This window comes from Pseudomonas sp. P1_F7 (assembly GCF_056405655.1).
Genome location: NZ_JBFUBR010000002.1, coordinates 1 through 55,899, shown reverse-complemented (window position 1 = coordinate 55,899; position 55,899 = coordinate 1). Strand labels below are relative to the sequence as shown.

The following is a 55,899-nucleotide window of genomic DNA, read 5'->3' as shown; positions in this document are numbered from 1 at the left end:
CTCGGGCGTCGGCCCCGGGCTGGGTATCAAACTGGCCCTTGAGGCTGCGCGCGAAGGGGCGCGGGCCGTGGCCATCGGCGCCCGCGACACGGGCCGACTGCTTGAGGCGCAACAGCGCATCAAGGCGGTCGCCGGGCATTGCGAAGTGCTGTGCGTGGCCACTGACATCACCGATGTGCAGGCCTGCAAGCGTTTCGCCGAAGCCACTCTCAAGCAATTCGGTCGTATCGATGGGTTGATCAACAGCGCCTTTTCCCATGGTGGTTTCCAGGCGGTGGACGAGGCGGACAACGACCCGCTGCGCGAGGCGCTGGAGGTCAACCTGTTGGGCTCGCTGAACATGAGCCGCGCGGTGTTGGCGCAGATGCGCACTCAGGGGGCCGGTGCGATTGTCATGATCAATACCCTGGGGGTGCGCAAGCCCTATCAGGGCGGTGCAGCCTATGCCGCATCAAAAAGCGCGCTGGCGGCGACAGTGCGCTACCTGGCGGCGGAGCAGGCGGTGCATGGCTTGCGAATCAATGGCCTGGCGTGTGGCTGGATGTGGGGCGAACCGGTTCAAGCGCTGGTGCGCCAAACCGCCGCCGCACGGGGTGTCAGCGAAGAACAGGTACGTGCCGAATTCAGTGCCGGGATCCCGGGGGGGCGCATGCGCACCGACGAGGAGTGCGCCAGGGCTGCGCTGTTCCTCGCGTCGGACTACGCCAGTGCGATCAATGGCGCGCAGCTGGATGCCAACGGCGGCGAAGTGATGCACTGACGGTGGAGATAAAATGATTGATCACTGCGCCTTCAATGGCGATGCAGACGGCCTCTGTGCCCTGCAACAATTGCGTCTGGCAGGGGAGCTGGACGGCGAAGTGCGTTTGGTCAGCGGGGTCAAGCGCGACATCGAGCTGTTACGCCGGGTCCAGGCCGGGCCCGGCGAGCGGGTCACCGTGCTGGACGTGGCCCACGAGCAGAACCGCGAGGCCACCCGGCGCCTGCTCGACGCTGGCGCCCGGGTACGCTATTTCGACCACCACTTTGCCGGCGAACTGCCGCGGCATCCGGCATTCGAGTCCTTCATCGACACTGCCGCCCAGGTGTGCACCAGCCTGCTGGTCAACACCTACCTGGATGGGCGTCATCATCGCTGGGCGGTGGCCGCCGCCTTTGGTGACGGCCTGGCCGGCCCGGCGCGGGCGCTGGCGACGCAGCACGGCCTGGCCAACGATGAGGTGCAGGCCTTGGAGGAACTGGGACTGCTGCTCAACTACAACGCCTATGGCGACAGCCTGTCGGACTTGCATTTCGAGCCGCTGACGCTGGCCGCCGAGCTGCTGCCTTACCACGACCCGCGGGATTTCATCCGCCACAGCACAAGCTTCACCACCCTGCGCATCGGCCACGCCGCCGACATGGCCGCTGCCGCCGGCCTTGAACCCTGGCACGAGGGCCGGGGCGCGCAGCTGTACTGCCTGCCCGCGCAACCTTGGGCGCGGCGAGTCAGCGGCGTGCTGGCCAACCAGCTGGCGGCCGGTGCGCCGCGCAAGGCGATCGGCTTGCTCAGCGCCAGGGCGGATGGTGACTGGGCATTCAGCCTGCGGGTACCGGAAGAGGCCGGGCTGGCGGCGGATGCCTTCTGCCGGCAGTTTCCAACGGGGGGAGGGCGCAAGCGTGCTGCCGGGATCAACCGCCTGGCCGACGCGCAGTTGAAGGAGGTCGCCGCACGCCTGCTCGATTGCTATCGCTGAGCCAAGAGCAACGCCCCGAACGGATCGGTCGGGGTGTTGCTTGCCACCAAGCGTCAGCGGTGCAAGCGCCTGGACCGCTGGATCCAATATAGCTTGAACGAAGTTTTATATTCCATAAATGAAGTACAAAGTATTTTTATAGTGCGTTTTAATCTATTCAGTATTTTGAATCGATTGGAGCACTTGTCTGTGAACACTAAGGCGCTTTTACCTTTTGGCTTGGCACTACTGGCTACCTGCTCGACGGCTTTCGCGGGCGCCACCCTGGATCGCGTAACCAGCAGCGGGGAGCTGACCGGCGTCCTGATGGAAAGCTATCCGCCATTCTCCTTTCTCAATGAACAGAACCAACTGGACGGCTTTGACGTCGATGTCGCCAAGGCTGTTGCGCAACGGCTAGGGGTGAAGCTGAAGCTGCAAACACCGTCCTGGGATGTCATCGCTGCCGGACACTGGAACGGACGATATGACATCTGCGTCTGCTCGATGACCCCGAGCAAGGCACGCGCCGAAGTGTTCGACTTCCCGGTGGAGTATTACCAGTCACCGGCCGTGATCGTGGTGAATGCCAAAGACAAGAACATTGTCACGGGCAAGGATCTGTCAGGTAAAAAAGTCGGTGTGATCAGTGCGTCGACCTATGAAGCCTATTTGAACAAGGATCTGGTGATCGAGGGCGCCGAGGACAAGCCGTTGAGCTATCCATTCGATAGCGTTCAGATCGCGCCATACGACAACGAAACGGTAGCCTTCCAGGATCTGGCCTTGGGCACGGGCGTGCGCCTGGATGCCATGGTCACCAACCTCATCACCGCTCGCGAACGCATCGCCCAGGATCCTCGCTTTAAAATTGCCGGCGATACGCTGTATGCAGAGCCCAACGTGGTAGCGATCGAAAAGGGCGATCCGCAATGGAATGCCAAAGTCACTGAGGTCGTCACCCAGCTCAAGGCCGACGGCACATTAAGCAAGATTTCACAGAAGTGGATCGGTGCCGATATCAGCCAATGACAGCCCTCAATCCACACCCGGCCAAGGCGGCTGTCGTCCCCGAAGCCGAGACGCGTCGTTTCAGCCCGCTACCTGGTTTTCGCACTCGCCTGTATTTGACCTGGGCTGTGCTGTTCGGCCTGTGCGTCATGTTTTTCATGAGCTTCGATCTGAAGTTCTCGATCATTGTGCAGAAGTTGCCCAACCTGGTCGGCCTGCATTTGGGGCCTGACGGTTTCTTGCAGGGCGCCGCGCTGACGCTGTTCTTGTGCTTCTGTTCGATCTGGCTTTCGTTGCTCCTTGGTTTCGTGACGGCGCTGGCGCGCCTGTCTCGCAGTGCAGTGGCGTTCGGCGTTGCCAGTTTCTATGCGTCTTTTTTTCGCGGTACTCCGCTGCTGATCCAGATCCTGCTGATCTACCTGGGGCTGCCGCAGTTGGGTGTGGTTCCGGGCGCCATCAGCGCGGGGATCATTGCGCTCTCGCTCAATTATGGTGCCTACCTCAGCGAGATCTTTCGTGCCGGCATCATGGCTGTAGCACCCGGACAGCGCGAAGCGGCGATGGCGCTGGGGCTGAGGCCGGCGGCAACGTTCCTGCACATCGTCCTGCCGCAAGCCATGCGCACGATCATTCCCCCGACAACCAGTCAGTTCATTTCAATGCTCAAGGACTCCTCGTTGATATCGGTGATGGGGGTCTGGGAAGTGATGTTCCTGGCGCAGTCGTACGGTCGTTCGTCCTACCGCTACATCGAAATGCTCACCACCGCGGCGGTTATCTACTGGCTCCTGTCCATAGGATTGGAGTTGATACAGAACCGTCTTGAACGCCACTACGGCAAAGGTTTCAAGAATCAGCGCTGACCCGCGCGTTTAATGACTTTTTACAGGTACTACGATGTCCGATCCAAAACCTCTGTTGTTTGCGTTATACGAGCAAGCCAGTGTTGGCTGTGGCGGCGCACCAAGCCTCTGGACGCACCCGGCTGACGAGCGACTGACCATCAACTCACTGGGCTACTGGTCGAACCTGGCACGCATCGCCGACCAGGCTCATCTCGACATGCTGTTTTTTGGTGATGTGCTGGGCTTCTACGATGTGTTTGGCGGTAATGCCGACGCGGCCATGAAGTGGGCGGTGGAAGCACCGGCCAACGATCCGTTGATGATCATCCCGGCATTGGCCACCGTGACGGAAAACCTGGCCTTCGGCGTCACTGTCACCACCAGTTATGAACATCCTTTCACCCACGCCCGGCGCTTCAGCACGCTGGATCACCTGACCAATGGCCGGGTCGGGTGGAACATCGTTACCTCCTACCTGACCAGTGCCGCTCGCAACTTCGGCCTGGAGCAGATGATCAAGCACGATGATCGCTATGAACGCGCAGATGAATTTCTCGATGTGGTTTACAAGCTCTGGGAAGGCAGCTGGGCAAACGATGCCGTGGTTGCCGACAAGTCCCGCCAGGTCTATGCCAAGGGCGATCGCGTGCGACCGATCAATCATGTTGGCGAGCATTACCGGGTGGCCGGGCCGCATTTGACGTCCCCGTCACCGCAACGCACACCCTTGCTGATCCAGGCCGGTTGGTCAGGCCGTGGTCGCGAGTTTGCGGCCAAGCACGCCGAACTGATTTTCATCGCCAAGTCCAACCCGCTGGAGATTCGCCAGGGACTGGAAGATATATGGACGCAGGCCAGGGCACGGGGGCGTCACGCCGGGGATGTCAAATCACTGACGGTACTTCGCATCGTCACGGCCAGGACCGAGATCGAAGCCCAACGCAAATATGACGAACTGCAAAGCAACTATCACTTGCAGGCGCAACTGGTGAGTTATGCCGGTGATACCGGTATCGACATCAGCCGCTACGCGGACAGCGATGCGTTGTCCACTCACACCGAAGGCATGACTTCCTATGTGATGCGTCCTGATGGCAGTGGCAAGCCGTTGACCGCCGGCGATGTCAAACAGCGCTTTGCCAACGTCACCCGGGGCAGTGATCTGATTCTGGTGGGAACGCCGCAACAAGTGGCCGACCGGATCGAAGAACACGCCCGTATTTCCGGCACCAGTGGCTACATGCTCAACCCGCTGATCAGCCCGGGCAGCCTTGAGGACTTCGTTGAGCTGATCATTCCTGAACTGCAAAAACGTGGTTTGTATCGCACCCGGCCACAGAGCGGTACTTTCCGTTCGCGGTTACGGGACGATGGCGCCAGCCATTTACCGGATTCGGCTTACGGCGCCTCATTCCGCTTTGATAAAGGTTTTCAGGACGGGACAGTCTTGAAAAAAAAGGGGCTCTCCAGAGGCTAATGCCAGTCAGTTAAACGTTTGAACACCGCAAACCTTGTGGGAGCGAGCTTGCTCGCGATGACGGCTGAACAGTCACATACGGGGTGCCTGACAGTCCGCCATCGCGAGCAAGCTCGCTCCCACAATGTCCGGGGCTTAACTGACAGGCACTACTCTCCAGGCGCCCCTTTATTGAGCAAATGCCCTGATCAGAAGTATTTGAGCCATCTGATATCGCGACGGCGTGCCTTCAATGCCGCGAACCAGCGCACGGGTAAATACAGGGATAAAGCCAAGAGCACCGCCGTCAGCCACACAGCCCAAATGCTGTCGAAACCGAAAAAAACTCCCTGGTTCAATCCGAACAACGCCACGCTGACCAGATACAGCGCCTTGAGTACGTAAAGGTGGAGCAAGTAGAAGAACATCGGCGCGGCGCCAAAGACTGCCAATGCATTGACCCACTTGCGTTGTCGAGCCCGTTCCAGGGCACAAAGCAGTAACAGGCCCATGCCCAAGGTCAGCGAAAGGAACAGCAGGGAGGGAGGGTATTTTGTAATGTTGAAGAAACTCATGAGGGTTTGCGTGAGGCCTTCATGGGCGACCCAATGCGCCTCGCCATAACCATTGACTGCTCGCAGTGCGAAAAACCCGATCAATGTCCCGGCCCCTGCAAGCAGCAGAGTACGTTGCCGCTCCGTGGCCAAAACCTGGCCGGAAAACCAGGGGCCGATGCTGTACCCAAGGGCGATCACACCGATCCACGGCAGCACAGGATAAGAGGTACGCAGACGCAAGCCGTCGGAGAATTCGAGCCAGCCGCGATCATGCAGAATCGCCCAAGGTATATGCATTGGCGAGCCTGTCGCGAAGTGCACATTATCCAGCAGGTTGTGCCCGGCCACGATCACCAGACCCAGGCAGCACAGAATGGGCCTGGGTAACCAGACCAGTCCGGCCAGGGCAATCATGCAGATGCCAATGGCCCAGATCACTTGCATGTAAATCGCCGTAGGCGGGAACTGAAATGTCCAGGCGAAATTCACCAGGGTGAACTCCAGCAGTACCAGGAACAGACCGCGCTTGAACAAAAAGGCAGACACATCGCCCTTGCCCTGGTGCTTTTGGCCATACAGGTAAGCGGACAGTCCGGTGAGCAGTATGAAAACCGGCGCACACAAATGGGCAAGTGTGCGGCTGAAAAATAGCGCCGGCTCAGTGGATTCGATGTCCATCGGGTCTGCTACCTGACGGTGCAAAAAGAACGTTTCGCGCACGTGATCCAACAGCATAAGGAGGATTACCAATCCCCTCTGGGCATCAATGGACAGCAGGCGTTGGTTCAAGCGTGTGATAGGTGGGATGTGAGTAGAAGTTGTCATCGAATGTCGCAAGCAGGGAGTGGATGGCTCTGCCAGTGGCGACTGACAGTGCATGTTTGAATAAGATATAACATAACACATTCGCCAAGAGCGACCGCCTGATTGCGTTGATAGCTGTCTACCGAGACTCCTTCAACTCAAGGAATGCGTCCCGCAATCGAGCGTCGCCTGAGTTCGACCTGATTTCCTTGAACTGTTTAATGGAGCATCAGCCTGGGAACTGATCCCCAAACATAGGGTACCCGCCGGCGGAACCTTCGCGCGTCGCCTCGTCCTGAATCACATCCCAGTGTTCGACCATCACACCGTCCTCGAGGCGCAGGATATCGACCACGACCCAGTTCGCCGGTTGGCCGAGACCAGTGAAGCGACCGTGCAACATGACGAAGTCGCCTTCAGCGACTGCCAGCTGGCATTCGTAACGCAAATCGGGCGATCCTGCGGCGACCAGTTCGAACAGACCCTCGCGACCAGGGGGCACATGGGCACTGTGCTGGATATAGGAGGGCGACCAGAAGCGTTCGGCCGCAGCCAGATCCTTGCGATTGAACAGGGTTGCGAAGCCTTCGAGGACGATGGCCTTGTTCTCGGCGGGGGTACGTGAAGTCATGGTCGGTTTCCTGCTAACAATGTAAAGGGGAGGGCGGCTGTAGGCCGCCCAATATCGGTTGGTGGTCTCAGCCGAAAGCCGGTCCGTTTGCAATCATGTCGTTGAACCCGTTGACCCAGGCATGCTCGTTCGGGCCAGGATTGGCGCGCATGGCTTCAGCGGGCGCGACCAGGATTTCGTCCTCGCCGCTCTCGAATTGCGCCATGGCGCCGGAAATGAACTGGTCGAGGGGAATGGCGCGTTCCTCCTCGCTGCTGTCGAGCAACTCGGTGCGTACCCAGGGTGGTGCGATCTCGACCAGTTGGACACCGTGTTCGCGCAGCAGATAGCGCTGCGACAAGGTGTAGGAGTGCAGCGCGGCCTTGGTCGCCGAATAGACCGCCGTCACGGCCATTGGCACGAAGCCGAGCACCGAGGAGACGTTGACGATGACTGCATCCGGCTTGGCCTTCAGATGCTCGACCAGCGCCGAGGTCATGCGGATCGGACCCAGCAGGTTGGTGGTGATGGTCGATAGGGCAAGCCCATCGTCCACCGGACCTTCTGCATGATCGAGCAGCATGATGCCGGCATTGTTGATCAGCACGTTGAGCGCAGGGTAATGGGCAATGACGTGCTGCGCTGCTGCCTGGATGCTGGCCGTGTCGTTGATGTCGAGTTCGACGGCTGCCATGCCGGGGTTGGCGTCGAGCGTCTGCTGCAGTCGCTCCTTGCGCCGTCCGGAGATGATCACTTGATTGCCCAGCTTGTGGAAGGCTTCCGCCAGGCCCTGGCCAATGCCGGAGCCGCCGCCAGTGATGAAGATCGTGTTGCCAGTCATGCGCATGAGGGATTTCCTTGAACGAAAAAGTCAGGGCGTCCGCCACGCTGCCAGGTCGATCAGCTCGACCGCTGCGTCGCGGGGGTTGGCGCTAAACTGGCAGCTTCGGCGGGATCGGAGTAGACGCTGTGGCCGACTATCTTCTATGCGTCGGATGCATAAGCACCGCCGGCATCGTCAAGCAGGCTGGCGACAAGATGTTCGATCAGGGCGCGGCCGGCTCTGCGGGTTCGCGAGCCGTGGGGGAAGTAGGCATGCACAGGTACGGATTCGGTTTCCCAATCGGTGAGCAGCGCGACGAGCTCACCGCTTTCAAGCTCGCGCCGGCACGCCCAGGCCGTTGTCGAAGTGATCCCCAGCCCGGCAGTTGCCGCCGCGACAGCGCCTTCGTTTTCGTCGGTCGAGAAGTGCGCTTCGAGCTGAATGGTCCTGGTCTCGCCATCGCGTTTGAACATCCACCCGCTCGGGACCGTCGAGGCTGGACCGGCGATGATTCGATGTGATTGCAGGTCCTCCGGCGTAGTCGGCTCCCCAGCGGCGCGCAAGTAGGACGGTGAGGCGAGAATGAATCTGGAGATTGTCATGATCTGACGGCTCGTAGCACTGGAGTCCACCAGCCGTCCCAGCCTTATCGCTACATCGATATTTTCGCGCACCAGATCCTGCCAATGATCGGCGAGCAGCACCTGGATATGCAGGTTGGGGTGCATCGCTGCGAACGGTGCCAGGCGCGGAATGATTTCCCGTACGCCGATGCTCGTCGGCATGCTGATCCGCACGACCCCGCGCAGCTCATGGCCGCCGCGAACGCTTTGCTCGGCTTCTTCCACCGCGGCGAGGATGGGTTCCATGCGCGAGAGAAAATCCGCCCCTGCCTCGGTCGGTACGACGGCACGTGTCGATCTCGCCAGCAACAGGGTGCCGAGATCGGTTTCGAGCTCGGCCACAATCCTCGAGACCTGGGATTGAGAAAGACCCACTTCGCGTGCCGCAGCCGAAAAGCTGCCCAGTCGCGCCACCCTGGTGAAAAGCCTGTAGGAGAAAAGGTCTTTCATGCGTTGGCACCTTCCTTCAGCCGGTACGCACCTTGACCCCGTTGGCAGAGGCGACCGTGAAACGCGGCAGCCTGGGTGAGTGATGTTTTGGCGGGGAGGTAGCTGGGGCACTATGACCCCAGTTACCAGTGGTGCAAATGATCACGCAACTTCGGTATGGAAAGGATAGTCCGTGTAACCCACGTCCGTGCCGCCGAAGAACGACTCGCGGTCGTACGGGTTCAGTGGCCAGCCGTTGCGCAGGCGCTCTGGCAAGTCCGGGTTGGCGATGAAGTGGCGGCCGAACGCGACCAGGTCTGCATCGCCGGCCTCAAGGATCGCGTTGGCCGATTCACCGGAGAAGCCGCCCGCCGCGATAAGGGTGCCCTTGTAGTGCTGGCGGATGAGTTGCGACGCCACCGGATTCTGGTCCCGGCGCTCGTCTTCGGCGACACCCAGGATGCGCGGCTCGATCAGGTGCAGATAGGCGAGGTCGAGCTTGTTCAGTTCGCGCGCGACATAGGTGAACAGGCCAATGGGGTCGCTGTCGGACATGTCGCCGAAATTGCCGCTCGGCCCCAGACGCACCGCCACCCGATTGCTGCCCCAGACGGAGATCACCGCCTCTACCGCTTCGAGCAGGAACCGGCTGCGGTTCTCGAACGAGCCACCGTAGATATCCGTACGTTTGTTGCTGCCGTCCTGGAGGAATTGATCGAACAGGTAGCCGTTGGCAGAGTGCAACTCCACGCCGTCGAATCCGGCTGCGATACCGCGTTCGGCCGCGGCGCGGAAGCTTTCTACCAGCCCGCCGATTTCCGCGATGGTCAGTTCGCGCGCTGGGGAGCCGGGGGTCCAGCCGGTCTCGGTGAAGGCGAGGCCGCCGTGGTCCACGACGGAAGGGGCCACCGGCTGGGCGCCGTCCGGCTGCAGGAGGCTATTGGACTGGCGCCCCGCATGATAGAGCTGCAGAAAGATTTTGCCGCCCTTGGCATGAACGGCGTCGGTCACGAGCTTCCAGCCGGCGATCTGGCTGTCGTCATACAGACCGGGAGCACCGAGGTAGCCATTACCATTGGCGGCGGCGATAGTGGCTTCGCCGATCAGCAGGCCACCGGCGGTGGTACGCTGGGCGTAGTACTCGGCCATCAACTGGCCAGGGATGGCGCCCGGCTCGGCACGCATACGGGTAAGTGGCGCCAGAACGACGCGATGGGAAATCTGGTGTGGACCTATCTGGATGCTCGTATGCAGTTTGGACATGACATCGATACCTATCAGTGGTGGGATGGGCGCAATGTAGGCGTAAAATTCGCGGAGAAAAATATCCCGCGATGCCGAACATTTCGGATGTTTTTTCCGTAATCCCGCCTTGTTGGTGGGGTTCTACCGGAGCAGGCAGGAAAAGTGATGGAAAGTCTGAATGGCATCTCGATGTTCGTGCAGGTTGCCGAAACGCGCAGCTTTACCGAGTCCGCCCGCCAGTTGGGGGTGTCATCTTCGACCGTGGGCAAAACCATTGCCCGGATGGAGGAACGCTTGCATGTGCGGCTGTTTCATCGCAGCACACGCAGCATCACGCTGACGGCCGAGGGGACCCTGTTCCTGGAGCGCTGCCGGCGCATCCTCAGCGAGGTCACCGCTGCCGAGTCCGAGCTGTCAGGCCTGGCTGGCAGTCCACGTGGGCGACTTCGGGTGGGCACTCCGCTACTGGGCGACCTGATGATGCCGGCCTTTGACGGGTTCATGGAGCAGTATCCGGAAGTCGAACTGGATATCGATTTTTGCGACCGCATGGTCGATGTGATCGAGGAGGGGTTCGACGCGGTGATTCGCACCGGCGAGCAAACCGATTCGCGCTTGACCGCGCGCCGCCTCGGTTCCTGCGCCCATGTGCTGGTGGCGTCGCCGACGTATCTCAAGCGGCAGGGTGTACCCACGTATCCGCGTGAACTGGAACGTCATTTGTGCCTGCAACACAAATTCCCCGCAACGGGAAAGCTGGAGCGTTGGCCGCTGCGGCTCGAAGCCTCCGAGGCAGAATTGGTGCTGCCCGCCACGATGACGTCGAACACGATAGAGCCTCTTGCCTATGCCGCAATCCAGGGCAGGGGCATTGCCTTTCTGCCGACTTTCCTGGTGCGCGAAGCGCTGGAAGGTGGCCAGCTGGTCACAGTGCTGGACGACTACATCGACCGCGAGGTCGTCTTCTGGATGCTGTGGCCAGCCAGCCGTTATGCCTCGCCCAAGTTGCGCGTTTTCATTGACTACATGAGTGCGCACTTGCGCATCTGATCGCTTACGCCTGCAGCTTCAGGCGCACGCCGTCGCGATTGGAGATCTCGATGGCATCGATCAGCTCGTGCATGCGCATGGCATCCGCCATGGTCGGTGCAACGTGGGTACCGTCGCGCACATCCCTGGCGTAGGCGGCATACAAATTGGCCAGTTCCTGCTGGCTGCCGCCCAGGTCATTCTCCGGCAGCCAGTTGTAGCTCGACGGCACCGTGAGCGTGCGCATGGGTTGCGAGTCGCCCTGGGCCGCTTCGATGGTATTGAACTGGTCGCCAAAACTGGTGGTGTTCCAGATCTTGAGATCGCCCTGGGTGCCGGTCAGGTCCAACTGTATGCCATGGTTGTTGCGTTTCCCTGCTTCGATATGGACCGTCAGCACAGCCCCGTTGGCGAAGGTACCGTTGACCAGAATCTGGTCGGCCGTTGTGTGTTTCAGCACTTCACCTGTCTCGATCAGCGTCACCTCCGGGAACTGGTTGACAGTCAGCGCGCTGATACTCTGCGGATGGCCCAGCATGCTGAACACAGCATCGAAATAGTGACCGCCATAAATGGAAAGCAGGCTGGAGAAGTTCTCCGGCGGGATGGTGAAGTACAGGGCGGCCAGGCGTTCGCGCTGGAAGTATTCGACGCTGATATGCAACCGCACCGAACGCAGTTCCCCGATGTAGCCGTCCTTTAACAGGTCGCGGACGTAGCGATAGTCCGGATTCAGTCGACGCTGCAGTCCGACGATATGCCGAACGCCAGCCTTCTCGGCAAGCTCCATCAGTTCCTGCGACACGGCCTTGCTGGGCGTCAGCGGCCATTCGCAGTACACATCTTTGCCGGCGGCGATGGCTGCTCGTACGGTGGCCTCGTGCTGGGGTGCCGTGTTGAGCACGAGCACCAGATCCACCTCCGGATGGTTGACCAGAGCCTCCACGGAATCGAGTGCAAAGCGGATGCCGTGGCGCTGTGCCAACCCGGCGGCTTTTTCCGGGCTGCGACTGTGGACTGCCGTCAGTTCATAGTCGGGAAGTAACTGGAGGGCGGGCAAGTGGCCGTACTCGGCCCAATGACCGACGCCAATGAGACCCACTCGAATTTTTGATGACAGGGTCATGGAAGCTCCTGAGCCTGGTTTGAAGGGAAAGGTTGCGGTGCCGGGCGGGATAAAAAGCCCGGTCACCCAGTGTAGGAAGAGATGCAGGCGGGAAAAATGCGCCAGAGATCCGAACACTTCGGACGCTGGTGTCCGCAATACTCGGCATCAGGGCTACGCGCGCAGAGAGGCCGGTTGTTTCGCTTTCAGGATCTTTCCTGTTTTAAGAAACAAACCGGCCGTACAGGTTCTGATGCAGTCGTTAGACAGTCACCACGATCTTTCCAATCTGTTGGTTGGTTTCAAGAAAGCGGTGCGCTTCTTGAATGTTATCGAGTGTAAAGGTCTTGGCAATGATCGGCCGCAGCGCGCCCGATTCAAGGCCATTCAGGATGAATGCCTTGGCCCGCGACAAGGTCGCCTGGTCGGAAACGATTTCAGAATAGAGGTAGCCCTTGAGGGTCAGGCTTTTACCCAATACGGTGAACAATGGGAATGGCGTGGGCTCCGGGCTCAACGCACCATACTCAAGCAAGATACCGCCCTTGGCCATGCTTTGGGTGAGAGGTACGAAGGAGGGGCCGCCTACGGGATCGAAAACGACACGGGCACCCAATCCGCCGGTCAGCGCCATTGTCGCTTCAACAATATCCTCTTCCTCGCTGACAATGACATGTGCGGCACCCGCATCCAGCAACGCCTGTTTCTTTGCCCGGGTGCGGGTAACGGCCACTGCGGTGGCGCCTACCATTCTGGCAATCTGAAAGGCAGCCAGTCCGACGCTGCTGGAAGCTGCGGTAACCAGAATAAAATCACCTTTCTGCAGTTTTGCCTGCTCGACCAATGCGCCCCACGCTGTAACGTACTGCATCCAGGAGGCCGCGGCCTGTTCAAAAGACAGGTTTTCGGGATGCTTGACTGTGAGATTGGCGGGCACGTTCGCCAATTCGCCATAAGTGCCCCAGCGGGCAATGTCCAGTGGCGGAATGACGCTGACGACATCGCCTGCCTTGAAGTCAGTGACGCCGGTACCGACCGCAACGACAACGCCAGCGGCTTCATACCCCAGACGGCTTGGAAATTCCGCCTCTTGCAGGTAGGCATTGTTGCGGAACATCACTTCCGCGCGGTTCAGCCCTATGGCTTTTACTTCAATTTGCACTTCGTCCGATCCCGGGGCAGGCACATCGACTGCTTCCAGCTTCAAGACGCTTGCGTCACCGTACTCATGGATTCTGACAATGCGGGCCATCGTTACCTCTGTTGTAGTCAAGGGGCCGGGGTGTATGCCGACCTGATTTGAGTGAAAACTGGAACCCAGGCAGTGGTCGGGTTTGTGAGCGTGCCTGAGTCATGGCAATCGAATATAGGCGTTGGCCCACCCTCGGATAAAGGACTAGGATGGCGCAACACTAGAAACAAAAGGTTTCCAATGGATCGTCTCACCCAGATGGCTACATTCGTCAAAGCGGTACAACTCGGTTCCTTCAGTGCGGCGGCGGACGATCTCAATCTATCCCCGCAACTGGTAGGTAAACAGGTGAAAATGCTCGAGCAGCACTTGGGGGTGTCGCTGCTTAACCGAACGACTCGCAAACAAAGCCTCACCGAATTTGGCCGCGCGTTCTATCCGCGAGCAAAGATGATCCTTGCCGATATGGACGCTGCGGAAAGCATGGCTGCCGTGACGCGGGGGATTCCTAGCGGTCGATTGAGAATCAACGCGCCAGTCACATTCGGTATGCGTACGCTGTCGCCGCGCCTGCTGGAGTACATGGTCAAGTATCCGCAGGTCTCGGTGGACCTGACGTTATCAAACGAGATTGTAGACCTCGTGGAAGACGGCTATGACGTAGTGTTTCGGGTAGGTGAGCTTTCGGACAGCGGTTTGAAAGCGTTGCCATTGAGACCCTACCAGATGGTGCTCTGCGCTGCGCCTTCCTATCTGGCACGGCGGCCCCTCATCACTACACCCTGGGATCTGCAACAGCACGAGTGCCTGGGCTTTGCGTATTCCGACGGGCGCTCACACTGGAGTTTCGACGGGAAAGAAGGGCGGATGGATGTGCCCATTACAAGCAGATTGACGATTAATCAGGGCGATCCGCTACTCGCCGCCGCCGTCGCTGGATTGGGCGTAATGCTTCAGCCATTGGAGCTGGTCAAGGACGCACTGAGAGATGGAACATTGGTCAGTCTTTTGCCTCACTACGAGGTGCCTGTCTCACCCATGAACCTTTTATATGCGCGTGACCGTCGGTTGACTCCCAAACTGCGAAGCTTTCTGGACTTTGCCAGTGCTGCGTTTGGCCGAAACCCATTAGCCTGATAACGCTTACTCCCTTTCGAGCAAGTGCTCCAGGAACAATCCCGCCGCGACCGACAACGCCGCTCTCGACCTCACGCACACGCTGAGTTCCCGGGAGGCCCACGGCTCATCCAGGCTGATCGCCTTCGCACCGTCCATTTTGTAAATCGCTGCGCTCCCCTCGGGCATGATGCCAATGCCCAGGCCGGCCTGAACCATCAGGCATAGCGCGTCGTAGCTGGAGACTTCCATGCGGATCTTCAGCGAACGCCCCAGGTCGTTGGCCGCCTTGATCAACTGAAAGTTGAGATGAGTGCCACTGCGCAAGGCAATGTATTCGTGATCCAGGGTTTCGCTGAATTTGACGGAGCGGCGTGTCGCCAGCGGATGCCCAAGGGGAACCAGTAACACCAGGCGATCGCTACGAAACGGGAAAACCTCGATATCGGCACCGTGCGGAAGACGGGTGAAGATGCCAATGTCGGTGCGATTTTCGGACACCGCCTTGGTGATGGCCAGGCTTTGCCTTTCTTCAAGGCTGATGTTGATCAGTGGGTACAGTTCCATGAACGACTTGATCAGGCCCGGGAGGAATTGGGTGATGGCGGAAATATTGGCCAGGACATGCACCGAGCCACGGCGGCCGTGGGAGTAGTCACGCATCTGCACGACGATTTCATTGAGGTTGTTCAACGCGCTGCGAGCCATGAACAGTAGCGACAGACCGGCGTCGGTCGGGGTGATGCCTTTGTTGGTGCGGTTGAGCAGTTTCGAGTCGAGCAGTTCTTCCAGCTCGCTGAGCCGTTTGCTGACCGCCGCCGCGGCGATGTGTTCGCGTTTGGCGGCGGCAGCAATGGTGCCTTCTTCAACGACGCTGACAAAGAGTCGCAACGAGACCGGATCGAGTTTCATGGGAGGTACCGGTTTGGCCTGAATGGCCAGCATAGTACCTCCTTCGATATTGGCTCAGAACGCCCCGGACAACAGATGGCCGGCGTTGGGTACTTGCGCCTTGAGGCCCAGGGTTTTCAACATTTGGTAAACGGTGGCGACCGACGCCGACAGCACCGGTTTGTCGAGGCGATCCTGGACAAGCTGGATCGCGGGTAGCGACGGCATTTGCACGCAGCAGGACAACACCACGCCATCGGCCTGGCCGATGCTCAGTCTGTCGGCGTGAGCCAGCAGATTCATCGGGTCCAGACGCCCGACTTCGAGGTTGTCGGAAACCTCCAGGCTGATGGAGTCGACCACTTCGATTCCGGCCGCTTCGATGTAGTCGATGACCTGCCGGGTCAACGGCTTCATGTACGGCGTGATGATCGAGACTTTCTTGTAGTCGAGCATGTGCAGGCTATCGATCAGCGCACCGGCGGAACTGAGTACCGGAGCGGTCGATTGATTGGACGCCACTGTCTTGCTCAAACGCTCTTGCGAGACTTTGTGATAGCCAGGCCCTTGGCACATGATCGCCACCAGGCAGGCATAGGCCATGACATCCACTCGCGCATCGCTCAGTTCCAGCGCGCAACGGTCGCTGTCGATGTCCATCTTCTTCAGCTCTTCGGGGCTCACATGCATCATGCGCATGCGCGAGGAGTGAAAGGTAAAATGCTCTTCGGGAAACAGTTCGTAGCGCGAAGTCAGCATGGCCGGGATTTCGGTTTCCATCGTCGTGTTGGAGCTGGGAACGATTTGGCCGATGCGAAAGTTTTTCATGGGTTTTTCCTTTGAACGGTCGGCTCAGTTGCCGCTGGTGAGTTGAACGCCTTTGGTTTCCTGCAGCGTGAACACCATGACAGCGGCGATGACATAGGAAACGGAGGCAAGGGAAATGGTGGCGGTGAAGCCGATGAGCGGGATCAGCACCGGGACCAGCTTGATGCCGGCGATGGCGCCGACCCGGCCGAAGTTGAAGCAGAATCCCGACGCGGTCGAACGGATGCTGGTCGGGAACAACTCCGAGTACCAGGCGCCGAACCCGCTGAAATAACCGGTGAAGAAGCCCAGCAGTGCCGCCAGCGAACCGAGGGCGATGACGTTCTGGGTTGTGAACAGCAGCTTGCCGTCCGTCAATGGCATCAAGGTCGCCGAGTAGGCAAACACCGGCACCATGATCGCCATGCCGCCAAAAAACACCGCGAACGACAGGCGACGACCGATGCTTTCGGCCAGGTAGCCGTAGGCCAGGTAACCGAGGGTGGCGCCGATGCCGATCCAGATGACAAACACCGGAGCCTGATCGATACGTACGTTCAGAATGCTCTGCAGGTAAGCCGGCATGAAGGTGGTGATGATCCAGTAGCCGTACATGCCCAGTACCGAAATGCTCAGGCCCAGCAAGGTCACTTTCAGATACTGCGGACGGAAGATTTCCATCAGCCGGCCCTTGTCGGCGTTACGGCGCATGAACTCGCGGTTGGCCAGCCACACCGGCGATTCCTTGACGAACAGCCAGATGAACACCAGGGTGAAAAACGCCGGGACCGAGGCGTAGATGAACAGGTTTCTCCAGGATTCAGGATTGCCGCCATCGAGGAACGTCCAGGCGAAAATCGCCGCCAGCAGACCACCACCCGACCAACCGGTCTGCATCACTGCAAAGGCCTTTGCGCGACCGGCCGCAGGCCAGATCTCCGACACCAGTGCTGCCGCGGCGGACCACAAGCCACCGACGGCGATGCCCACGCAGAAGCGGAATACATTGAGCTGCCACAGGCTGTCGGCAAAAGCACAGAGCAAGGTGCCGGTGCCATAGACGAACACCGACAGCATCATGGTTTTCTTGCGACCGATCTTGTCGGAAATGTTGCCCAGGAAGAAACCACCGATCCCGGTGGCGAGCAGAAACCAGGCAACCGTGGAGACTACGTCACCCAGGCCGACGGCGAAGGTCTTGGCGACCGCCAGGAGGACAAAGCCAAAGACGGTGGCATCCAGCGCATCAAACAGCCAGGCGGCCCAGGAGCCCCCCAGCGTCACGTAACGCTGGTTGGCGGTCAGTTGACCGACTCCGTCGACGACAGAAGCTTGTGCCGCGGAACTGACGGCTAGGGTTTTCATGGTTCAACCTCGCGGGTTTGCGTTTTTATTCTTGGAGCCCGTGTGCCGAAAGGTGATCGGCACCCGAGTGGTCATGTGCGACCGATGTTAGGAGAGGTAAAAGCCGTTCGTACATCAGCCATTCACGAGCCTGCCATCGCGGGTGGCGATGGCAGTGGGGGAGGTGCAGGAGCACCTGCTCTGCCTTCTGCACCAGCAGTGCTTTTGTGAACATCTCACTGCTTCTCCTTTCGGCGCGGCGAAAGCGGTGTTAAAAAATGTTATTGTTAAAAAATACTTCACATAATCTGATCACTGGTAGATGATCTCCATCAGCCGGTATGACAACCTGATAACACGACAAAAACAGGATTGCCTTGATGTTCGATGAGATCCCGACTCACGTCCTGAATCACAGCGCCCCTCAGCTGGCTTATCCGCGTGGTGCTGATTCTGTCTACCGCTGCCTTATTCACAACGCGGCCAACGTCTGCGCCTTGCAGGCGTTGAAGCAGTCGCTGCTTTTCACTGGAGTACCCCATGAATAACAAGAATGTCGGTGTGGTCGGTCTGGGCGCTATGGGGCTGGGCATTGCCCGCTCGTTGTTGCGCAGTGGTTTCAATGTGCATGCCTGTGATGTGCGCACTGCCGTAACAGAGCAGTTCGCCGGGGAGGGCGGTGTGGCTTGCCTGTCACCGTCGCACATGGCCGCTGAGTGTGACGTGATCATTACCGTGGTGGTCAACGCCGAGCAGACCGAGACCGTATTGTTTGGTGAGGGTGGAGCCGTGGCCTCTCTGCGGCCGGGCAGCCTGGTGATCGGTTGCGCCACCGTGGCCCCGACCTATGCCGTGGATCTGGGCCAGCGCCTGGCCGCGCTAGGCTTGCTGTATCTGGATGCACCGATTTCCGGTGGCGCCGCCAAGGCTGCCGCTGGCGAGATGACCATGATGACCTCGGGCCCGGCCGACGCCTATGTCAAGGCTGAGTCGATCCTGGCTGGCATGGCCGGCAAGGTGTATCGCCTGGGTGACGTCCATGGCCTGGGGTCGAAGGTCAAAATCATCAACCAGCTTCTGGCTGGTGTACATATTGCCGCTTCTGCCGAAGCCATGGCGCTGGGCCTGCGTGAAGGGGTCGATGCCGATGCGCTGTATGAGGTGATCACCCACAGCGCCGGTAATTCCTGGATGTTCGAAAACCGCGTGCCGCACATTCTCAAGGCTGACTACACGCCATTGTCCGCCGTGGATATTTTCGTCAAGGACCTGGGCCTGGTGCTGGATACCGCCCGGGCCAGCAAATTCCCGCTGCCGCTGTCGGCCACCGCTCATCAGATGTTCATGCAGGCCTCCAGTGCCGGATTCGGCCGTGAGGACGACTCGGCGGTGATCAAAATTTTCCCGGGCATCGAATTGCCGACTGCCAAGCCTGAGCCTGTTTGAGGAACACCCCATGACTACCTCCACCGCACGCCCGTTGCTGGGCTGCATCGCCGACGATTTCACCGGCGCCACGGACCTGGCCAACATGCTGGTGCGCGGCGGTATGCGCACCGTGCAAAGCATAGGTATCCCGAGCGCGGAAGTGGCTGCCGGGCTTGATGCCGATGCGATCGTCATTGCCCTGAAGTCGCGTACCACGTCGGTCGCCGAAGCGGTCGAGCAGTCCCTCGCCGCGCTGGCCTGGCTGCGCGAACAAGGCTGCGAGCAGATCTTTTTCAAATATTGCTCGACGTTCGACTCCACCGCTACCGGCAACATCGGCCAGGTCAGCGAAGCACTGCTGGCCGCACTGGATAGCGACTTTACCCTTGCGTGCCCGGCGTTCCCGGAAAATGGCCGGACGATCTTTCGCGGTCACTTGTTTGTGCAGGATCAACTGCTCAGCGAGTCGGGCATGCAAAATCACCCATTGACGCCGATGACCGATGCCAACCTGGTTCGCGTGCTGCAATCGCAGACCCGCCTGAATGTCGGTCTGTTGCGCTACGACACGATTGCCCGTGGCGCTGAGCAGGTGCGGGCGCGAATCGCCGAGCTGAGGGCTCAAGGTGTCGGCATGGCCATTGCTGATGCCTTGTCGGACAGCGATCTGTACACCCTCGGTGCGGCCTGCGCCGATCTGCCGCTGTTGACGGGTGGTTCGGGACTGGCTTTGGGGTTGCCGGAAAACTTCCGTCGCGCCGGCAAACTGCGCGATCTCGACGCCTCGAAACTTCCGGCGGTGTCCGGCGGGGAAGTGGTGTTGGCCGGTAGTGCTTCGATTGCCACCAATGGACAAGTGGCCGCCTGGCTCGAAGCCGGCCGGCCAGCTTTGCGGATTGATCCGTTGGCCTTGGCGGCGGGGGAACCGGTGGTGGCGCAAGCCTTGGCCTTCGCCCGTGATAACGAGCAAACCGTATTGATCTACGCCACCAGCTCACCGCAAGAGGTCAAGTTGGTGCAACAGCAACTGGGCGTCGAGCAGGCCGGTAGCCTGGTGGAAAACGCCTTTGGCGAAATTGCACAGGGCCTGCGCCAGAGCGGCGTGCGCCGTTTCGTGATCGCCGGCGGAGAAACCTCGGGCGCTGTGGTCCAGGCGTTGGGCGTGCAGCTGCTGCAAATCGGCGCGCAGATCGATCCGGGTGTACCGGCGACTGTCAGCAGTACTGACGAACCATTGGCGCTGGCACTCAAGTCGGGCAACTTCGGTGGCCGGGATTTCTTCAGTAAAGCCTTGAACCAACTCGCCCAGGCCGGGGGTGCACAATGAGCTGCGCAATGAGTCACGAGAACGCCCTGCGCGAAGAAATCTGTGAGGTTGGCCGCAGCCTTTACCAGCGCGGTTACACCGTCGGCAGCGCCGGTAATATCAGCGCACGCCTGGATGACGGCTGGTTGATCACGCCGACGGATGTGTGCCTCGGGCGCCTCGATCCGGCGACCATCGCCAAGGTCAATCTGGCGGGTGAATGGGTGTCCGGTGACAAGCCTTCAAAGACCCTGGCGTTGCATCGCCAGGTCTACGACCGTAATCCAAGTGTCGGTGGTGTCGTGCATACCCACTCCACCCATCTGGTGGCATTGACGCTCGCCGGTGTCTGGCAGGCGAACGACATTCTGCCGCCGCTGACGCCGTATCAGGTCATGAAAGTCGGGCATATCCCGTTGATTGGCTACCAGCGACCCGGTTCGCCGAAGGTTGCCGAACAGGTCGCATTGCTGGCCAATAGCGTTCGCGGTGTGATGCTCGAACGGCTGGGCCCGGTGGTCTGGGAGAGTTCGGTCTCCAGGGCCAGCTACGCCCTGGAAGAACTCGAGGAAACCGCACGACTCTGGCTGATGAGCAATCCCAAGCCTGAACCGCTGGATCAGGTGGCGCTGGACGAGCTGCGAGAGACATTCGGTGCGCACTGGTAGAGCGCTGATTTTTTAACACGATAGAACATGACAGATAGATAACGCAGGCCCTGTCCGGGAGACGCTCAGCGACTCTCGATGGCCCCGGCTTGCCTAAAAATACAATAACAAGAGGAACTCCAGGCATGACTCGCCTTCACTGTGGCATTTTCAGAAGAATCCTTTCGTTCACCCGGCGTGGAGGGTTTGTGAAATGAGCCCGTTAATCTTGATGATTACCGCAGGGGTGGGCATCGCGCTGTTGTTGTTCCTGGTGCTCAAGTACAAATTCCAGCCCTTCGTGGCCTTGATGCTGGTGAGCATTCTGGTGGCGCTGGTGGCCGGGGTGAAACCGGCCGATCTGGTCGCTACCATCGAAGGCGGCATGGGTAAGACCCTGGGTCATATCGCAATCATCATTGCCCTGGGCGCGATGATCGGGCGGATCATCGAGCTCTCCGGCGGTGCCGAGGCGCTGGCCAAGACCCTGATCACCCGTTTCGGCAACCGGCGTACACCCCTGGCGTTGACCATTGCCGGCTTCATGGTCGGGGTACCGGTGTTCTTCGAAGTGGGCGTGATCATCCTGATGCCGCTGGCCTATGGTATTGCCCGGCGTGCGCGCAAGCCGCTGTTGGTGTACGCGTTGCCGATGTGCGCGGCCTTGTTGACCGTACACGCCTTTCTGCCGCCACACCCGGGTGCAGTGGCCGCTGCCAGTCAATTGGGCGCGGACCTGGGCCGCGTGCTGATGTTCGGGTTGCCGATCACCGCGTTCCTTTGCTATGTCGGCTACCGCGTAGCCGGGCGCATGACCCGTCGGGCGTACCCGATGACCGACGATATTCGTGCCGAGGTCTATGGCCCGCATGTCACCAACGAGGATCTGGCTGCCTGGTCCAATGGCAACGACATCAGCGCTGATCGAGCGGCTGAAGCCGTATCACACATGGGCCTGGAAGAGTCGACCAGCAGCATCGTTGCCAAATTGCCGCCGGCCCCCGCACCGGGTTTTGGCCTGATCGTCAGCTTGATCGTGCTACCGATCATTCTGATTCTGCTGGGGACTCTGTCTACCTCGTTGCTGCCGGCCGAATCGACTCTGCGCGGCATCATGACCGTGGTCGGTGCGCCGCTGGTGGCGCTGCTGATCGACACCTTGCTGTGTGCCTGGTTGCTGGGTTCGCGTCGGGGCTGGAGCCGCACTCAGGTGTCAGACGTGATCGGTTCGGCCTTGCCCGGCGTGGCCATGGTGATTCTGATTGCCGGTGCCGGCGGTGTATTCGGCAAGGTGCTGGTGGACACCGGAATCGGTGCCGTGGTCTCTGACATGCTGCGCACCACCGGTCTGCCGGTTCTGGCCCTGGGCTTTCTGCTGACCATGCTGTTGCGCGCGGTGCAGGGCTCGACCACGGTGGCGCTGGTGACCACTGCCGGCATCATCAGCCCGCTGATTGCGACCCTCGATCTCACCCCGAACCACATGGCCCTGCTGTGTCTGGCCATGGGCGGTGGCGGGTTGGCCATGTCCCATATCAATGATGCCGGTTACTGGATCTTTACCAAGCTGTCAGGCCTGAACGTGGCCGACGGTCTGCGCACCTGGACGGTGATGACCACCTTGCTCGGCACCTTGGGTTTCTGTATTACCCTGCTGATCTGGCCCTTTGTCTAACCCTTTATCTCAGGAGCTACCATGCCTCGTTTTGCAGCCAACCTCAGCATGCTCTACCCGGAACATGAGTTTCTGGATCGCTTCGCCGCCGCTGCCTCTGACGGTTTCGAAGCGGTGGAGTATCTTTTTCCCTACGACTACAGCGCTGAAGAACTCAAACAACGCTTGAGCGACAACGGCCTGGTGCAGGCACTGTTCAACGCGCCGCCCGGTGATTGGGCAGCGGGGGAGCGGGGCATCGTGTCGTTGCCGGGCCGGGAGAGTGAATTTCGAATCGGTTTTGATCGTGCCCTGGAGTACGCCGGTGTGCTGGGCAATTCGCGCATCCATGTGATGGCCGGGCTGTTGCCGTCGGAAAGCGATCGCCCACGGCATCACGGCGTTTACCTGGAGAACCTCGCCTACGCCACCGGCCAGGCGGCCAAGGCAGGCGTCACCGTATTGCTCGAACCGATCAATACGCGCGACATGCCAGGCTTTTTCCTCAACCGTCAGGATCAGGCCCAGGCCATCTGCAAGGAAGTGGGCGCCAGTAACCTGAAGGTTCAGTTCGACTGCTACCACTGCCAAATCGTCGAGGGCGACCTGGCGACTAAACTGCGTCGCGACTTCGATGGTATCGGCCATATCCAGATCGCCGGCGTGCCTGACCGGCATGAACCGGACCTGGGGGAAGTCAATTATCCCTATCTGTTCGAGCTGATCGACCAATTGGGTTATGACGGCTGGGTAGGGTGTGAATACCGGCCGCGAGGCAACACGTCTGCCGGCTTGCAGTGGTTGCGCGATTGGAAGGCGCGTTAAGCATTATAGAGGAGGGCGGCGACGGGCTCCGCAGGATGCAGGAGCCCGTTGTTTCACGCCGGTGTACTGTCAGCCGGTAGCAACAGTTCGACACCCTGCTTGCGGATGCCATCGGCCGCTGCAGCGGTCAACGCGTCATCGCTGAGAATAATGTCGAACTGCTCGAGCCCGGCGATCTTGTACATGCTGAAGGTGCCGTATTTCGAACTGCTGGCCACCAGCACCACTTGCGAAGCCGATTGCATCGCGGCTTGCTTGACCTCCACCTTCAGCGCCGAAGGGGTGGTGAGGCCGCGCCGCAAATCCCAGGAGCTGGTCGATATGAACGCGATATCGGTGACCACCTGACGCAAGGTGGCAACCGCCAGACCGCCCACGCACGATTGATTGGAGTGATCCAGCTGCCCGCCGGTATGAATCACCGTGACATGGGGGGCTTCGATCAGTGCCTGGACAATGCCGAAATCGTTCGTCACCACGGTCATGCCAGACAGCGCCTTGATGTAGGGGACAATTTCCAGCGTGCTGGTTCCCGCATCCAGGTAAACCGTCATGTCGGCATGCAATAGCCGGGCGGCGAGCCTGGCCATGGCTTGCTTCTGCGGCAACTCCACCACAGCCTTGATCTGATGGCTGGGCTCACTGTGCAGCTGGCTGGCAATTCGTACCCCACCCGTTACCGAATAAGCACGACCTTCCTGCTCCAGCAACGCGATGTCGCGGCGTATGGTCATGTGCGAACAGTCGAACATTTCCATCAATTGATGAACGCTCAGCACCTGATGCTTGCGCAACTGTCGCAGCATCAATTCGCGGCGCTGCTCCGGGATCATCGGTGCGCCGCTTTCGGCGGCGATGTCCTTTTGACTAGGCATTCGGGCTCCAGAATGAAGAAATCCGCAGACAGGCAAGGCGGGCAAACATAGTAGCTAATCTGCGGCTGGATCAGTAGCGTGATGAGGCATCGAGCTCATTACCCCTACGTAAAACGCTTGTTTCTACCTGTTCATAACCCTGCTTGAAAGGCGGGAAAGAGCCATTGCTCGCACTATCACAAAGGTAGCGGCCGATCTTGGACAACCCGCTTCATGACGAGTGTCGAGGTCAGCCGTTGCACATTGGGTAATGTCGAAAGGCTTTCATCGTATAGCCTTTGAAAGGCCGGCAGATCCTGGGCGATGACGTGCAGCAGATAATCCGGCTCCCCAAACAATCTTTGGGCATCGACCACCTGGGGTATTTCAACGAGCGCCGCCTCGAACGCCTCGACGGCTTGCCTGTTGCCCTCTCTAAGCGTGGCAAACACCATGGCGGAAAAATTCAGTCCCAATGCGCCGGGATCAAGCTGCGCGCGATAACCCAGCAACACACCGGATTCCTCCAGCGCCCGCACTCGTCGATGGCAAGGTGAGAGGCTCAGGCCCACGCGCTCGGCAAGATCAGTGATCGAAAGGCGGCCATCCTTTTGTAGCTCGGCAAGAATCTTCCGATCAGTCTTGTCCACGTAGAATATTTTCCCAATCTGTAATGTCATGACGACCATCTTTGAAAGTTAATTCTAACTCCATTTCATTATTCTTCCTCCCATCAAAAACAACCGTTGTCCCCTCAAGAGATCCTGGGGACGACCCTTGACTCGAGAGCGGAATGATGAACATCGCGGTGAGTGATCAACTGCAGCAGGTGACGCCATGACCTTCAGTGTTTTTGTTGCCTTCTGGGCGGTGTCGATTTTGTTCGTCATCACGCCTGGAGCCGATTGGGCCTACGCGATATCCGCAGGCTTGAAGCATCGAGTCGTCATACCCGCTGTGGGCGGACTGTTGTCCGGCCACTTGATTGCCACAATGGTGGTAGCCGGTGGTGTTGGCCCCCTGGTCGCCAACCACCCTGTGGCCATGTCGGTGCTGACGGTGGCCGGGGCGGGTTATCTGCTTTGGTTGGGCATCAACATGCTCGTGCGCCCCTCCACACCGCACGCGGATGAGGTTCAGGCGTCAGGCTCCTGGAAGCGCTGGGCGCTCAAGGGGCTTTGCGTCAGCGGGCTGAATCCGAAAGTGTTCCTGCTGTTCCTGGCGCTCCTGCCTCAATTTGCCGACGCCACCGCACCCTGGCCTGTACCGATGCAGATGATTGCGCTCGGGCTCGTCCACACGTTCAGTTGTGGCGTGATCTACTTTTTGGTCGGATTTGGCTCGCAAGTTGTTCTTCGGGCGCGCCCAGCCGCCGCTCAACGGGTCAGTCGTTTTTCCGGTGCGGCCATGATCCTCATCGCAGTGGTTCTGTTTGCCGAAGGGACTTTGCACTTGAGGTGAGTACAGGAGTATTTCCCGGACCCGAGCATGCTTTTTGATCTGCCCACCCACACCTGCCAAGGAGTCGAAATGAAAAGCCCAAGAGAACGCGCTGCCGAAGGTCTCAAGGCCGGAGACCGGTTCACGGTAGTCCGCTGCTTTTCAGCTGACGATATTCGTCAATTCGCGCAGATTTCGCGAGACTACAATCCGGTTCACTGTGATGCCCGTTACGCGCAGCTGCGCAGGTTCAAGGCACCCATTGCCCATGGTCTTCTGACTGCCAGCCTGGTCACCGAAATTGGCGGGCAAATTGGTTGGCTGGCGACAGGGATGAGTTTCGAGTTCAAACATCCTGTTTACGCAGGACAACAGATCACCTGCCACTGGCTCATCGTTGATATTGATGAGCGGGGGCACGCAAAAGCCGAAGTCAGGATAGTCAACTCAGAAGGCATTACTGTGCTGGAGGCAACGACTTGCGGTGTACTGCCAAGAACGGAAGAACGTCAACGCCTCAAACAGATGCTCTTTGACGGAGATCCCACCAACGGTGCTGCCCGGCCCATGAGTTGATTACCTGAAATGGGTGGCAACTGCTCTTACGCTGTGTGTCCGCTTCACGCCCTGAGGAAAGGCGCCCGCTCTATGATGACGCGCGGCGCCGGAATCGTTGGCTACATTACAAAACGATCAATCATTCAACACGCAGTACGGATGCTATTGACTCTCCGGCTTCAAGACGTACCAGCAGACCGGGTTCTGCACGGTCACTGGCCAGTGCCTGGTCGATGACTGCGGCGAGTGCTTGACTGTCGAGAATCAGCAAGCCGTTATCGTCACCCAGCACCAGATCACCCGGGTGCACCTGAACCCCGCCGCACTGCACCGGGACATTCAAGCGGCTCTCGGCGTTGCCGTGCAGTTTGGTGGTCAGCAGGCTGGTGCCACGGGCGAAAACGGGCAGTCCGGCTTCGCGCAGTTCAAGGATATCGGTCACCACGCCGTCGACCACTATGGCTCTGGCGCCTCGTGCTTGAGCCGCACAGGCGGTGACCGTGCCGACACAGGCGTGATGTCGATCACCGTTCATATCAATTACCAGCACGTCGCCATCTTGCAGGCTTGCCAAGGCGCGGTTGACGGCAATGGCATCGGCGTCGATCACGCTCAGCGTCACGGCGCGACCTACCACTTTGACGGCGCTCAGCATGGAGCGAATTTCGGCACTGACAAAGCCGTCTTCGAGCAAATGCCCGAGGGTGGCGAAGCTGACCTGATGGAGCTTTTCAAGCAATTGAGTATCGGCGTTCATGGCTTACCTCTGCGGCGCGCAATCGATGAGTTCGGCCACGCAATCAATTTCCAGTGCCACCCCCCAGAGTGCCACGCAGACTGTGGTGCGTGCCGGCGGCGCATGGCCGAGCACTTCGGTATAGACCCGGTTGAAGGGTTCCAGTTGAGCTGGATCGGTGAGATAGCCGTTAACCTTGATCACGTGATCGAAGTCCGAGCCTGCCGCGATCAGGATGGCTTCCAGGTTGCGCAAGGTCTGGCGCACTTGCTCTTCGAAGCCTTCGGGTTGCTGGTCCAGTCCGCCTACAGCGGGTATTTGGCCGGCAGTGAACACCAGATGGCCGCTGACCACTGCCTGGGAGTAAGGACCGACCGGGCCAATTGTGCCGGGTGCTGCCTGGATACGTTTCATGAGAGAGCCTCGCTGAGAATAGAGGCCCGCCGACCCGACATGGGCGGCGGGCCGGTGAATCAGAACAATGCCAGGGTGTAGCTGACGAACAGGCGGTTCTGGTCCTGATTGGCGTCGGCTTCGGAGTGCAGAACGCCATAGCGCCAACCGAAACCCAGGCCTGTGAACGTGCCGTCCTGGATAACGTAATCCAGGGCCAGGTCACGCTCCCATTCCTGCTGATCGCTGCCTGAAGTGGTCTTGATCTGGCTGCCTTTGAGATAAACCATCGACGCCCGAAGACCCGGTACGCCCGAGGCAGCGAAGTCATAGGCGTATTGGCCGAACCAGGTGCGTTCGCCGGCCCGGTTGAAGCTGGTGAGCATGCGGTCGGTGAACAGATACAGGCTTGCGCCACCGGCCCCTTTGTCCACCAGGGAACCCTGGTTGAGCTGGACGAAGTTGCTGCCATCGGAAACGCTCTGGTAACCGCCGGTCAACCCATGGCCACCAAGGCTGTAGGTGAAGAGGGCGCTCCAGGTGCGGTTGTCGATTTCACCGGCACCGTTTCGGCTATAGCCACCGACCCGGAAACCGTCGGTCCGCCCGCTGGCCGAGCTGTTGGCGCCGTCGGAAGATGTATCGAAGTAGCGCAGGTCGGTCTTCAACGACTGGCCTTCGCCCAGCGCGAGCACATGCTGCAGCCCGAAAAAGTGCTGGGTGTAGTAGTCCTCGAGATTGGCCAGGTAATACTGGGCGGTCAGATCCTTAGTGACTTTGTAGTCGGCACCGGCGAAGAGAAACTGGTTGCTCTCCTGACTCCCACCGCTGACCGCCAACCCGGTGCTATCACTGGAGCCACGCCCGGTAGCGTGCTCCAGACGGCCGGCGGTCAAGGTCAGCTTGTCGAGATCGCTGCTGGTAATCTGGCCGCCTTCAAAGGTCTGTGGCAACAGGCGACCGTCGTTCGCGACCAGGATCGGCAGCTTGGGCGTCAGCGTGCCGTAACGCATTTCGGTCTTGTTCAAACGGGCTTTTGCGGTCACGCCCAGGCGGCTCCATTCATCGGCAGCGCCATCACCTTCAGTCGGGATCATCGAGCTGCCGCGATGGCGGCCCTGGCCGCTGTCCAGGGTCAGGCCCACCAGCCCCAGCGCATCGACGCCAAACCCAAGAGTGCCGTCGGTAAAACCGGAGGTGTAATTGAGCATGAGCCCCTGCGCCCATTCCTCGGTTTTGCTCTGGCCGGCACTGCCGGGCCGGTCGCGGTAGTCGTTGTTGAAGTAAAAGTTACGCAGGCCCAGTGTGGCTTTGCTGTCGCTAATGAAGTCGGCTGAAGCGACCTGGCTCAGGCTCAAAAGGCAAGCGCCGGCGCTCATGCCAAAAAGGTGCAGGGTTTTTTCCATGGTGTACGAATCCAGAGGGTGCGTGAATGGCAGCAGGATCAAGTGCAGGTGGATTTATTCTTGTTGTGGGTCACTTGGTGCTATTCAGCCCGCCCGGCGCTCAAGTCGCGTTTGAAGGTTTCGGTCAGAAGTAACAGGGCAATCAGGGAGATGACCGCAGAGCCAATCAGGTACCAGGCCACTGACGAGCCTTTGCCGGTCATCGCCAGCAGGGCCGTGGTCACGATAGGCGTGGCCGCGCTGCCCAGCAGCCCGGAGAGCATGTAAGCCACCGATAGGCCGGAGTAACGCACACGGGTGCCGAACAGCTCGGCGAGGAAGGTTGCGATGGGCCCGTAGTTGGCGGCGAACGCAGTCATCAACAAGCCATAGCCGAGAAATACCAGCGGCAGCTCGCGAGTATCCATCAGCCAGAACATAGGGAAGGCGACCAGCGCTTCACCGACGATACCGGCAATGATCACCGGCTTGCGGCCGAAGCGGTCAGACAGTGCGCCGAAGGCTGGCAAGAGCACGATGCACAGCGCACAGGAGGCCAGTACCACGCTGAGCATGATGGTGCGGCTGAAGCCCAGGGTCTGGGTTCCATAGGTCAGGCCGAAGGCAACGATGATGTTGAAAGATGCGCCGGTCGACATGGTTGCCACGCCGCCGAGCAGGACTTGCTTCCAGTATTTGCTGAAGACTTCGGCCAGCGGCAACTTGATTTGCGGCTCGCTGGTTTGAGCCTTGTGGAACGCAGGTGTCTCGGTGATGTTGAGGCGGATGTACAGGCCTACGGCAATCAGCAGTGCGCTGGCCAGGAACGGGACGCGCCAGCCCCAGGCAAGCATGTCTTCAGCGGGCAACAGCCAGGCGATCGCCAGGAAGGCCAGGTTGGCAATCATGGTACCGGCAGGCACGCCGATCTGTACCCATGAGCCATACAAGCCACGTTGGTTGGCGGGGGCATGCTCGACGGCCATCAACACCGCACCACCCCATTCACCGCCCAGGGCCAGGCCTTGAATGATCCGCAGGGTCAACAGCAGGATCGGTGCCCAGATGCCAATGCTGGCGTAATCCGGTAACAGACCGATGGCAAAGGTTGCCGCGCCCATGGTCAATAGCGAAATCAGCAGCATCGATTTGCGCCCAAGCTTGTCGCCGTAGTGGCCGAACAAGGCAGCCCCGACGATGCGCGCACCATAAGCCGAAGCAAAGGTGCCGAACGCCAGGAGGGTGCCGATCAAGGCATCGAACGCCGGGAAGAAAATCTTGTTGAACACCAGGGCGGAAGCCGTGGCGAAAACAAACAGGTCGTACCATTCCACCGTGGTGCCAATAACGCTGGCGACGGCGACTTTTTTCATGTTGACGCTGGGTTCGACCGTCGGGGTAGCGGTCTGGATGCACGCGGAGCTGTTCATGCCTTTTTTCTCCAAATTGAGCGTCGGGCTCAGTGGATTGATTTATTGGATGGCAGTGTGGGTAACGGTGATGCTGTGGCCGGAGATCGGGTTTATTGTTTTTTCAGGCGCAAGCGGGCCCTGCCTCCGAGGTCGTGTGGATGACGCGACCTCAGAGGTTCGGTGTTGCTTGCATAATCAGTCGCTCAGGTGCTGAGCTCGCCGCAGCAACGCATTGAGCAGCACGTCGCAGCCCATACGAACATCGTCTGGCAGGGCATCTTCGGCTTCGTTGTGGCTCAGGCCACCGACACAGGGAATGAAGACCATCGTGGTCGGGCAATGCCCGGCGAGGTGAATGGCGTCATGCCCGGCACCGCTGACGATGTCCTGATGGGGGTAACCCAGCGCCTGGACCGCCGAACGTACAGCGGTCACGCAATCGGCATCGAAGGGTGTCGCCGGGCTGAGCCAGTGACGACTGATCGCCAGGCTCAAACCGCGCTTGTCGGCCACGATTTGCAAGCGCTCGTATACGGCTTGTTCCATTGCGGCGATCTGTTGGTCTTCGTGGTGGCGCAGATCGACAGTAAAGTTGATCCGGCCGGGGATGGTGTTGCGCGATGACTTGGCGATCTCCAGCTGGCCCACCGTGACCAGCCCCTTGGGTGCGAAGTCTCTGGCGATGGATTCCAGCACGCTGGCCATTTCCGCGACACCGAACAGGGCATCCTTGCGCAACGGCATCGGTGTGGTACCGGCATGGGCACTGACACCGCCAACCTGCACATCCAGCCAGCAGATCGCTTGGCCACCGGTGACGACACCCACCGGCAGGCCGTTGTCTTCCAGGATTGGGCCCTGTTCGATATGGGCTTCGAAGTAAGAATCGAAGGCTCGCTGCAAGGGCAGTTCACCACTCTGGCCTATATCGGCCAGGGCCTCAGCGACACTGATGCCATTGGCATCACGGGCATCCAATGCCGTTTGCAACGGCAGAATGCCAGTGAACACCGCCGAGCCGAACATGGCCGGAGTAAAGCGCGCACCTTCCTCGTTGGTCCACACGGCGATTTCGATAGGCTGGCGGGTTTCGATGCCTTGTTCATTCAGGCAACGCATCACCTCCAGTCCGCTCAGCACGCCGTAGATACCATCGAAGCGGCCACCTTTTGGCTGGGTGTCCAGGTGGCTGCCCATGACGATCGGCGGCAGGGCGTTGTCCTGGCCTTCGCGGCGGGCGAAAAGGTTGCCAATGGCGTCGAACGCGATACTCAAGCCAGCCTCACGGCACCAGCCCATGAACAACTCGCGACCGACCAGGTCTTCCCTGGAAAGGGCCAGGCGACAGTTGCCGCCACGCTCGGTGGCGCCAACCTTGGCCATGTCCATCAGGCTGCCCCACAGGCGCTCACCGTTGACTTTGGATACTTTCATCATTCACCTCTTGTCGCGTGTCTTAATAGCCCAGGGACGTATCGACCGGGTTGTTCAGGGGTTCGCCTCGGGCCAGCCGCCGCACGTTTTCGGCAATCTGGCTGGCGATGCAGTCGTGGGACGCCGCCGATGCCATGTGCGGGGTAACGATCACCCCGGGCATGCGCCACAGGCGATCATCGACCGGCAGGGGTTCATGCTCGAAGACGTCGAGCACCGCACCGCGCAGCTGACCACTGCACAATGCCTGTTGTAGATCGTCGATGCGTACGTGCTGGCCGCGACCGCAGTTGACGACCACCGCACCAGCCGCCAGAGCCTGGAAGGTTTCAGTGCAGAGAATGCCTCGGGTAGCCGGGGTCAACGGCAGCAGGTTGATCAAAAGATCGAGGCCTTCGAGAAAACCGCTGAACGCCCGATCACCGCTGTGGCAGACCACGTTGGGTAGGTTTTTGACACTGCGCGCCCAGCCGCGAACGCTGTAGCCGGCGCTGGCCAGGTCTTCGGCAATGGCGGCGCCCAGCGAACCCAGGCCCATCACCCCGACCTTGAAATCCTTTGCCTGAATCTGTACCGGGCGCTGCCAGAGCTGGTCAGGCTGCTGCTGCAAGACCTGATCGAAACGCCTGTGATAGTGAATCACCGCCCAGCGTACGTACTCGGTCATGCCTTGGCGGTGCGCGGGATCGACCACTCGGCACACGTGCAAGTTCGGGCAGCTGGGATCGGTGTGCAAGTGATCAACACCCGCGGCAACCGAATGCACCAGTTGCAGATTGGGCAGCGCGCCCAAACTGTTGGCCGGCGGGAACCAGCATGCGGCGACTTGTGCTTCACTGGCGACCGGGTCGTCGGCCAGCACCACCCGTATGTCCGGCGCCTGTCGGGCAAAGGCCGCCTGGAGCTGGCCGAGCAGGGTGCTGTCGCGCGACAGCAGTACGACGGTGTTCATGAGCAATAGGACTCGCGCTGGTCTTCAATCAAGGTCAAGGCGGCATTCCAGCTCAGCCCCATGATTTCCTCGGCTTCGTCGCGGCCGAACTGTTCTGCTGTGTGTTGGCAGACTTCTTTGCTGGGGTAGACCAGCTGGCTGCCACCGGCCAGTGCCGCGACCTGCGCCTGGCAGGCGCGCTCCAGGAAGTGAATTTCGTGGAAGGCTTCAGCCACGTTTCCACCGGCCGCCAGCAGGCCATGGTTACGCAGGATCATGGCCTTGTGTGGCCCCAGGTCGGCGACCAGTCGTTCACGCTCGGCCAGCGACAGCGCAATGCCTTCATAGGTGTGATAAGCCAATTTGCCGTAGAACTTCAGCGCATGCTGGCTGATCGGTAACAGGCCTTGCTCCTGGGCGGCCACGGCCATCCCGGCTGCGGTATGGGTATGCACCACGCAGTTGAGATCCGGGCGGGCCATGTGGATCGCCGAATGAATCACGAAGCCTGCGGCGTTGACACGGGTGCGCTCGTTCGCACCTCCTACTACCTGACCGTACTGGTCGATGCGCACCAGGTCGCTGGCTTTCATGCGATCGAAGATCACGCCGTAGCGGTTGATCAGGAAGTGGTGCTCAGGGCCTGGAATGCGCAGGGTGATGTGGGTGTCGATCAGGTCGGTCATGCGAAAGTACGCGACCAGTCGATACAGTGCGGCCAGTTCGCAACGGGCCTTCCACTCGGCGGGGGCAATGTTGTCGGGTGTGTACATGTAAGTTCCTTTCTCTAATTATTTTTCCGACAGGGATCAATCGGATCACGGTAACGCTCTGTCCCTCTGGCGCCTTCGTGCTTTATCTCGTAGCCTCTATAATTAAGCAATTTGCTAATTCTTAAGCGCTGATTAAGCTACGCTAATAATGGACATCAAGATGAGCAGCAAAAACTCGAATGAAGAGCTAATGCAGGCTAGATGGGGAGGGCGGCGTTTCCTCAACGATCGTCTGGATTGGAATTTGTTGCGCACGTACCTGGCGATTGGTCAGGAAGGGAGCATCAGCCGTGCTGCGGCGCGGCTGTTCATTACCCAATCGGCCGTCAGTCAATCACTCAAGCGGCTGGAGGAGCAGTTGGAGTGCGCCTTGATTTCGCGCAAGGGGCCACGCTTCGATCTCACTGAGGCGGGAGAGGAAATACTGCGAATTGCCGAAGAGATGTACGGCAACGTGTCGCGCATCGGCTCGGCCATCGAAGGCCCTCAGGATGATGTGGTGGGGAAGGTGCGTCTGCTCTCGATCAGCCGGGTGCAATCGACGGTCTATGATGATTTTCTCGCGAATTTTCATCTCAATCATCCGCGTGTGGAGTTGGAAATAGAGGTAATGCGCAGCTCCGACATTCTCAGTTCGCTGATGCAGAAGACCGCCACCGTTGGTGTCGGTTTATGCCGCATCGCTCAACCCAAGCTTGAGCAGCGTTGTCTGATACGTCAGCGATATGCCTTTTTTTGCGGAAAACGCCATCGCTTTTTTGGCGTGCGTGGCCTGGATCTGGCTGAGCTGCAAGGGGAAAATTTTGTCAGCTTCACGAGCGACCAGATTGGCGGCAATCTTTCGCCGCTTACCGTGTTTCGCGACCAACAGGGCTTCACCGGCAAGATCGTCGCTTCGTCATCAAACTTTGAAGAAATTCGCAGGTTGGTGATCGCAGGATTTGGTATCGGCTGTTTGCCAGAGCACTTACTCGATATTGATCTCTACAACGGCATGCTCTGGCGCCTACCGCCCAGGGATGGTGTCTCCGACGTGGACATTCACCTGTTGTGGAATCGCGAGCAAAAAATGACCCATGCAGAAACTGTATTTCTTGAAAGTTTCCAGCATGCCATCGCCGTTGCAGAACAATCCGTTGATCAGAAGGTCGGCCAGGAAGACTGACTTTTGATTGGCATCATCGGTGATTGGGGTCTGCGCATTGCGACCCACGCCGGTGATCAGTCACCTCGCATCGCACCCGATCTAAACTCAAAATAAATTACCAACGTCACCATTTTTGTGGCTTGACAGCCGCTCGCAAAGTCATATAGCTTGAAATCGTATACTTTCTACCGAGTGGAGAGGCTGATGACACGTCTAAGAGTTCTTTTCGCATCTACCGCAGCAGCCCTGGGGCTTTCATTGGCAATTTCTGCACCGGTACAGGCCGATACCTTGTCGAAAATTCGAGAGCGTGGAGTGCTTGTCTGTGGTGTGCACCCTGGCCTGGTCGGCTTTGGTGCGCCCAACAGTGCGGGTGATTGGCAGGGGTTTGATGCGGATTTCTGCAAAGCCTTCGCGGCGGCGATTTTCGAGAAGCCGAAAGTCAAGTTTGTCCCGCTGTCCGATCAGGCACGTTTCACGGCGCTGCAGAATGGCGAAGTGGATGTCCTCTCTCGGAACAGCACCTGGACCCTGACGCGCGATACCACGATGGGGCTGCAATTTCCGGTGGTTGATTTCTTCGACGGCCAAGGCTTTCTGATCAACAAAAAACTGGGCGTCACCAAGGCGGCAGAACTCGATGGCGCTACGGTCTGCATTCAGCAGGGCACAACCAGCGAGTATGTGGTTCGCAATTTCTTCGACAAACTGAAGATCACATTCAAACCTGTGGTGATCGAAAGCGGGACTGAATTCTTCTCGGCCTTTTTCGCAAGCCGCTGCGATGTAATCACCAGCGACGTGTCGCAGTTGGCGGTTATCCGGCTCAACTCGGGCAACCCCGAAAACTACGTCATCCTTCCTGATGTGATCTCGAAATCGCCAATGGGTCCAGTCGTCCGAGGCGATGACAAGCACTTTGCAGACCTCGTCAAGTGGACCGTCTTCGCAACCTTTACTGCAGAAGAACTGGGGATCACCAAAGAAAACGTTAAACAAATGCTCACCAGTAACAACGAAGACGTCCGGCGCCTTCTGGGGGTAACGCCAGGTGTGGGGGCAGGGCTGGGTCTCAAGGATGACTGGGTGATCAATGTCATCTCCGCGGTAGGCAACTACAAAGAAATCTTCGAGCGCAACGTGGGGGCAAATACGCCCTTGCAGATGAAGCGTGGCCAGAATTCGCTGTGGTCGGACGGTGGTCTGCTGTACGCCCCGCTTTTCTGATCCGTGATGTGAATGGCTCAAACGCCGCATAGATGGCGAATCAGAAACGAGAGGTGAAGGTCATGTCGGCAAGAGATGGCGCAGTTAAACACCAACACCGGGCAGTCACTGTGTTGGTCCAGCTTGTAGTACTCACGGCTGTCGTGATTGCGGTTTGGTATTTCGGGCACGTGATCAACGAGCGCCTTACACAGAAAGGGATCAATACCGGGTTCGGCTTTCTGTGGACTCGCGCCGGCTTCGACCTCAGCGAAAGCATGATTGCTTTCAGCGGTGACAAGTCATATGCGTACGCCTTGCTCGCGGGGTTTTCGAACACGTTGAAAGTGGCGCTCTGCGCCATTGTGTTCTCCGTGCTGCTCGGGGTATTGGCGGCGCTGGCTCAGTTGTCCAAATTCGGCCTGGCCAGACGAATTGCCAAAGTGTATGTCTCGACGATCCGCAATACGCCGCTGCTGCTGCAGTTGTTCTTCTGGTTCGCTGTTTTTACTTACGGTTTACCGGTAGTTCGGGAGGCTCTGGAACCGCTACCGGGTCTGTTCATCAGCAATCGCGGGGTTAATTTTCCGTGGCCAACCCCCTTCGCATTGACGGCGATCGTCGCAATCTTTTGCACCGTCGTGGCGTTTATCTTGAGAAGCGTGAGGACCGGTGGCAGCGCACTGAAAAACCCGGGAGCCTTGCTGATACTCCTGAGCGTGATTGCCTCCGTGTCCACGGCTTATGCCCTGTGGTCCGGGCAAATGACATTTGAATGGCCCACGGCGAGCAAGTTTTCAATTGGCGGCGGCGGGCACTTTTCACCCGAGTTCATGAGTATGTTCATCGGGCTCTCGGTGTACACGGGCACTTATATAGCCGAAGCGATCCGCGGGGCTGTGCAGTCCATTGCCCAGGGACAGATTGCCGCAGGTTATGCGCTGGGCCTGACGCACTTTGGTGTGCTGCGCTACATCGTGATGCCACAAGCCTTCCGGATCGCGATGCCGGCGGTGGTCAGTGAACTACTGAACCTGATGAAAAACAGTTCGCTCGGTGTTGCCGTGGGATACCCGGAACTGGTCTCGGCGGGAAACACCGCCATGAATCAAACGGGGCAGGCCATCGAATTGATCAGCATTTTCATGCTGGTTTACGTCACGGTAAACATTATTACGACGCAGGTAATCGGTCTTTGGGAGAAACATTATGTCTGGTGATCTGAATAATGGAGCCCAAGTGTCGATTGTCGCACCCTTGACGCTAATCCAGCGCCTCAAAGGCCTGGGCTCGGGTATGCCAAGCCGGATTGTGCTCGGCGCACTGTTTCTCTGGGGCGTCGTCTTGGTTGGCCCGGGTATCTTCAAATGGTTGTTGCTTGATGCAACCTTTAGCGGTAATGCCGCGCTATGCCACCAGAACGGAGGTGCTTGCTGGGCGTTCATCGGCACCAAGCTCAATCTCATCCTGTTCGGGGCCTATCCTCCGGAATCGCTTTGGCGTCCGATCACCTTCGTTGCATTGATCGCGGCGGTTGCGCTCTGGTGTTTGTTCCGGGTCCGCCATCACACAACGGCCATTGTGCTGTGGGTACTGGCCGCGTTGATTGGTTATCTATTGATGAGTGGCGGACTGTTCGGTCTTGAGTCAGTGGATCGTGCGCGTTGGGGTGGACTGCCAATCACCCTGCTGATCAGCATTGCCGGCCTTGTGTGTGCGTTCCCTCTGGGTGTGCTGCTGGCGATGGGGTGTCGGTCGCAGATGCCGCTTGTCTCTGTTCCGTGTCGGCTTTATGTCGATCTCATTCGCAGTGTTCCGGCGATCACCATTGTCTTCATGACCTTTGCGATCATTCCGTTGATCCTTCCGGACGAGCTTATTTTCGACAAGCTTTTTCGGGCAGGTATCGGTCTCTCGCTGTTTACCGCCGCTTACTTTTCCGAAGCCTTGCGCGGTGCCCTGCAAGCACTTTCAGTCGGTCAGCGCCAAGCGTCGGCAAGCCTGGGGTTCGGCTATTGGGGCAGTCATGCCTACGTCATCTTGCCGCAAGTCATCGCCCATTCGCTGCAACCGATTGCCAACATCGCCATCGCGTTCGTCAAGAACAGTTCGCTGTTGATGATCATCGGACTTTTCGATTTGCTTGGATCGGCAAGATCAAGCCTTTATGACGAAAACTGGCAAGGGTTCTATAAAGAGCTCTATCTGTTTGTCGGCGTCATCTACTTCGTTATTTGCATGTATATCCAACACTACGTCGCGTCGATTGAACGTGAACGTAGGGCCCGCCTGTATCAATAATGGATGCCTCCATGAAAGAAATAATAGAAGTACCGTTTTTATCTGAAGCACTCAGACGTTTGAATACACCGACCTCTTTGCTGATTCGCTCGGGTTCGATGCTCTATACCTGTGGCCTGCCGCCGCTCGATCCGCTGACCGGGAATATTGTTCGAGGCACGATTATTGAACAGACGCACGCTGTATTGCAGGTGATGAAAGTTGTTCTTGAATCGGCAGGATCGTGCCTCGATAACGTCGTGAAAACCACGATCTTCGTGACGGATCCATCGATGATTGATGAGGTGAACGCCGTGTATCGCAAGTATTTTCCTGAGAATCCACCCGTCCGCTCATTCGTTGCAGTCAAGCCTTGGCCGTTTCCGTTTGATATCGAAATCGATGTAGTCGCCCATCTTTAGAGATCGGATGTGCCGGGTTGTATTGTGTAAGAAGTATCAATTCTCTTGGTAGCTATAAGCTATTCAATTAGTTGTTTTAATATTCTTTCCCATGAACTCGAGCCGAGTGGTTTCGATGTTTAAGGTTTTCTGTCAGATGCTCGATGAAGGAATGTATTCGATGAAAAATGACATTGCCGTACTTGATTCAGTTCAAGTGGCCAAACTGATCGGCCAGATTGACGTGCTGTCCGCAATGCGTCGTATGTTCCTGGCGTTGGGACAGGAAAAGGCTGTGCAACCTCCACAACTGCGCAATCCGTTTCCCAACGGGCAAGGCAACTTCATCAGCTACCTCGGAACACTTGCCGAGGAGCGGGTCTTTGGTGCAAAGCTCTCACCCTATATCCCGCGTCCGGAAGGGGCCCTGGTGACGGCCTGGACGTTGATGATGTCGATGGATGACGGTCAACCTCGCTTGCTCTGTGATGCGGGACAACTGACGGTTGAGCGAACGGCGGGAACCACAGCGCTCGCCGTCGATTTGCTCGCGCCCACTCAGGTCAGCAAGCTGGCCGTGGTGGGAGTAGGGCGGCTGGGGCAGGCTCATGCCCGGCATGTCCTGGCACTGCGCGAGTGGGGGGATATCAGGTTGTACGCCCCCAACATTGACGCTCTGCCAGCGTCCGAGCAGCAGACACTCCGGGACATCGATCCGCGCGTCAGTATTCATACCGAACTTGCCAGTGCCGTTGATGATGCGGATGTCATCATGCTGTGCACCTCGGCCGGGCAAACGGTGCTTGACCCTGCCATGCTGAAAAAGCCGGCGCTGATCACCTCCATTTGTACCAATGCCCCACTGGCGCACGAAGTACCTCCTGAATCCCTGCTGAACATGAGCGTTTATTGCGATTACCGGGTTACCACGCCCGACAGCGCAGGGGAAATGCGCTTGGCAAAAGACCAGCATGGCTGGTTACCCGAGAGTATTTGCGGAGATTTGCCCGAGCTGATGACGGGAGTCGCCCGACTTCCCGATCCCGAGCGCCATACCTTCTTCCGCTCAATCGGACTGGGGCTGGAGGATATCGCCATTGCCAATGAGATTTATCAGTTGCATATGAAGAACAACTGAGTAGAGGTTCAGAAGTCGTTCTGCCTATTTCAGCGTAATAATAAGCCGGGGGATGGAAACATCCCCCGGCTTATATTCGGGAGGGTGCCATGGCAGCTGTTACCGATACGCTGAAGCTGTTTCTCGCCGGCGACGTCATGATGGCCCGCGGCATCGACGCAGTACTGCCGCATCCTGGCGATCCGCGGCTTTACGAAGCTTACGTCAAGAATGCCAGCGATTACGTCCGGCTGGCAGAACGACTCAATGGCTCGATTCCCCGCCCAGTCGATTTCACCTATGTCTGGGGCGCTGCGCTGGATGAGTTCGAACTTCGCCAGCCACACGCACGCATCATCAATCTGGAAACTGCGGTGTCCCGCCGCGGACGACCGGAGCCAAAGGGCATCAATTACCGCATGAGCCCGGAGAACTTCCCGGCCATCAGCGCAGCCGGCATCGACTGCTGCGTGCTGGCCAACAACCATGTGCTGGACTGGGGGGCAGTTGGCCTGGCCGATACGCTGGATACCCTGGCGAGCAATGGTATGTGCAGCGCCGGCGCCGGGCACAACCGGCAATCTGCCGAAGCGCCCGCCGTGTTGCTGCAGCCTGGCGGGCGGCGCTTGCTGGTGTTTGGCCTCGGCGCACCCGACAGCGGCATTGCGTCGGACTGGGCCGCCACGGATAAGGGCGCGGGCGTCGCGCGGCTGGAGGATCTGTCGATGCAAAGCCTGCGCCCTGTGGCCAAACGGATTCTCGAGGGCAAAAAACCACGGGATCTGGTGGTCGCCTCCATTCACTGGGGCGGCAACTGGGGGTTCGATATCCCGCGCGAGCAAGTCCGGTTCGCCCATGCCTTGATCGACGAGGCCGGGGTTGACGTGGTGCACGGGCATTCTTCGCACCACGTCAAAGGCATCGAGGTCTACCGCGAACGCCTGATTCTCTATGGCTGTGGTGATCTCCTGAACGATTACGAAGGCATAGAGGGCTACTCAGCCTTTCGCGGCGACTTGGGGCTTCTATACTTTGCCTCGCTGGACCCGGGTGGGCACCTGCAGTCGCTGGACTTGATACCCACCCGCCTGTGTCGCTTTCGCCTCTGTCGCGCCGAAGGGGATGACCGTCAATGGCTGCACGACACCCTTTCTCGCGAGTGCGCACGCTTGGGCAGCAGCATCCAGCCGGGCGCGAAAAATGCCTTCGAGTTGCGTTGGTGAGAACACTCCCTTAGCGACCCCGAATGATCAATGTTGCAGGATCTTGGAGAGGAAGTCCTTGGCGCGGGGGGAGCGTGCTTCGGGGGTGCCGAAGAACTCTTCTTTCTTGCAATCTTCAATGATTTTTCCCGCGTCCATGAAAATCACCCGGTCACTGACCTTCCTGGCGAAGCCCATTTCATGGGTCACGCACATCATGGTCATGCCCTCGTTTGCCAGCTTGATCATGACGTCTAGAACCTCGCCGACCATTTCCGGATCCAGGGCGGAGGTAGGTTCGTCAAACAGCATTACGATCGGGTCCATGGATAATGCACGAGCAATTGCCACACGCTGCTGCTGACCACCTGAGAGCTGCCCTGGGAACTTGTCCTTGTGGGCGCTCAGGCCAACACGATCGAGCATTTTCAGACCCCGTTTGAGCGCCTCGTCCTGGCCACGGCCCAGCACCTTCATCTGGGCGAGCGTCAGGTTTTGCGTCACGGACAGGTGCGGAAACAACTCGAAGTGTTGAAACACCATGCCGACCCGGCTGCGTAGCTTGGGCAGGTTGGTTTTCGGGTCAGAGAGGCTGATACCGTCGACGACAATTTCGCCTTTCTGGAAGGGCTCCAGTGCATTTACCGTTTTGATCAGCGTTGATTTGCCAGAGCCGGAAGGGCCGCACACCACGACGACTTCACTCTTTTGTATGGCGGTCGAGCAGTCGCTCAGTACCTGAAAGTTACCGTACCACTTGGAAACATTTTTTATGTTGATCACGGTGGTTGTCCTGATGTGGTTGCAGATGGCGCAAGAGGGACGAGGACCTGATCGCAAACGGCTAACCAGGGTGTATCAGTCCTTTCCTACTGTAGAAAGTATACGATTACTAATTCGCCAACGACAACCACAAAGCGATGAATCAGGCTCGTATTTCAGATGAATGGGGACAGAGGCTGGACTGAAGTTCGAGGGGGGCAGGCCAAGGATGCCGTCCTTGTCCGTTTTCGTTTAATCGTATACGGTTGTACATGATGATGTAGTTGTTCCTCGTATCTGCCAAACCCAGACACGCCTTTAAATCTCCCCTGGCCACTTAGTGTCATATGTCTAACCAATCACCACTGAAATACATTGCAGGTCTGATCCCGCTGGCACGTGTGTCCGCACCGCAATTTGTTGCGGCCGTTATCAGGGAAGCCATCGTCACCGGCGCGCTCTCCGGTAGCGAACCTCTGCGTCAGGACCTGATCGCTACCGAACTCAACACCAGCAAGGTGCCGGTTCGCGAAGCGCTGCGCGAGCTTGAAGGTCAGGGCCTGGTCCAGTTCATGCCGAATCGGGGCTTCATGGTGACACCGCCGTCCCTGAATGAAATGAATGAGTGCTTTGAGTTAAGAGCGGTTTTAGAGCCACTGGCCGTCCGCCATTCGGTACCGCTCTCGACACCGGAGCAACTCGATGCTGTCGAACGCATCATCGATGAGTTCGAGAAAGTTCAGGATCCTCTCCTGAGCAGTCAATGGAACCTTTCGCTGCATACGGCGCTTTATGCACCTGCGCAAATGAAACACCTGGAAAATATGATCACCCGTGCGCACACCATTGCGCAGCGCTATACGCACATCTATATGCAGTTGCGATCCGCAGGGATTGATAGCCAGGACGAGCACCGTGCGATCCTCGCGGCGTACCGGGCAAAAGACGTGGAGGCGGCCGTTGCGTTGATGACAACGCATCTCAAGCAAGCCTCGGATGAGGCGGCTGAGTACCTGAAGGACCACTTTGAGGTGTAGGAGCTGCTGGTCGACACTCGATTGGTTCGGACGGCGTTCCGACGATGGACTCGAGGACGGCGCGTTTATTCAAAAAACACGCGTTATCGTTAACGTCCATCGCGAGCAGGGGCGCAGCGTTTAGCCTGCGCATCTGCTTTTTTTCTCCTTATTTAGACTTCAAGACTTTCGGATTGGAGTTGCCCCAGACCGTGTAGAGATCCGCCAACAATGCGCCGTTGATGGTTTCAAGCTCCGTCTGGGTTATCTCGTCATCACCTTGCTTGCCGTACAGAACGACCTCATCTCCCGCCTGCACGCCCTTGATGCCACTGACGTCCACCATCAACGTGTTCATGGTGACCTTGCCRATCACCGGCGCGCGTTGGCCGTGAATCAGCACTGAGGCTTTGTTGGAGAACGCTCTTCGATAACCGTCGGAGTAGCCGGCCGGGATGTTGGCAATCAACGAGTCTTTGCTCAGGGTAAAGGTGCGGTCGTAGCTGATCGTACTGCCCGCCGGGTAGGCGTTGACCGCCGCGACCCGCGATTTGAACTGCATCACTCGTTGAAATTCATTATGCCCACCCACTGGGTAGCCATAGAGCGCAGCCCCCGGGCGAACCATGTCCAGCCAACCTTCCGGCACCTCAAGGGTGGTGAAGGTATTGGCGCAGTGCAGGGTGATCCGGCTGCGGTCCAGTTTGGCGTGCTCGATCAGCCAGCCGGACTGCTCCTTGAACTTGGCCAGACCCTGAAGGACATCCTCTCGTTCCTCGACCGGGAAGTGGGTCATGATGCCGACGATGCTCAGGTGATCCAGCCGGGTCAGATCCACCGCCTGTTGTTGTCCCTGCGCCGTGCTCATTTCCAGACCGTTGCGGCTCATGCCCGCCGAATTCAGCGCCAGGTGAACCGGCAGCTTCACGCCTTTGCGGGTGGCCAGCTCATTGAGCTGACGTGCAACCTCCAGGTTGCCGACCAGTTCTTCGATGTTGTAGCGCAGTGCATTCTCGACTTCTTCAACGGTAGCGCTGCGCAAACGCATCAGGCGTCCCTTGAAGCCTTTTTCCCGTGCGACACGCGCCTCCTCGTTGCTCGCCACGCCGATACAGGTGATGCCCATCCGAATGGCGGAAGGGATCAACAATCCAATGCCATTCCCATAGGCGTCGGCTTTCATCACGGCACACATCTGGCTTTTACCCGCCAGCCGTTGCTGAAGCTTGGTGATGTTTGCTTCGAAGGCGGCCTGATCAATCTCCAGCCAGGTATTGGCCTGGCCTGATTGATTGTCGGCGCGGGGATGTTCAGGTGTGGGATCGAGTAAAGGGGCGGCATTGACTACCGGCATCATTGCCGTCAAAGCCAGGGCGAGCGTCAGCGTGCTGAGCATGAAACGTGGCATATCGAGTCTTCCATACTGGATGAGGAAAGGCCCCATGCTGGCGTGGATTTGGCATCAGCCAGGTCCATCAGGCATTGAGCGAACAGCCATGGAATTCTTATGCAAAGGCGCCGTTTGTTTATGTGGAACCGGATGGCTCGCGCAGCGGATGGCGCTGTAAAAAAGGCTCAAACGACCGAGGGATTGTTCAGGGTTGCGCCTGGCAGCCGAAGGGGCCGCCAGGTGAATGCTTTGAAGTGTCGAGTGGTATTACGCCCGAAGCCTTGCATCGGCTGTTGCAGAGGGCTGCAGCAGCGAGAACAGGTTCTTGGGATCCTGCAGCTCTGGTACCAGCAGAATGTCGCTGCCAATGTTGAGCGTTCGTGCAACATCCAGCACATAGCGCAAGGCAGAGTAGTCCTCGATGGCGAAGCCGACCGAGTCAAACAAGGTGACTTCCTCGGCATGCTGGCGACCTTGAGTCTGACCATTGATGACTTTCCAGAATTCGATAACCGGTGAGTCGGCGGGCATCTGCTGAATTTCGCCTTCAATGCGGCTTTGCGGCTCGTACTCAACCATGACCCGCGCACGCTCGACGATGTCCCGGTGCAGTTCGGTCTTGCCGGGGCAGTCGCCGCCCACGGCGTTGAGGTGCATCCCGGGCTCGATCATCTCAGGCGTTAAAATCGTTGCGTAGGCCTTGTCGGCCGTGACCGTGGTCACGATATCGGCACCACGTACCGCTTCTGCGACGGTTTTGGCAACGCTCACCTGTATGGCGGGGTAGGCCCGCAGGTTGGCTACCAGCTTCGCCGTCGCGGCAGGATCGATGTCGTAGAGACTGATTTCAGTAATGCCGAGCAGTGTATGAAATGCCAGGGCCTGGAATTCGCTCTGTGAGCCGTTGCCGATAAGTGCCATTCGGCGACTGTCCGGTCGGGCGAGGTAGCGGGCCGCGAGTGCAGAAGTGGCAGCGGTGCGAATGGCGGTAGTCAGCGTCATTTCACTCAGCAAAACAGGCTTGCCGGTATCGACGTCTCCCAACGCACCAAAGGCCATGACCGTCAGCATGCCATTGTGGGTGTTCTTTGGATGTCCGTTGACATACTTGAAGGCGTAGAGCGCTGCATCAGACACGGGCATCAGCTCGATGACGCCCTCGGGTGAGTGGTTCGCCAGGCGCGCGCATTTTTCGAAATCCGGCCAGCGTACGTAGTCTTGACGGATGTACTCGGCCATTTCGATCAGGCAACGGGGCAAGCCTTTTTCCTGGACGAGACGGCTCAGATCATTGACGTCAATGTAACGGGTCATATTGGTTTCCTTCGGGCGTTTTTTTTGTGTGCCAGTCCGGACTATTGTCGAGGCAATTCAGAGAAGACTTCGGCCAATACTGACCCTGGATACAGCAAGAAAAGTCGAAAAACAGCGAGCGCACAGCGCAATCGGCGAAGTGACAGTCACCGCAATATCGTCATGCAGATGAAGAAGGCCGCAAAGACAAGCACATTCCTGTGCCGCTCCCTTCAAGCGGAGACACAGTGACTTGCTGCGACGACAGAATCGGCTGTGAAGGCCCTTCGTTCAGCACAGGCACGCTGTTTGAACGTGGGGTTACGACACCAGCACCCTCCCGGCAATTGGCATTCTGACGGTCCGTTTCAAGCGCTTGTTGATCGATGCCTGAGATGGAGTGCAACTCCGGCGACTGGCTGCTTCCAGTCGAAAACAACAACAAAAACGGCTGCGGTGAAGACCGCATCGACTCTCTGCCCCTGTCAAAAAAATGTGGTCCGACGCAAGCGCTGGATCGCTATAAATCAAAATAATCCGGGACTCTAGAAGATGAACATCAAATGGCTGACTTTGCCGGCACTCGCGTTGCTGTGCTGCACCACGGGCGCCAGTGCCAAGGAATGGAAGGAGCTGCGATTTGGCGTCAACCCAAGCTACCCACCCTTTGAATCCACCACGGCCGATGGCGGGGTTCAGGGCTTCGGCGTGGATCTGGGCAATGCAATATGTGCCGAGCTGAAGCTGACCTGCGTGTGGGTCAGCAATGATTTCGACGGGCTTATTCCGGGGCTCAAGGCCGGTAAGTTCGATGCCATCGAATCTTCGATGACCGTTACCGACGCGCGCAAAAAACAGATCGACTTTACCGATCGCCTGTACGCCGGACCGACCGCCATCGTTACCCGCAAAGACTCCGGACTGCTGCCTACCGCCGAGTCGCTGCGCGGCAAAACCATCGGCTACATGCAGGGCACGATTCAGGAAACCTACGCCAAGGCGAAACTGGCGCCGGGCGGGGTGAAACTGCGGGCCTATCAGAATCAGGATCAGGTCTATGCCGACCTGGTATTTGGCCGTCTCGATGCGTCGATCCAGGACAAGCTGCAAGCGCAGATGAGTTTCCTGACCTCGCCACAAGGGGCGGACTTCCACAACAGTGAAGGCATCAGCGACCCGTTGGTGCCGGCAGAGATCGCCATTGGTGTGCGCAAGGACAACGAAGAGCTCAAAGGCATGCTCAACACCGCCATCAAGGCCCTGCACGACAAGGGCATCTATGCGCAGATCCAGCAGAAACACTTCGGTGATCTAGACCTCTACAACAACTGATCCTCGCGCCCCGGTCGCTGTGTTGCAACGACCGGGGCGCATCAAGACAGGTGACTGGCGTGAATTCCTTCCTGAATATTCTGGGGCTCGATCTTTCGGCCCTGCAAGGCTATGGCCCTTTGTTGCTGCACGGCACCTGGGTCACCCTCAAACTGTCGGCGCTCGCGCTTCTGGTGAGCATGGCGCTGGGGCTGCTTGGCGCGGCGGCCAAGCTGTCGCCGTTGAAGCTGTTGAATCTACCGGCGACCTTTTACACGACGCTGATCCGTGGCGTGCCCGACCTGGTGTTGATGCTGCTGATTTTCTACAGCCTGCAAGGCTGGCTCAGCGCCCTGACCGAGTCCATGGGCTGGCCCTACATGGAAATCGACCCATTCGTGGCCGGCATCATCACCCTTGGTTTTATCTACGGGGCGTATTTCACCGAGACCTTTCGCGGGGCGATTCTGAGTGTGCCACGCGGGCAGCAGGAAGCCGCGGCGTGCTTTGGCCTGAACCGTTGGCAGCGCTTCCGTTTCGTGGTGTTCCCGCAAATGATGCGTTTCGCCTTGCCAAGCCTGGGCAATAACTGGCTGGTGCTGCTCAAGGCCACGGCGCTGGTATCGATCATCGGTTTGTCGGACCTGGTCAAAGTCGCGCAGGAGGCCGGCAAAAGCACCTTCAATATGCTTGATTTTCTGCTGTTGGCCGCAGCGCTTTACCTGCTGATCACCAGTGCTTCGAACTACGTCTTGCGCGTGCTGGAACGGCGCTACAACCAGGGTGTACGGGGGATGGCGCGATGATCGAGTTGATTGCCGAATACTGGAAACCCTTTTTGTTCAGCGATGGCGAAAGCCTCACCGGGTTGGCGATGACCCTGTGGTTGCTGGTGGCGAGTATTGCCATGGGTTTTTTCCTGTCGCTGCCGCTGGCGATTATGCGGACCTCGCGCTGGGGTCTCTTGCGTTGGCCGGTTCAGCTGTTTACCTACATCTTTCGCGGCACGCCGTTGTATATCCAATTGCTGATTTGCTACAGCGGGATCTACGGCATTGCCGTGGTCCGTTCGCAGCCATTGCTCGAAGCGTTTTTCCGCGACGCCATGAATTGCACCTTGCTGGCGTTCACCCTCAACACCTGCGCCTACACCGTGGAAATTTTCGCCGGTGCGATCCGCAGCATTCCCTACGGTGAAATCGAAGCGGCCCATGCCTATGGCCTGAGTGGCTGGCGCCTGTATCTGCAACTGATCCTGCCTTCGGCGTTGCGCCGTGCGCTGCCGTACTACAGCAACGAAGTGATCCTGATGTTGCACGCGACTTCGGTGGCGTTCACCGCAACGATTCCGGACATCCTGAAAATCGCCCGGGACGCCAACGCCGCGACCTTCATGACGTTTCAGGCCTTCGGCATTGCCGGTCTGCTGTACCTCGTGCTGTCGTTCGGGCTGGTCGGCGCGTTCCGCCTGGCGGAGAAGCGCTGGCTGAGCTTTCTCGGCCCGGCCCACTGACTTCCATCATTTATCCAGAGCGGCGCCGATAAGCGTGCCGTTCCAGGAGTACTCGCATGTACAAACTCACGGTTGAAAATCTGTATAAACGTTTTGGTGACAATGAAGTGCTCAAAGGCGTCTCGTTGAACGCACGGGCAGGGGACGTGGTGAGCATGATCGGCGCCAGCGGTTCGGGCAAAAGCACCATGCTGCGCTGCATCAACTTTCTTGAACGGGCGGACGAAGGCGCCATTGCCCTGGATGGCGAGCGAGTGCTCACCCGTCAAGGCGTCGGTGGCATGCGAGTCGCCAACCCGAAGCAGTTGCAGCGCTTGCGCACGCGACTGGCGATGGTGTTCCAGCATTTCAATTTGTGGAGTCACCTGACCGTGCTGGAGAACATCGTGCTGGCGCCGTGTCGAGTCCTGGGCATGAGTCGCAAGGCCGCCGAGGAGAGCGCGCGGGCGTATCTGGACAAGGTCGGCCTGCCGCAACGGGTGGCCGATCAGTACCCGGCGTTTCTGTCGGGCGGGCAGCAACAACGGGTGGCGATTGCCCGGGCCCTGGCGGTGGAACCGGAAATCCTGTTGTTCGATGAGCCAACCTCGGCGCTCGACCCGGAACTGGTGGGTGAAGTGCTGAAGGTGATTCAGGCACTGGCCGAAGAAGGCCGGACCATGTTGATGGTGACTCACGAAATGGGGTTTGCCCGGCAGGTCTCAAGCCAAGTGTTGTTCTTGCATCAGGGCCGTGTCGAGGAGCAGGGTGATGCTACGATACTCGACCGGCCAAACAGTGAACGTTTGCAGCAATTTCTATCGGGTCGTTTGAAGTGAGGCAAGGCGTACATGGCGGATATCCGCGATCTGTCGATCGTGCTTGATCGTATCGATCAGGCAATCATTGAAGTGTTGCGCCACGAAGGGCGCATCACCTATCAAAAGCTGTCCGAACGTGTGCACCTGACCCCCAGGCCTTGTCTGGAACGGGTACGCAAGCTGGAACAGCTTGGGGTCATTCGCGGCTATGGTGCGATTCTCGATGAGAAGAAACTGACGCCGGGCTTGTCGTTGCTGGTGCTGGTGGCGTTGTCGAACCAGAGCGGACGCGCGGCGCAAAAGGCCTTCGAAGCCAAGGTCCGCGCCTGCCCGCAGGTGCTGGAATGTCGCCTGATCAGCGGCGCGTTCGACTACAGCCTGCGCATGCGCTGCCGTGACATGGAGCATTACCGGGTGTTGACCGAAGTCTGGTTTGACGACCCGGATTTGCACATCGACAAATTGGTCAGCCACCCGGAACTGGCGATGGTCAAGACCACGATGGAGTAAGACAAGAATCGCTGCCCAAAGCAGCGATTTTTTTTGCTTTTCAGCCCCGCCGAATCGGCTGGGCAACCAGCAATCTTCAGCCGTTTTCATCAGCGCAAAAGCCGTTATCAACCGGGTTTTTCCCTCTTCGAAACAGACAATGAGCCTCTCTCGACCCTCATTGAGTCTGTGCCCATGCAAACCACCAATACGGTATTAATGATTCGCCCGACACGTTTCTCCTTCAATCAGGACACGGCGGCGAACAACCGTTTCCAGCGTCCGGCTGCCGTTGCCGAAGACGTACAACTCAAGGCCTTGACCGAGTTCGATGGCTATGTCGCCGCGTTGCGTCGGCACGGCGTTGAAGTCCTGGTGCATAACGATCGCGAAGCGCCGCATACCCCGGACTCGATCTTCCCCAACAACTGGTGGAGCAGCCACCCGGACGGCACCTTGGTCCTGTACCCGATGCAGGGCCACAACCGGCGTCTGGAGCGGGACAAAGGTGTACTCGACGGGTTGCTGGGCGAATACCGGGTCGAGCAGTTGCTGGACCTGTCCAGCCTCGAAGAGCAGGAGGTTTTCCTGGAGGGTACCGGCAGCATGGTCCTGGATCGGCAACAGCGGATCTGCTACGCCGGGTACTCGACCCGCACCCACGCTCGGGCACTGGATCAACTGGTCACCCATCTGGGCTATGAACTGTGTGCGTTCAACGCGGTGGACCGCCAGGGCGTGGCGATTTATCACACCAACGTCATGATGAGTGTCGGCACCCGCCTGGCGGTGGTCTGCCTGGCATCCGTGCCCCAGCCGGGCGAACGTGCGGCGCTGCGCAATCGACTCGAAACCAGCGGTAAACAGGTCATCGACTTGAACTGGGCGCAGCTGGAGTCCTTTGCCGGTAACATGCTCGAAGTGCACAACGCAGCGGGCGAGCCGCTGCTGGTGATGTCGCGCACAGCCTGGCAATCCCTGGACGCCGATCAGCGTCGCTTGATCGAAGCTCACACTACGCCGTTGCCGGTGAACATCGACACCATCGAGCGCATCGGTGGCGGCAGCGCGCGCTGCATGCTGGCCGAGGTGTTCCTGCCCAAGCATTCGTCCACCCAGGAACAAGTGCGATGATCGTCCGCCCTGCAACGCCTGACGATCTGCCGGCTCTACTGGCCTTGGCCCATAGTGCCGGCACCGGATTGACCACCTTGCCGGCTGATGCATCGCGACTGCGTCAGCGCCTGGAATGGGCGGCCAAAACCTTCGCCGGCGAAGCCGAGCGCGCCGATGCCGATTACCTGTTTGTGCTGGAGAACGAACACAAAAAAGCGGTGGGTATCTGTGCCCTGGCGGGTGCTGTCGGCCTGCGGGAGCCCTGGTACAACTACCGCTTGGGCCTGTTCGTCGCGGCGTCGAAAAACCTGGGTATCAATCAACAGTTGCCAACGTTGTTTCTAGGCAACGACATGACCGGCCATTCCGAGCTGTGTTCGCTGTTTTTACACGCCGATCACCGCAGTGGTCTCAATGGTCGTTTGTTGTCGAAGGCGCGCTTCCTGTTTCTGGCGGAATTTCGCGATCGCTTCGGTGACAAGGTCATTGCGGAAATGCGCGGTTATTCGGATGAAGAGGGCGTTTCACCGTTCTGGGAGGGCCTGGGACGGCACTTCTTCAAGATGGATTTTGCCGATGCCGACTACCTCACAGGGCTGGGCAACAAGACCTTCATCGCGGAACTGATGCCCAAGTTTCCGCTGCCAACCTGCCTGTTGCCGGAGGAGGCACGAACGGTCATCGGAAGGGTTCACCCAAACACCGAACCGGCGCTGGGTATGCTCAAGGCAGAAGGCTTCGAGCATCGTGACTACATCGACATTTTCGACGGTGGTCCGCTGATCGAATGCGCCACCGGGGATATTCGTGCGGTGCGCGATAGCCAGGTGCTGCAACTGAGCATTGGCACACCCGGGGAGCAGGCGGCGACGTATTTGATTCATAACCGTCAGTTTGCCGATTGCCGGATCACTGCGGCAGCGGCACGGGTTGCAGCCGGTACGCTGATTGTCGACGCTCAAGTCGCCAAGGCACTGGGCTTGAGTGCGGGGGCTTCGGTGCGGGCGGTGAGTCTGGCAGTGCCTGCCTTGCAACAATCAGCGGCTTAGATAACCAACAGAAAAAGATCGCAGCCGGCGGCAGCTCCTGCAGGTCCGCATTCATTTCATTTTTAGAGGTGAGCACGGCAAATGCAGCTGTCGCCGGCTGCGAGTTTTTGCTCCTGCTTCGTCATGACAGGTGTTCGACCAGATAGGTGTAGGTTTCCTGCGGACGAGCATGCACGGCCTCGGTGACGTGCTTCCACGCGGCGACCTGCTCGGCGGTTTCGATGCCTGGGGTACGGACATAACCCTTGCCCATTGCAATGGGGAACACGCCTTCACTGATGATCAGGCCGGCACTGGCACGTTGGGCGTAGTAAGTCGCAACCAGTTCGCTTGGTACACCGTCATCGTCAGCACGCGAGCGCGTCATTGGGGCCATGACCATGCGGTTGGATAGGGTATAGCGACTGATCTGGATTTGGGAAAAGAGAGAATTCATTGCGGGGCTCCTCGGTGGTAATGGAGCCATCATTGATCAATCCTGATGCGGGATAAACCTGGTGAAATTGAAATGACTGATCCACTGATGGAGCAATGTCTCTAACGGATTCCGCGATTACCTTCAGATAAATGGAGTTCAACCTTCAGGATTGGAAGATGAAGTAAGAAATAGGAGGAGGGCGTGTTGGGATAGGTAGCCTTGCTGAATGCATGGCAGGTGCAAAGCGCGATCAAACACTGCTTGAAGAATCGATCGTACATGCCGATCAGACAGGCCATCGCGGCCTTTCAAAGTGCTAATCAGCGGAGTCTTGCACGATTGCGGACCTAGCCATCCAGTTGCCCCGCCACCTCTTCTTCAGCCGCGCAGCGCACACGCTCCGGTGTCGATCGCAGCAGGTCTTTGGGCCGGTTGCCTCCCAAGAAGTGATTGCTCGAGGCGAACCGGAACGCCATGCCCCAGCCGTCCTTTTTTTTCATCTCTATGCGGTTTGCGCAGAGTATCCGGCGAGGTCAGGCGCGATATGCCTCCGGTTGTCTGTCCGTTATTCGAGAGGTCTTGAAACGCACGGGGCCGCACAATCAGTCCGACGCGGTGACAACCAGCGCTCCGCTCACCAGCAGGCAAGATGTCTCTCGATCAACCTTGCCACTTCGGCTGCGTGAGTAAAGCCCAGAGCAGACATATCCACCCCGCCAGAGGTGACGGTCAGCGTCAGTTTGGCGGGGGATGCGATCAAAGGTTCGGTCCTTGAAGGTGGGATTGAAAGAGTCAGCAGGAGGGCAAAATGGATGCCGCAAGGTTCGATGACCACTTCAAGGCGGACAGTCCGACACTAGACTCAGGTGTCGGATTGATGTACTGCCCAGTGCTTCATCTCTTCGGCAATGAAGTGGTTCACCAGGTCGCTGTACATCTTCTCGATTGCATCCGGGCTCAGGCCTTCGGCCTCGGCCCATTCGCGTCGTTTCGTCAGCATGGCCTTGAAACGTTCCGGAGCACGCACCGAAGTCACCGAAGTCTTGAACTTCGAGGCAGCCAGTACGTAGTGAAAACGCTTGCCCAACAGCTTGATAACGACCTGATCAAGGGCATCGATTTCGCGTCGGATATCCTCCAGGCCTGCACACTCTTCAGGCTGCAATTGATTGATGACTTCCATGCAGGTGACTCCGTTTTCTGAAAAAGATCATGAGCCTTCGGCAGTAGTACCGGCGCGCTATCTTCCGTGAGCTGGTGATCTGGTCAAGGCTGCAATTACAGAACAAGCAGACCTGATTCTGCAACTCGAACAGTATATTCGCGGTCACTAATCACGGCGCAAGAAATTGTGCGCAGGTAAAAAAGGGTTCCTGGAAAATGAGCAGGGCTGTGAGGTAACAACTTCACTTCTGAATGGCGCAAGCGCTATCAGGCGTTCACTGACGAACAGCGACGGGCCTAGCGACTCCTGTCGGTGGGCGAGCTCTGGATGAGGGGGCCCTCTCATTAGCCCCAGCCGATTAAAGGCCGAGGTTTTTTGGGAGGGCGCTGGAGCATGTTTACTCGACGGCCTTGACCATGTCTTCGATGACCTTTTTAGCGTCGCCGAAGACCATCATGGTTTTGTCCAGGTAGAACAGCTCGTTGTCCAGACCGGCGTAGCCGCTGGCCATCGAGCGCTTGTTGACGATGATGGTCTTGGCTTTGAACGCCTCGAGAATCGGCATGCCGGCAATCGGCGATTTCGGATCGTTCTTCGCGGCCGGGTTGACCACGTCGTTGGCACCCAACACCAGCACCACATCGGCCTGACCAAACTCGGAGTTGATGTCATCCATCTCGAACACCTGGTCGTAAGGCACTTCGGCCTCGGCCAGCAACACGTTCATGTGACCGGGCATACGACCGGCCACCGGGTGGATCGCGTACTTCACGGTCACGCCGCGATGGGTCAGCTTCTCGGTCAGTTCCTTCAGCGCGTGCTGAGCACGGGCCACCGCCAGGCCGTAGCCCGGCACGATGATCACGGTGTCGGCGTTGGTCAGCAGGAAGGTCGCGTCGTCAGCCGAACCGGACTTCACCGGGCGCGCTTCTTTCGAACCGGCCGGGCCGGCCGCATCTGCCGTGTTGCCGAAGCCACCGAGCAGCACATTAAAGAAGGAGCGGTTCATCGCCTTGCACATGATGTACGAGAGGATCGCACCGCTTGAGCCTACCAGCGAACCGGCGATGATCAGCATCGAGTTGTTCAGCGAGAAGCCGATACCCGCCGCTGCCCAGCCGGAGTAGCTGTTGAGCATCGACACGACCACTGGCATGTCCGCGCCACCGATCGGGATGATGATCAGCACGCCGAGCACGAAGGCCAGCGCCAGCATCACGGCGAAGGCGGTGTAGTCGCCGGTGAGCATAAAGGTCACGCCCAGGSCCAGTGTGGCCAGGCCCAGCAGCAGGTTCAGCTTGTGCTGGCCRCTGAACTGTACCGGTGCACCCTGGAACAGGCGGAACTTGTACTTGCCCGCCAGTTTGCCGAAGGCAATGACCGAACCGGAGAAGGTGATYGCACCGATGGCGGCCCCGAGGAACAGTTCCAGGCGGTTACCGGCCGGGATCGCGTCACCGAGTTGCTGGACGATGCCCAGCGACTGCGGCTCGACCRCGGCAGCCACGGCGATGAACACCGCCGCCAGGCCGATCATGCTGTGCATGAAGGCGACCAGTTCGGGCATCTTGGTCATTTCGACGCGTTTGGCCATGATCGAACCGGCAGTGCCGCCGATCAGCAGGCCGACGATCACGTAGACGATGCCGACCTGGGCCCCGCCTTGTGCAAAAGAGAGCGCGCCCAGCTTGTAGATCAAGCCGATAGTAGTGAGGATCGCCAGGCCCATGCCGAGCATGCCGAACAGGTTGCCRCGRCGCGAGGTGGTGGGGTGCGAGAGGCCCTTGAGTGCCTGGATGAAGCAGACCGAGGCGATCAAATACAGGGAAGTAACCAGGTTCATGCTCATGCTTGCTGCACCTCAGCCTTGACTGCTGCGGCYTTGGCAGCCGGAGCTTTGGCCGCTTTYTTCTTGAACATTTCCAGCATGCGGCGGGTCACCAGGAAGCCACCAAACACGTTGACCGCAGCCAGGGCYACGGCCAGGGTGCCCATGGTCTTGCCCAGCGGGGTCACGGTGAGGGCGGCRGCGAGCATGGCGCCGACGATCACGATSGCCGAGATGGCGTTGGTCACCGCCATCAGCGGCGTGTGCAGTGCAGGTGTCACGTTCCAGACCACGTGGTAGCCGACATAAATCGCCAGCACGAAGATGATCAGGTTGTAGATACCGTGAGAGATCAGCATGTCTTCCATTGTTTTTATCCTCAGCCGTTCTTGCGCACGATCTGGCCGTCGCGGCACATCAGGCACGCGGCGACGATATCGTCTTCAAGGTTGATCACCAGTTGTCCTTCTTTATCGAACAACAGTTTCATGAAGTCCAGCAGGTTGCGTGCGTACAGCGCCGAAGCGTCAGCCGCCACGGCGCTGGCCAGGTTGGTCGGGCCWACGATGGTCACGCCATTTTCGACGACCACCTGATCGGCCACGGTCAGCGGGCAGTTRCCGCCCTGGGCGGCCGCGAGGTCGATGACCACCGARCCCGGTTTCATCTGGGCCACGGTTTCCGCRCTCAACAGGGTTGGTGCCTTGCGGCCGGGAATCAGCGCGGTGGTGATCACGATGTCAGCCTGCTTGGCGCGTTCGTGCACCGCGGCGGCCTGGCGCTGCATCCAGCTGGCCGGCATCGGACGGGCGTAACCGCCGACACCGACGGCGCATTCACGCTCTTCATCGGTCTCGTAAGGCACGTCGACGAATTTGGCGCCGAGGGATTCGATCTGCTCTTTTACCGCAGGACGCACGTCGGACGCTTCGATCACCGCMCCCAGGCGTTTCGCCGTGGCGATGGCCTGCAAACCGGCCACGCCAGCACCGAGGATCAGCACGCGCGCCGCTTTCAC

56 protein-coding genes and 2 pseudogenes (1 of these 58 only partly in view) are annotated in these 55,899 nt (G+C 58.8%); 31 read left to right on the top strand and 27 right to left on the bottom strand.

Annotation, left to right across the window (positions count from 1 at the left end; genetic code table 11):
• From AC1D1M_RS01970 to AC1D1M_RS01950, 5 genes are all read left to right on the top strand, one after another.
• Nucleotides 1–760 carry the 3' portion of an SDR family oxidoreductase gene (locus tag AC1D1M_RS01970; RefSeq protein WP_477774275.1) on the top strand. The gene continues 29 nt to the left of window position 1, outside the view, so only the last 760 of its 789 coding nucleotides appear in the window; the start codon falls outside the window, past its left edge; the stop codon is at nt 758–760.
• 13 nt (nt 761–773) lie between these two features.
• Nucleotides 774–1,736 (top strand): DHH family phosphoesterase, encoded by a 963-nt coding sequence (locus AC1D1M_RS01965; protein WP_477774274.1) that lies wholly within the window; start codon nt 774–776, stop codon nt 1,734–1,736.
• A gap of 189 nt (nt 1,737–1,925) precedes the next feature.
• Entirely contained in the window at nt 1,926–2,747 is an 822-nt protein-coding gene (locus tag AC1D1M_RS01960; protein WP_477774634.1) for an ABC transporter substrate-binding protein, read from the top strand.
• Nucleotides 2,744–3,589: an amino acid ABC transporter permease gene (locus AC1D1M_RS01955; RefSeq protein WP_477774273.1), complete on the top strand. Its 846-nt coding sequence runs from the start codon at nt 2,744–2,746 to the stop codon at nt 3,587–3,589. The genes AC1D1M_RS01960 and AC1D1M_RS01955 overlap by 4 nt, the downstream gene beginning before the upstream one ends.
• A 34-nt stretch (nt 3,590–3,623) precedes the next feature.
• Entirely contained in the window at nt 3,624–5,048 is a 1,425-nt protein-coding gene (locus AC1D1M_RS01950) for an LLM class flavin-dependent oxidoreductase (protein WP_477774272.1), read from the top strand.
• 188 nt (nt 5,049–5,236) lie between these two features.
• On the opposite strand, the gene AC1D1M_RS01945 is transcribed toward AC1D1M_RS01950, so the two are convergent.
• The 5 genes from AC1D1M_RS01945 to AC1D1M_RS01925 form a co-directional block, all read right to left on the bottom strand.
• A complete protein-coding gene (locus tag AC1D1M_RS01945; RefSeq protein ID WP_477774633.1) occupies nt 5,237–6,409 on the bottom strand; it encodes an acetyltransferase domain-containing protein in 1,173 nt (390 codons plus the stop codon).
• 208 nt (nt 6,410–6,617) lie between these two features.
• Entirely contained in the window at nt 6,618–7,019 is a 402-nt protein-coding gene (locus AC1D1M_RS01940) for a nuclear transport factor 2 family protein (protein WP_477774271.1), read from the bottom strand.
• A 67-nt stretch (nt 7,020–7,086) separates the two neighbouring features.
• Nucleotides 7,087–7,845, bottom strand: coding sequence for an SDR family oxidoreductase (locus AC1D1M_RS01935; protein WP_477774270.1), 759 nt, complete (start codon nt 7,843–7,845; stop codon nt 7,087–7,089).
• A 137-nt stretch (nt 7,846–7,982) separates the two neighbouring features.
• Nucleotides 7,983–8,894, bottom strand: a complete 912-nt coding sequence (locus tag AC1D1M_RS01930) for a LysR family transcriptional regulator (RefSeq protein ID WP_477774269.1) — start codon at nt 8,892–8,894, stop codon at nt 7,983–7,985.
• A 141-nt stretch (nt 8,895–9,035) separates the two neighbouring features.
• Nucleotides 9,036–10,136 carry an alkene reductase gene (locus AC1D1M_RS01925; protein ID WP_477774268.1) on the bottom strand — a complete coding sequence of 367 codons (1,101 nt, stop codon included), beginning with the start codon at nt 10,134–10,136 and terminating at the stop codon, nt 9,036–9,038.
• A gap of 147 nt (nt 10,137–10,283) precedes the next feature.
• Between AC1D1M_RS01925 and AC1D1M_RS01920 the strand changes: the two genes are divergently transcribed.
• Nucleotides 10,284–11,168 carry a LysR family transcriptional regulator gene (locus AC1D1M_RS01920; RefSeq protein ID WP_477774267.1) on the top strand — a complete coding sequence of 295 codons (885 nt, stop codon included), beginning with the start codon at nt 10,284–10,286 and terminating at the stop codon, nt 11,166–11,168.
• Between the two features lie 4 nt (nt 11,169–11,172).
• Here the strand turns inward: AC1D1M_RS01920 and AC1D1M_RS01915 are convergent, their stop codons facing one another.
• Both AC1D1M_RS01915 and AC1D1M_RS01910 read right to left on the bottom strand, forming a co-directional pair.
• The gene (locus AC1D1M_RS01915) at nt 11,173–12,273 is read right to left on the bottom strand and encodes a Gfo/Idh/MocA family protein (protein ID WP_477774266.1); all 1,101 of its coding nucleotides are present in this window, start codon (nt 12,271–12,273) and stop codon (nt 11,173–11,175) included.
• 241 nt (nt 12,274–12,514) lie between these two features.
• Entirely contained in the window at nt 12,515–13,504 is a 990-nt protein-coding gene (locus tag AC1D1M_RS01910) for a zinc-dependent alcohol dehydrogenase family protein (RefSeq protein ID WP_477774265.1), read from the bottom strand.
• A 180-nt stretch (nt 13,505–13,684) separates the two neighbouring features.
• Between AC1D1M_RS01910 and AC1D1M_RS01905 the strand changes: the two genes are divergently transcribed.
• A complete protein-coding gene (locus AC1D1M_RS01905) occupies nt 13,685–14,581 on the top strand; it encodes a LysR family transcriptional regulator (protein WP_477774264.1) in 897 nt (298 codons plus the stop codon).
• 6 nt (nt 14,582–14,587) lie between these two features.
• Here the strand turns inward: AC1D1M_RS01905 and AC1D1M_RS01900 are convergent, their stop codons facing one another.
• From AC1D1M_RS01900 to AC1D1M_RS01890, 3 genes are read right to left on the bottom strand one after another with little or no spacing between them, the layout of a single operon-like run.
• Nucleotides 14,588–15,505, bottom strand: coding sequence for a LysR family transcriptional regulator (locus AC1D1M_RS01900; protein ID WP_477774263.1), 918 nt, complete (start codon nt 15,503–15,505; stop codon nt 14,588–14,590).
• 21 nt (nt 15,506–15,526) lie between these two features.
• Nucleotides 15,527–16,279, bottom strand: coding sequence for a maleate cis-trans isomerase family protein (locus AC1D1M_RS01895; RefSeq protein ID WP_477774262.1), 753 nt, complete (start codon nt 16,277–16,279; stop codon nt 15,527–15,529).
• A 24-nt stretch (nt 16,280–16,303) separates the two neighbouring features.
• On the bottom strand, nt 16,304–17,623 hold the full coding sequence (locus tag AC1D1M_RS01890; protein ID WP_477774261.1) for an MFS transporter: 1,320 nt from the start codon (nt 17,621–17,623) through the stop codon (nt 16,304–16,306).
• A 359-nt stretch (nt 17,624–17,982) separates the two neighbouring features.
• On the opposite strand from AC1D1M_RS01890, the gene AC1D1M_RS01885 reads away from it, so the two are divergent.
• The 6 genes from AC1D1M_RS01885 (at nt 17,983) to otnI (ending at nt 23,462) form a co-directional block, all read left to right on the top strand.
• Complete coding sequence (locus AC1D1M_RS01885; RefSeq protein WP_477774260.1) at nt 17,983–18,150, top strand: hypothetical protein; 168 nt, start codon at nt 17,983–17,985, stop codon at nt 18,148–18,150.
• Complete coding sequence (ltnD, locus tag AC1D1M_RS01880; protein WP_150758555.1) at nt 18,143–19,048, top strand: L-threonate dehydrogenase; 906 nt, start codon at nt 18,143–18,145, stop codon at nt 19,046–19,048. The genes AC1D1M_RS01885 and ltnD overlap by 8 nt, the downstream gene beginning before the upstream one ends.
• A gap of 10 nt (nt 19,049–19,058) precedes the next feature.
• Nucleotides 19,059–20,357, top strand: coding sequence for a 3-oxo-tetronate kinase (otnK, locus tag AC1D1M_RS01875; RefSeq protein ID WP_477774259.1), 1,299 nt, complete (start codon nt 19,059–19,061; stop codon nt 20,355–20,357).
• An 8-nt stretch (nt 20,358–20,365) separates the two neighbouring features.
• Nucleotides 20,366–21,004: a 3-oxo-tetronate 4-phosphate decarboxylase gene (gene otnC, locus AC1D1M_RS01870; protein ID WP_477774258.1), complete on the top strand. Its 639-nt coding sequence runs from the start codon at nt 20,366–20,368 to the stop codon at nt 21,002–21,004.
• A 193-nt stretch (nt 21,005–21,197) separates the two neighbouring features.
• The gene (locus AC1D1M_RS01865) at nt 21,198–22,658 is read left to right on the top strand and encodes a GntT/GntP/DsdX family permease (protein ID WP_477774257.1); all 1,461 of its coding nucleotides are present in this window, start codon (nt 21,198–21,200) and stop codon (nt 22,656–22,658) included.
• A gap of 21 nt (nt 22,659–22,679) precedes the next feature.
• Entirely contained in the window at nt 22,680–23,462 is a 783-nt protein-coding gene (gene otnI / locus AC1D1M_RS01860; protein ID WP_477774256.1) for a 2-oxo-tetronate isomerase, read from the top strand.
• 53 nt (nt 23,463–23,515) lie between these two features.
• Here the strand turns inward: otnI and AC1D1M_RS01855 are convergent, their stop codons facing one another.
• Together AC1D1M_RS01855 and AC1D1M_RS01850 are read right to left on the bottom strand one after the other, a co-directional pair.
• Complete coding sequence (locus tag AC1D1M_RS01855; RefSeq protein WP_477774255.1) at nt 23,516–24,337, bottom strand: DeoR/GlpR family DNA-binding transcription regulator; 822 nt, start codon at nt 24,335–24,337, stop codon at nt 23,516–23,518.
• A 176-nt stretch (nt 24,338–24,513) separates the two neighbouring features.
• Complete coding sequence (locus tag AC1D1M_RS01850) at nt 24,514–24,966, bottom strand: Lrp/AsnC family transcriptional regulator (RefSeq protein ID WP_477774632.1); 453 nt, start codon at nt 24,964–24,966, stop codon at nt 24,514–24,516.
• Nucleotides 24,967–25,153: 187 nt separating this feature from the next.
• On the opposite strand from AC1D1M_RS01850, the gene AC1D1M_RS01845 reads away from it, so the two are divergent.
• Together AC1D1M_RS01845 and AC1D1M_RS01840 are read left to right on the top strand one after the other, a co-directional pair.
• Nucleotides 25,154–25,777 (top strand): LysE family translocator, encoded by a 624-nt coding sequence (locus tag AC1D1M_RS01845; protein WP_477774254.1) that lies wholly within the window; start codon nt 25,154–25,156, stop codon nt 25,775–25,777.
• Between the two features lie 69 nt (nt 25,778–25,846).
• Nucleotides 25,847–26,332, top strand: coding sequence for a MaoC family dehydratase (locus AC1D1M_RS01840; RefSeq protein WP_477774631.1), 486 nt, complete (start codon nt 25,847–25,849; stop codon nt 26,330–26,332).
• A gap of 121 nt (nt 26,333–26,453) precedes the next feature.
• Here AC1D1M_RS01840 and AC1D1M_RS01835 read toward each other — a convergent pair whose 3' ends face one another.
• The 7 genes from AC1D1M_RS01835 to AC1D1M_RS01805 all read right to left on the bottom strand — a co-directional run bounded on the left by AC1D1M_RS01835 (nt 26,454) and on the right by AC1D1M_RS01805 (nt 33,378).
• The gene (locus AC1D1M_RS01835; RefSeq protein WP_477774253.1) at nt 26,454–27,071 is read right to left on the bottom strand and encodes an RraA family protein; all 618 of its coding nucleotides are present in this window, start codon (nt 27,069–27,071) and stop codon (nt 26,454–26,456) included.
• A 3-nt stretch (nt 27,072–27,074) separates the two neighbouring features.
• Entirely contained in the window at nt 27,075–27,464 is a 390-nt protein-coding gene (locus AC1D1M_RS01830) for a RidA family protein (RefSeq protein WP_477774252.1), read from the bottom strand.
• Between the two features lie 59 nt (nt 27,465–27,523).
• Nucleotides 27,524–28,849 (bottom strand): OprD family porin, encoded by a 1,326-nt coding sequence (locus AC1D1M_RS01825; RefSeq protein WP_477774251.1) that lies wholly within the window; start codon nt 28,847–28,849, stop codon nt 27,524–27,526.
• A gap of 80 nt (nt 28,850–28,929) precedes the next feature.
• Nucleotides 28,930–30,258, bottom strand: a complete 1,329-nt coding sequence (locus AC1D1M_RS01820; protein ID WP_477774250.1) for an MFS transporter — start codon at nt 30,256–30,258, stop codon at nt 28,930–28,932.
• A gap of 177 nt (nt 30,259–30,435) precedes the next feature.
• On the bottom strand, nt 30,436–31,674 hold the full coding sequence (locus tag AC1D1M_RS01815; protein WP_477774249.1) for a Zn-dependent hydrolase: 1,239 nt from the start codon (nt 31,672–31,674) through the stop codon (nt 30,436–30,438).
• Nucleotides 31,675–31,696: 22 nt separating this feature from the next.
• Entirely contained in the window at nt 31,697–32,626 is a 930-nt protein-coding gene (locus AC1D1M_RS01810; protein ID WP_477774248.1) for a 2-hydroxyacid dehydrogenase, read from the bottom strand.
• On the bottom strand, nt 32,623–33,378 hold the full coding sequence (locus AC1D1M_RS01805) for a class II aldolase/adducin family protein (RefSeq protein WP_150813087.1): 756 nt from the start codon (nt 33,376–33,378) through the stop codon (nt 32,623–32,625). Before AC1D1M_RS01805 ends, AC1D1M_RS01810 begins: the two co-directional genes overlap by 4 nt.
• Nucleotides 33,379–33,538: 160 nt before the next feature.
• Here AC1D1M_RS01805 and AC1D1M_RS01800 point away from each other — a divergent pair, with 160 nt between their 5' ends.
• The 7 genes from AC1D1M_RS01800 (at nt 33,539) to AC1D1M_RS01770 (ending at nt 40,752) form a co-directional block, all read left to right on the top strand.
• Entirely contained in the window at nt 33,539–34,543 is a 1,005-nt protein-coding gene (locus AC1D1M_RS01800; protein WP_477774247.1) for a LysR family transcriptional regulator, read from the top strand.
• A 186-nt stretch (nt 34,544–34,729) separates the two neighbouring features.
• Nucleotides 34,730–35,752, top strand: a complete 1,023-nt coding sequence (locus AC1D1M_RS01795; protein WP_477774246.1) for an amino acid ABC transporter substrate-binding protein — start codon at nt 34,730–34,732, stop codon at nt 35,750–35,752.
• 62 nt (nt 35,753–35,814) lie between these two features.
• Entirely contained in the window at nt 35,815–36,951 is a 1,137-nt protein-coding gene (locus tag AC1D1M_RS01790) for an ABC transporter permease subunit (RefSeq protein WP_477774245.1), read from the top strand.
• Entirely contained in the window at nt 36,941–38,032 is a 1,092-nt protein-coding gene (locus tag AC1D1M_RS01785) for an amino acid ABC transporter permease (protein WP_477774244.1), read from the top strand. The genes AC1D1M_RS01790 and AC1D1M_RS01785 overlap by 11 nt, the downstream gene beginning before the upstream one ends.
• Before the next feature lie 11 nt (nt 38,033–38,043).
• Nucleotides 38,044–38,433: a RidA family protein gene (locus AC1D1M_RS01780; RefSeq protein WP_477774243.1), complete on the top strand. Its 390-nt coding sequence runs from the start codon at nt 38,044–38,046 to the stop codon at nt 38,431–38,433.
• A 160-nt stretch (nt 38,434–38,593) separates the two neighbouring features.
• Nucleotides 38,594–39,550, top strand: a complete 957-nt coding sequence (locus tag AC1D1M_RS01775) for an ornithine cyclodeaminase family protein (RefSeq protein WP_477774630.1) — start codon at nt 38,594–38,596, stop codon at nt 39,548–39,550.
• 89 nt (nt 39,551–39,639) lie between these two features.
• Nucleotides 39,640–40,752: a CapA family protein gene (locus AC1D1M_RS01770; protein ID WP_477774242.1), complete on the top strand. Its 1,113-nt coding sequence runs from the start codon at nt 39,640–39,642 to the stop codon at nt 40,750–40,752.
• A gap of 27 nt (nt 40,753–40,779) precedes the next feature.
• Here AC1D1M_RS01770 and AC1D1M_RS01765 read toward each other — a convergent pair whose 3' ends face one another.
• Nucleotides 40,780–41,514: an amino acid ABC transporter ATP-binding protein gene (locus AC1D1M_RS01765; protein WP_007991043.1), complete on the bottom strand. Its 735-nt coding sequence runs from the start codon at nt 41,512–41,514 to the stop codon at nt 40,780–40,782.
• 326 nt (nt 41,515–41,840) lie between these two features.
• Between AC1D1M_RS01765 and AC1D1M_RS01760 the strand changes: the two genes are divergently transcribed.
• Nucleotides 41,841–42,530, top strand: a complete 690-nt coding sequence (locus AC1D1M_RS01760) for a GntR family transcriptional regulator (protein ID WP_150755298.1) — start codon at nt 41,841–41,843, stop codon at nt 42,528–42,530.
• A 148-nt stretch (nt 42,531–42,678) separates the two neighbouring features.
• Here AC1D1M_RS01760 and alr read toward each other — a convergent pair whose 3' ends face one another.
• Nucleotides 42,679–43,917 carry an alanine racemase gene (gene alr / locus AC1D1M_RS01755; protein ID WP_477774241.1) on the bottom strand — a complete coding sequence of 413 codons (1,239 nt, stop codon included), beginning with the start codon at nt 43,915–43,917 and terminating at the stop codon, nt 42,679–42,681.
• 249 nt (nt 43,918–44,166) lie between these two features.
• Nucleotides 44,167–45,213 (bottom strand): ornithine cyclodeaminase, encoded by a 1,047-nt coding sequence (locus AC1D1M_RS01750; protein WP_477774240.1) that lies wholly within the window; start codon nt 45,211–45,213, stop codon nt 44,167–44,169.
• 531 nt (nt 45,214–45,744) lie between these two features.
• On the opposite strand from AC1D1M_RS01750, the gene AC1D1M_RS01745 reads away from it, so the two are divergent.
• The 7 genes from AC1D1M_RS01745 to astA all read left to right on the top strand — a co-directional run bounded on the left by AC1D1M_RS01745 (nt 45,745) and on the right by astA (nt 51,470).
• The gene (locus tag AC1D1M_RS01745; protein WP_477774239.1) at nt 45,745–46,524 is read left to right on the top strand and encodes a transporter substrate-binding domain-containing protein; all 780 of its coding nucleotides are present in this window, start codon (nt 45,745–45,747) and stop codon (nt 46,522–46,524) included.
• A 59-nt stretch (nt 46,525–46,583) separates the two neighbouring features.
• The gene (locus tag AC1D1M_RS01740) at nt 46,584–47,309 is read left to right on the top strand and encodes an ABC transporter permease (RefSeq protein WP_477774238.1); all 726 of its coding nucleotides are present in this window, start codon (nt 46,584–46,586) and stop codon (nt 47,307–47,309) included.
• Nucleotides 47,306–48,016 carry an ABC transporter permease gene (locus AC1D1M_RS01735; RefSeq protein ID WP_477774237.1) on the top strand — a complete coding sequence of 237 codons (711 nt, stop codon included), beginning with the start codon at nt 47,306–47,308 and terminating at the stop codon, nt 48,014–48,016. The genes AC1D1M_RS01740 and AC1D1M_RS01735 overlap by 4 nt, the downstream gene beginning before the upstream one ends.
• 56 nt (nt 48,017–48,072) lie before the next feature.
• The gene (locus AC1D1M_RS01730) at nt 48,073–48,834 is read left to right on the top strand and encodes an ABC transporter ATP-binding protein (protein ID WP_007986657.1); all 762 of its coding nucleotides are present in this window, start codon (nt 48,073–48,075) and stop codon (nt 48,832–48,834) included.
• A gap of 12 nt (nt 48,835–48,846) precedes the next feature.
• Nucleotides 48,847–49,326 carry an Lrp/AsnC family transcriptional regulator gene (locus AC1D1M_RS01725; protein WP_007974731.1) on the top strand — a complete coding sequence of 160 codons (480 nt, stop codon included), beginning with the start codon at nt 48,847–48,849 and terminating at the stop codon, nt 49,324–49,326.
• Between the two features lie 174 nt (nt 49,327–49,500).
• Nucleotides 49,501–50,439 carry a citrulline utilization hydrolase CtlX gene (gene ctlX / locus AC1D1M_RS01720; protein WP_477774236.1) on the top strand — a complete coding sequence of 313 codons (939 nt, stop codon included), beginning with the start codon at nt 49,501–49,503 and terminating at the stop codon, nt 50,437–50,439.
• Complete coding sequence (gene astA / locus AC1D1M_RS01715; protein WP_477774235.1) at nt 50,436–51,470, top strand: arginine N-succinyltransferase; 1,035 nt, start codon at nt 50,436–50,438, stop codon at nt 51,468–51,470. Before ctlX ends, astA begins: the two co-directional genes overlap by 4 nt.
• Nucleotides 51,471–51,606: 136 nt before the next feature.
• Here the strand turns inward: astA and AC1D1M_RS01710 are convergent.
• A pseudogene (locus tag AC1D1M_RS01710) lies at nt 51,607–51,906 on the bottom strand (oxidoreductase); the annotation flags it as partial.
• 844 nt (nt 51,907–52,750) lie between these two features.
• Nucleotides 52,751–53,071 carry an isochorismate lyase gene (locus AC1D1M_RS01705; RefSeq protein WP_477774234.1) on the bottom strand — a complete coding sequence of 107 codons (321 nt, stop codon included), beginning with the start codon at nt 53,069–53,071 and terminating at the stop codon, nt 52,751–52,753.
• Nucleotides 53,072–53,144: 73 nt separating this feature from the next.
• On the opposite strand from AC1D1M_RS01705, the pseudogene AC1D1M_RS01700 reads away from it, so the two are divergent.
• Nucleotides 53,145–53,222, top strand: a pseudogene (locus AC1D1M_RS01700) (CBS domain-containing protein); the annotation flags it as partial.
• A 228-nt stretch (nt 53,223–53,450) separates the two neighbouring features.
• On the opposite strand, the gene AC1D1M_RS01695 reads toward AC1D1M_RS01700, so the two are convergent.
• From AC1D1M_RS01695 to AC1D1M_RS01685, 3 genes are all read right to left on the bottom strand, one after another.
• Complete coding sequence (locus AC1D1M_RS01695; protein WP_477774233.1) at nt 53,451–54,902, bottom strand: NAD(P)(+) transhydrogenase (Re/Si-specific) subunit beta; 1,452 nt, start codon at nt 54,900–54,902, stop codon at nt 53,451–53,453.
• Complete coding sequence (locus AC1D1M_RS01690) at nt 54,899–55,249, bottom strand: NAD(P) transhydrogenase subunit alpha part 2 (protein WP_046042645.1); 351 nt, start codon at nt 55,247–55,249, stop codon at nt 54,899–54,901. The genes AC1D1M_RS01695 and AC1D1M_RS01690 overlap by 4 nt, the downstream gene beginning before the upstream one ends.
• A gap of 11 nt (nt 55,250–55,260) precedes the next feature.
• Nucleotides 55,261–55,899: Rossmann-fold NAD(P)-binding domain-containing protein (locus AC1D1M_RS01685; RefSeq protein ID WP_477774232.1), on the bottom strand; the 639-nt coding region annotated here is incomplete at its 5' end.

What these genes read in the sequence shown, in the direction of transcription:
- AC1D1M_RS01965 (WP_477774274.1), top strand. Translation starts at nt 774, where the DNA reads ATGATTGATCACTGCGCCTTCAATGGCGATGCAGACGGCCTCTGTGCC.
- AC1D1M_RS01955 (WP_477774273.1), top strand. Translation starts at nt 2,744, where the DNA reads ATGACAGCCCTCAATCCACACCCGGCCAAGGCGGCTGTCGTCCCCGAA.
- AC1D1M_RS01950 (WP_477774272.1), top strand. Translation starts at nt 3,624, where the DNA reads ATGTCCGATCCAAAACCTCTGTTGTTTGCGTTATACGAGCAAGCCAGT.
- AC1D1M_RS01945 (WP_477774633.1), bottom strand. Translation starts at nt 6,409, where the DNA reads ATGACAACTTCTACTCACATCCCACCTATCACACGCTTGAACCAACGC.
- AC1D1M_RS01940 (WP_477774271.1), bottom strand. Translation starts at nt 7,019, where the DNA reads ATGACTTCACGTACCCCCGCCGAGAACAAGGCCATCGTCCTCGAAGGC.
- AC1D1M_RS01935 (WP_477774270.1), bottom strand. Translation starts at nt 7,845, where the DNA reads ATGCGCATGACTGGCAACACGATCTTCATCACTGGCGGCGGCTCCGGC.
- AC1D1M_RS01930 (WP_477774269.1), bottom strand. Translation starts at nt 8,894, where the DNA reads ATGAAAGACCTTTTCTCCTACAGGCTTTTCACCAGGGTGGCGCGACTG.
- AC1D1M_RS01925 (WP_477774268.1), bottom strand. Translation starts at nt 10,136, where the DNA reads ATGTCCAAACTGCATACGAGCATCCAGATAGGTCCACACCAGATTTCC.
- AC1D1M_RS01920 (WP_477774267.1), top strand. Translation starts at nt 10,284, where the DNA reads ATGGAAAGTCTGAATGGCATCTCGATGTTCGTGCAGGTTGCCGAAACG.
- AC1D1M_RS01915 (WP_477774266.1), bottom strand. Translation starts at nt 12,273, where the DNA reads ATGACCCTGTCATCAAAAATTCGAGTGGGTCTCATTGGCGTCGGTCAT.
- AC1D1M_RS01910 (WP_477774265.1), bottom strand. Translation starts at nt 13,504, where the DNA reads ATGGCCCGCATTGTCAGAATCCATGAGTACGGTGACGCAAGCGTCTTG.
- AC1D1M_RS01905 (WP_477774264.1), top strand. Translation starts at nt 13,685, where the DNA reads ATGGATCGTCTCACCCAGATGGCTACATTCGTCAAAGCGGTACAACTC.
- AC1D1M_RS01900 (WP_477774263.1), bottom strand. Translation starts at nt 15,505, where the DNA reads ATGCTGGCCATTCAGGCCAAACCGGTACCTCCCATGAAACTCGATCCG.
- AC1D1M_RS01895 (WP_477774262.1), bottom strand. Translation starts at nt 16,279, where the DNA reads ATGAAAAACTTTCGCATCGGCCAAATCGTTCCCAGCTCCAACACGACG.
- AC1D1M_RS01890 (WP_477774261.1), bottom strand. Translation starts at nt 17,623, where the DNA reads ATGAAAACCCTAGCCGTCAGTTCCGCGGCACAAGCTTCTGTCGTCGAC.
- AC1D1M_RS01885 (WP_477774260.1), top strand. Translation starts at nt 17,983, where the DNA reads ATGTTCGATGAGATCCCGACTCACGTCCTGAATCACAGCGCCCCTCAG.
- ltnD (WP_150758555.1), top strand. Translation starts at nt 18,143, where the DNA reads ATGAATAACAAGAATGTCGGTGTGGTCGGTCTGGGCGCTATGGGGCTG.
- otnK (WP_477774259.1), top strand. Translation starts at nt 19,059, where the DNA reads ATGACTACCTCCACCGCACGCCCGTTGCTGGGCTGCATCGCCGACGAT.
- otnC (WP_477774258.1), top strand. Translation starts at nt 20,366, where the DNA reads ATGAGTCACGAGAACGCCCTGCGCGAAGAAATCTGTGAGGTTGGCCGC.
- AC1D1M_RS01865 (WP_477774257.1), top strand. Translation starts at nt 21,198, where the DNA reads ATGAGCCCGTTAATCTTGATGATTACCGCAGGGGTGGGCATCGCGCTG.
- otnI (WP_477774256.1), top strand. Translation starts at nt 22,680, where the DNA reads ATGCCTCGTTTTGCAGCCAACCTCAGCATGCTCTACCCGGAACATGAG.
- AC1D1M_RS01855 (WP_477774255.1), bottom strand. Translation starts at nt 24,337, where the DNA reads ATGCCTAGTCAAAAGGACATCGCCGCCGAAAGCGGCGCACCGATGATC.
- AC1D1M_RS01845 (WP_477774254.1), top strand. Translation starts at nt 25,154, where the DNA reads ATGACCTTCAGTGTTTTTGTTGCCTTCTGGGCGGTGTCGATTTTGTTC.
- AC1D1M_RS01840 (WP_477774631.1), top strand. Translation starts at nt 25,847, where the DNA reads ATGAAAAGCCCAAGAGAACGCGCTGCCGAAGGTCTCAAGGCCGGAGAC.
- AC1D1M_RS01835 (WP_477774253.1), bottom strand. Translation starts at nt 27,071, where the DNA reads ATGAACGCCGATACTCAATTGCTTGAAAAGCTCCATCAGGTCAGCTTC.
- AC1D1M_RS01830 (WP_477774252.1), bottom strand. Translation starts at nt 27,464, where the DNA reads ATGAAACGTATCCAGGCAGCACCCGGCACAATTGGCCCGGTCGGTCCT.
- AC1D1M_RS01825 (WP_477774251.1), bottom strand. Translation starts at nt 28,849, where the DNA reads ATGGAAAAAACCCTGCACCTTTTTGGCATGAGCGCCGGCGCTTGCCTT.
- AC1D1M_RS01820 (WP_477774250.1), bottom strand. Translation starts at nt 30,258, where the DNA reads ATGAACAGCTCCGCGTGCATCCAGACCGCTACCCCGACGGTCGAACCC.
- AC1D1M_RS01815 (WP_477774249.1), bottom strand. Translation starts at nt 31,674, where the DNA reads ATGAAAGTATCCAAAGTCAACGGTGAGCGCCTGTGGGGCAGCCTGATG.
- AC1D1M_RS01810 (WP_477774248.1), bottom strand. Translation starts at nt 32,626, where the DNA reads ATGAACACCGTCGTACTGCTGTCGCGCGACAGCACCCTGCTCGGCCAG.
- AC1D1M_RS01805 (WP_150813087.1), bottom strand. Translation starts at nt 33,378, where the DNA reads ATGTACACACCCGACAACATTGCCCCCGCCGAGTGGAAGGCCCGTTGC.
- AC1D1M_RS01800 (WP_477774247.1), top strand. Translation starts at nt 33,539, where the DNA reads ATGAGCAGCAAAAACTCGAATGAAGAGCTAATGCAGGCTAGATGGGGA.
- AC1D1M_RS01795 (WP_477774246.1), top strand. Translation starts at nt 34,730, where the DNA reads ATGACACGTCTAAGAGTTCTTTTCGCATCTACCGCAGCAGCCCTGGGG.
- AC1D1M_RS01790 (WP_477774245.1), top strand. Translation starts at nt 35,815, where the DNA reads ATGTCGGCAAGAGATGGCGCAGTTAAACACCAACACCGGGCAGTCACT.
- AC1D1M_RS01785 (WP_477774244.1), top strand. Translation starts at nt 36,941, where the DNA reads ATGTCTGGTGATCTGAATAATGGAGCCCAAGTGTCGATTGTCGCACCC.
- AC1D1M_RS01780 (WP_477774243.1), top strand. Translation starts at nt 38,044, where the DNA reads ATGAAAGAAATAATAGAAGTACCGTTTTTATCTGAAGCACTCAGACGT.
- AC1D1M_RS01775 (WP_477774630.1), top strand. Translation starts at nt 38,594, where the DNA reads ATGAAAAATGACATTGCCGTACTTGATTCAGTTCAAGTGGCCAAACTG.
- AC1D1M_RS01770 (WP_477774242.1), top strand. Translation starts at nt 39,640, where the DNA reads ATGGCAGCTGTTACCGATACGCTGAAGCTGTTTCTCGCCGGCGACGTC.
- AC1D1M_RS01760 (WP_150755298.1), top strand. Translation starts at nt 41,841, where the DNA reads ATGTCTAACCAATCACCACTGAAATACATTGCAGGTCTGATCCCGCTG.
- AC1D1M_RS01750 (WP_477774240.1), bottom strand. Translation starts at nt 45,213, where the DNA reads ATGACCCGTTACATTGACGTCAATGATCTGAGCCGTCTCGTCCAGGAA.
- AC1D1M_RS01745 (WP_477774239.1), top strand. Translation starts at nt 45,745, where the DNA reads ATGAACATCAAATGGCTGACTTTGCCGGCACTCGCGTTGCTGTGCTGC.
- AC1D1M_RS01735 (WP_477774237.1), top strand. Translation starts at nt 47,306, where the DNA reads ATGATCGAGTTGATTGCCGAATACTGGAAACCCTTTTTGTTCAGCGAT.
- AC1D1M_RS01730 (WP_007986657.1), top strand. Translation starts at nt 48,073, where the DNA reads ATGTACAAACTCACGGTTGAAAATCTGTATAAACGTTTTGGTGACAAT.
- AC1D1M_RS01725 (WP_007974731.1), top strand. Translation starts at nt 48,847, where the DNA reads ATGGCGGATATCCGCGATCTGTCGATCGTGCTTGATCGTATCGATCAG.
- ctlX (WP_477774236.1), top strand. Translation starts at nt 49,501, where the DNA reads ATGCAAACCACCAATACGGTATTAATGATTCGCCCGACACGTTTCTCC.
- astA (WP_477774235.1), top strand. Translation starts at nt 50,436, where the DNA reads ATGATCGTCCGCCCTGCAACGCCTGACGATCTGCCGGCTCTACTGGCC.
- AC1D1M_RS01705 (WP_477774234.1), bottom strand. Translation starts at nt 53,071, where the DNA reads ATGGAAGTCATCAATCAATTGCAGCCTGAAGAGTGTGCAGGCCTGGAG.